The sequence below is a fragment of the Streptomyces sp. TSRI0281 genome, assembly GCF_001905125.1.
Lineage (GTDB): Bacteria > Actinomycetota > Actinomycetes > Streptomycetales > Streptomycetaceae > Streptomyces.
Window position 1 is genome coordinate 55,806 of sequence record NZ_LWLE01000034.1, and the last position, 57,671, is coordinate 113,476.

The window sequence follows — 57,671 nt, forward strand, 5'->3', positions numbered from 1 at the left end:
TCGCTCGGATCCGGCTCCGCGGAGCCGAGCGGCAGGGTCAAGGCGTTCCTGCGGCTCGTGATGATCGAGCACTCGGTCTTCGCGCTGCCCTTCGCGTACATCGCCGCGCTGACCGCGATGTTCCGGCTGGACGAGAACATCCACTGGGGCACGCTGCTGCTCGTCACCCTCGCGATGGTCGGGCTGCGCACGTTCGCGATGGCCGCCAACCGGATCATCGACCGGGAGATCGACGCCCGCAATCCGCGTACGGCGGGCCGGGAGCTGGTCACCGGAGCGGTGTCGGTGAAGTCGGCGTGGACGGGGGCGCTGGCCGCCCTGGTGGTCTTCCTCGGTGCGGCGGCTCTGCTGAACCCGCTGTGTCTGGTGCTCGCGCCGCTCGCGGTCGTGCCGATGGTGGTCTACCCGTACGGCAAGCGGTTCACGAACTACCCGCACGCGATCCTGGGCGTCGCGCAGGCCATCGGACCGGTCGGCGCCTGGCTCGCGGTGACCGGCAACTGGTCGTGGGACGCGGTGATCCTGGGGCTCGCCGTCGGTATCTGGATCGGCGGGTTCGACCTGATCTTCGCCTGCCAGGACGTGCGGGCGGACCGGGCCCACGGGGTGCTGTCGGTGCCCGCCCGCTTCGGGATTCCGGCCGCGCTGTGGGGCGCGCGGGTCTGCCATGTGATCACGACCGGGATGCTGGTCTGGTTCGGGCTGGCCACGGGCGCGGAGCACTTCTACTGGATCGGGATGGCGGTCGTCGCCGTGGCGTTCGTGTACGAGCACCGGGTGGTGCGACCGCACGATCTGTCCCGGCTCAACCGTGCCTTCTTCTCCGTCAACGGCTTCATCGGGATCGCCCTCTTCGCGTGCGCGCTGCTCGACCTGCTGATGCGCGGCCTCACGCCGTGACGGCGGCGGGTCTCGTCCATGCGCGGCCTCACGCCGAGACGGCGGCGGGTCTTGTCCATGCGCGGCCTCACGCCGTGACGGCGGCGGGCGCGTGGCCGGGCGTGCGGTGGGGCGAGTGCGGGGGTCGCCTCACGCCGTGACGGCGTGGGGGGTGCGGCGGGAGCGGCGGAAGGCGAAGGCCGCGCCGACACCGCCGATCAGACCGAAGAGGTGGCCCTGCCAGCTGATGCCGGAGTCGGTGGGCAGTACGCCCCAGAGCAGGGAGCCGTAGACCGCGGCGATGACGACGCCGACCACGATGTCGAGCGGTCTGCGGTCCACGAAACCGCGGACCAGCAGATAGCCGAAGAGGCCGAAGACCACCCCGGACGCGCCGAGGGTCACGGTGTCCGGGGGCGCGGTCAGCCAGACGCCGAGTCCGCTGACCAGAATGACCGTGAGGACCACGGCGGCGAATCTCCGGATGCCCGCCAGCGCCGCGATGAAGCCGAGGACCAGCAGCGGGACGCTGTTGGAGGCGACATGGTCCCAGCCGCCGTGCAGGAACGCGGACGGCACGATGTCCCGCAGTTCGGCCGGTTCGCGCGGTGTGACGCCGTAGGTGTCGAGGGCGTGTCCGGTCGCCGTGTCGATGCCTTCGAGGATCCACAGCAGGGCGACCCAGCCCACCATGACCGCACCGGCCGTCCTGGCCCGTGCGCCGGTGCTCGTCGTGGTGGTCGTGGTGGTGGCGGTCGTACGGAATTCGTTCATGGCTGGCCCCTGCCCCCGGCGTGCCCGTCACCCTGAGGAACGTCCGTCACCTCCGCCCGGTTCCGCCCGGTTCCGGGCGGTGTACACGGACGTGTTCCGGGTGCGGTGTACGCAGACGTGGCGGATAGGCTCGCGGGTGTGGAATCCGGGACTTCAGTGACTCATCGGCAGCGGCGGCCTTGGATTGTCGGGGTGTCCGGGGCCTCAGGGACTCCGTTCGCGGCCGCCGTCCTGCGCGGGCTGCTGGCGGCGGGCGAGAGCGTGGATCTGGTGGTGAGCCGTGCCTCGCGGCTGACACTGCTGGACGAGACCGGGATCGCCTTCCGTGACGCGCACTGGCGACAGGATCTGCGGACGTGGCTGGCGCGGGGGGCGGACGGGAAGCCGGACACCTTCGAGGTGGGCGGGGCCGAGCTGGACCGGGTGCGGCACTGGGCCGCCGGTGATCTGGCGGCCGGGCCGTCCTCGGGGTCGTACCCGGCGCGGGGGATGCTGATCGTTCCGGCCTCGACCGCCTGTGTGGCCGGGGTGGCGCTCGGCCTGTCGAAGGACCTGTTGCAGCGGGCCGCGAGCGTGACGCTCAAGGAGCGGCGCCCGCTGGTCGTCGCGGTGCGCGAGACGCCGCTGAGCGGTCAAACGCTGAAACAGATGGTGGCTCTGGACGAGGCGGGCGCCGTGGTGCTGCCCGCCTCTCCGGCGTTCTACGCGGGGGCGACGCACATCCAGGATCTGGTGGACTTCGTCGCCGGGCGGGTGCTGGACGCGGCAGGAGTGCCGCATCGGCTGTACCGCCGCTGGGAGGGAGAGCTCGGTGGTGGCTCTCGCGGCTCGGAGGGCTGAGCGCGGGGCCGGCCCGGTGGGGTCAGCGCTTCTTCGGGCCACGCGGGTTGCGCGTCTTGTCGACGCGGTGCGCGGCGGCGGGCTGGTGGGCACGCGAGCGGTTGGCCAGGTCCTGCAGCTCGCGCATCCGGGCGTAGGCCATCTCGATCGTGTACACGGTGTCACTCCTGAAGATTCGAAAGCATTTCTTGGATGTTCTGAAAGATTTGCAGGGTTCGGACCCTGCATGCCTTAGATTCTACACGTAAACTCGCGGTACTGCTGAACAATGGAAGGTTCCAGTCATATGGACGCGGTGGACAGGCAGCTCATCCAGGCCCTCAGGGAGAACGGCAGGGCCTCGTACGCCGAGCTGGGACGGCTCGTCGGGCTCTCCGGGCCCAGCGTCACCGACCGCATCAACCGGCTGGAAACCGCCGGGGTCATCACCGGGTACCGCGCCACCGTCGACTCCGCCTCGCTGGGCCTCGGCGTCACCGCGCTGATCGGCATCTCGCTCTCGGACGCGGCCGACCACGAGGACGTCGCGCGCCGGCTGAAGGACCTCGCGGAGATCGAGGACTGCTGGTTCATCGCGGGCGACGACTCGTACATGCTCAAGGTGCGGGTCGGCGACGTGGACGGCCTGGAGAAGACGATCCGCAGGCTGAGCGGTACGAAGGGCGTCTCCCGGACCCGTACCACGATCGTGCTCTCCACCAAGTGGGAGAACCGGGTCGGGGAACTCCCGGAGGAGTCGTAGGCGTACGGTGGACGAAGTCTGTTACGGAGAGATATGGGAGGCGCCCTAGTGGACGCGGGACTCAAGCGCGAGCTGGAGGAGAAGGTCCGGGCCGACGAGCGGCTGACCCGCGAGGACGGGATCGCCCTCTACGAGTCCGACGACCTGGCGTGGCTCGGCGGGCTGGCTCATGAGGTGCGCACGCGCAAGAACGGCGACGTCGTGCACTTCAACGTCAACCGTCACCTCAACATGACGAACGTGTGCACCGCGTCGTGCGCGTACTGCTCGTTCCAGCGCAAGCCGGGCGAGAAGGACGCGTACACGATGCGCATCGAGGAGGCCGTCCGCCTCGCCAAGGCGATGGAGAACGAGAACCTCACCGAGCTGCACATCGTCAACGGGCTGCACCCCACCCTCCCGTGGCGCTACTACCCGCGCTCGCTCAGCGCGCTGAAGGAAGCCCTGCCGAACGTGGGGCTCAAGGCGTTCACGGCGACGGAGATCCACCACTTCGAGACGATCTCCGGCCTCACCGCCTCCGAGATCCTCGACGAGCTGATCGAGGCCGGTCTGGAATCGCTGACCGGCGGCGGCGCGGAGATCTTCGACTGGGAGATCCGCCAGCACATCGTCGACCACGACACCCACTGGGAGGACTGGTCGCGCATCCACCGTCTCGCGCACGAGAAGGGGCTCAAGACCCCGGCGACGATGCTGTACGGGCACATCGAGGAGCCCCGTCACCGCGTCGATCACGTGCTGCGGCTGCGGGAGATGCAGGACGAGACCGGCGGTTTCCAGGTCTTCATCCCGCTGCGCTACCAGCACGACTTCGTGGACATGAAGGACGGCAAGGTCCGCAACAAGCTCCAGGCGCGTACGACGATGGCGACCGGTGCCGAGGCGCTGAAGACCTTCGCGGTCTCCCGGCTGCTGTTCGACAACGTCCCGCACGTCAAGGTGTTCTGGGTGATGCACGGCGTGCAGACCGCCCAGCTCGCGCTCCAGCACGGCGCGGACGACATGGACGGGTCGGTCGTCGAGTACAAGATCACGCACGACGCGGACAACTACGGCACACCGAACAAGCTCGGCCGCGAGGACCTGCTGGACCTGATCCGCGACGCGGGCTTCCGGCCCGTCGAGCGGAACACCTGGTACGAGATCCTCCGCGAGTACCCGGGCCCGGACGCCGGACGGCGCGAGGAGCCGCAGCCGATGCGCGTCTGACGTCGCGTCCGCGTTGTGCGTCGGCGTCGCGTCGTGCGTCTGGTCGTACATAGGCGTCCGGTCGTACGCAGGCGTCCCGTAGCGCGTCGGCGTCTGGTCGTACGTAGCGTCGCGTCTCGTTGTACGAAAGCCCTGGCCGCCGTCCCGGCCGGGGCTTTCTCGCGTTTCGGACGGGGGTTGAGGGCGGCGAGACGTAATGGTTACTCTCGCCCTATGGCGCTTACATTCACGCTGGACCCCGCGTTCGACCGGGCCCTCCACGACGGCATCATCGAGCTGTGGGCCGATGTCACCGACGCGGGCGGCGCCGTCGGCTTCGTACCGCCCGCCGACGCCGAGGAGATCCGGCCGGAGCTGCTCAAGCACCTGGTCTCGATCGTCGAGGGCCGCACCCGGCTGCTCGTCGGCTTCGACGAGGACGGCGGTGTCGCCGCCACCGCCTTCCTCGCCCTCAACTCCCACCGGCTGATGACCCACTGGATCTGGCTCTACACGGTCATGGTCCACCCTCGTCACCAGGGCCGGGGTCATGGTCGCGAGCTGATGGCCGCGGCGGCCGACGCGGCCCGCGGGCTCGCCGGGGTCGAGGCCATCCGCCTCACCTGCCGGGGCGGCACCGGGGCCGACCGCTTCTACGCCTCCTGCGGCTACAAGGAAGTGGGCCGGGTGCCGGGCGCGATCCGGGTGACCGACGGGGACGACCGCGACGACGTCATCATGCTTCTCCCGCTCCACGGACAGGCTGCCGCGCCGATCCCGCTGCCCGGACAGGCTGCCGCGCCGATCCCGCTCCACGGACAGGCTGCCGCGCCGATCCCGCTGCCCGGCTGACTCCCGCCCCGCCGCCCTGCGTGCCCCGCCCGCCCCGCTGCCCTTGCGCCCTGCCGCCCGGCAACCCTGTGAACCACGAGAATTCGGGGCATGCTTCACTGGTCGGGCAGGAAATGCATCGTGAGATACGTCGAGCGTACGTAGAGAGAGGGTCAGCCGTGTCCGCTGCCAAGCCGAGCGCAACGATCCGGTACACGGCGTTGCGCGTGTTGATCTTCGTCGGCTGTTTCTTCGTCGCCGGCGTGGCCGTCCACTTCGGCCTGCTGCCCTCCGGGCTCGCGGGGTCCAACTTCGTGTGGGTCATCCTGCTCGGCCTGCTTCTCTCCGCGCCGCTCAGCTATGTGCTGCTGCGCAAGCAGCGTGACGAGATGTCCGCGCAGCTCATCACCACGGTCGACCGGACCAAGGCCCGCCTCGAAGCGAACCGGACCCGCGAGGACGCTGTCCAGTAGTCGCCGCCGGGCCGAAGGCCCCGCGCCGACGAGCTGTTCGGCCGTCGACCGGCCGCGAGGCGGCGGCGCCCATGTAAGCGCTGCGTAAGCTTCCTCACACGTGCGCCCCGCGCACACCGAACCCCAGACCGGAGCAGGCCGCTCCAGTACTGGGGTTTTTCGGCTCCCGGGGCGCTCCGGGCCGGGCCGTGCCGCATTCTCTGACCAAAGAAGGGCTTTGAGGATCTCAAAGTTCAAGTGTTAACGTACTCGACATGAAGACAGCAGTGCGCCCCCACCATGCCGCGAGCATCCCGCTCGTGGCGCGCCTGCATGTCGACCTCTGCCGCTGTATGTCCGCGGTCTGTTGCCGCAACGTCTGAAACCGGCATCATGCAGCGGCGCCGCCCCCGACGCGGGCGCCGCACCCCGTCCCCGCTCGACCGCACGACCGTACGTCTGTCCTCGTACGTCCCCGCTGCGTCCATCAGGAGTGTGTCCGTGTCCGCGAATCCCGCGTCCGCCACCCCCGAGACCGGTAAGCCCTCCGGTTCCGGTTTCCGCATACCGAAGGTCCCGTTCTGGGCCCAGATCGTCGCCGGTCTGGTGCTGGGTGTCCTGCTCGGCTGGCTCGCCCGCAGCCAGGACATCAGCTGGCTCTACACCACGCTCGACAAGATCGGCCACATCTTCGTCCAGCTGCTGAAGCTGGCCGTCGCGCCCCTCGTCTTCTTCGCGATCCTGGTGTCGATCACCAACCTGCGCAAGGTCAACAACGCTGCCAGGCTGGCCACCCGCACCCTGCTCTGGTTCATGATCACCTCGCTGATCGCGGTCGCCATCGGCCTCGCGATCGGCCTGATCACCAACCCGGGCTCCGGCACCGGACTCACCCCGAAGGACGGCAAGCTCCCCGAGGGCAAGGGCTCCTGGCTCGACTTCCTGACCGGCATCATCCCGGACAACGTGATCACGCCGTTCACCGAGCTGAACGTCCTGCAGATCGTCTTCATGGCCGCCGTCGCCGGTATCGCCGCGCTCCAGCTCGGTGACAAGGCCAAGCCGATCCTCACCCTCAGCGAGTCGATCCTGGAGCTGCTCCAGAAGGCCCTGTGGTGGGTCATCCGCCTCGCCCCGATCGGCACCATCGGCCTCATCGGCTACGCGATCGCCGACTACGGCTGGGACCTGATCGGCAAGTACGCGACCTTCACCGCCGACGTCTACATCGGCTGCGCCCTGGTGATGTTCGGCGTCTACCCGCTGCTGCTCGCCACCGTCGCCAAGGTCAGCCCGCTCCAGTTCTTCAAGGGTGCCTGGCCCGCGATCCAGCTCGCCTTCGTCTCCCGCTCCTCGGTCGGCACGATGCCGGTCACCCAGAAGGTCACCGAGCGCCTCGGTGTGCCGAAGGAGTACGCGTCGTTCGCCGTCCCGTTCGGCGCGACCACGAAGATGGACGGCTGCGCCGCGATCTACCCGGCACTGGCGGCGATCTTCATCGCGCAGATCTTCGACGTGCAGCTGGGCATCGGTGACTACCTGCTGATCGCCTTCGTCTCGGTGATCGGCTCGGCGGCCACCGCCGGTCTCACCGGTGCGACGGTCATGCTGACCCTCACCCTGTCGACGCTCGGCCTCCCGCTGGAGGGTGTCGGCCTGCTGATGGCCATCGACCCGATCCTGGACATGATGCGCACCGCCACGAACGTGGCCGGCCAGGCGCTGGTCCCGGTGATCGTGTCGGCCCGCGAGAAGATCCTCGACCACGACGCGTACAACTCGGCCTCCTCGTCCCCGGTCGACGAGATCGACACGCTCGACGTCCAGGACGCGGAGCCGAAGGCGAAGATCCCGGTCACCGCGTAACGCCTTCGCAGCGCAGCGCCTGCACCACGTAACACCTGCACCGCGCAGCGCCTTGAGCGCGCGGTGACGACGCCCGTACGACGGAGCGCCCCCGGTCCTCAACGGTCCCGGGGGCGCTCCGCTGTCGTCAGGGGCTGTGGAAGACGACCTCGGGGTTGGCCGGGGTCGGGCCGTTCAGCAGGGGCCGGTTCCGGTCGCGCAGGTGGCGGTCGAAGAAGGCGGTCACATAGCCCCGGGTGATCTGTGTCGAACGGGTCGCGGAGATCGTCACCGTCGGGTCCTCCAGGCCGAGCTGTTCGGAGAGCTCAGGGGTGTCGGTGAACGTGAAGTGCCCGGAGCCCGCGACGGTCAGCCAGCGCTTCCAGCCGTCCAGCCGGGCCCAGTCCTCCTTCCAGCTCGTGTCGGCGCTGTCCGGGGAATGACCGTCGGCGGTGCCGAGCATCATGAAGGGCCGGCCACCGAGACCCGCGTCGGGAACGCGTCCGTAGAACGTTCCGTCCATGTTGATCCCGGCGTCCACCCGGCGGTCACCGGCCATCGTGGAGACCGCCGCGCTGCCCCCGATGGAGTGTCCCGTCGTGCCGACCCGGTGCGGGTCGATCATGTCCGCGTACCGCCAGGCCCGCGTGTGCGAACCGTCGCGCCGCTCTCCGGTCAGCCGGTCCAGTACGAAGGAGAGGTCGGTGCCCCGTCCGGCCGAGACGGCGGCCAGGATCTTCTTCTTGGCCTCCAGGTCCGGAGTCTCCTCCAGCCGTTCGCACGCGGCGCAGGTGAGGGTCCGTCCGTCGGGGAGGGAGATGCCGGTCGACTCGTAGGCGTGGTCGACGGTGGCCACGACATAGCCTCGGCTCGCCAGTTCCTCGGCCAGGCCGGTCAGCGTCGCGCGGGGCGTGCCGAAGCCGGGGGAGAGCAGCACCAGCGGGAACCTGCCGCGGGCCGGGCGGGCGTTGTCCCGGGCGTGGGTGCGGGTGGCGCCGAGCACGGCGGGCGGGATGACCTTGTCCAGGTCCCGCTGGGCCAGGAAGAGCCTGGCCTCCTCCGTCGTCATGTACGGGGCCGGGGTGCCGCCGCCGTGCCGCCGGGCCGGGTAGTTCACCGACACCATCAGCTCGCGGGAGTCCGCTTCGGGTACCCAGGGGTCCCGGCGGGAGTGGTCGGTCAGGAGGAACGTGTCGCGGCCGGTCGCGTACGAGCCGGTCGGGCGGGGAAGCGTCGGTGGCGTGACTTCGGTGCTCTGTGTGCCGCCGGTGCCGCTCGTGTCGGGGTTGCCGGGGGAGGCCGCGGTGGCGGTCGCCGTTGCCGGCCTCGCTGTTGCCGCGGTGGCGGGAGCGGCGAGGGTCGCGGCGGTCGCTAAGGCCACGACCAGGATTGCGGTACGGCTGCGAAGGCTGGTCTTCATGCCGGGAACGCTAGGCCGAAGGGCGGCTGTCCACATCATGCGTCGGTGGGACCCGGTGTCAGACCTCGGGTGTACGGGTTCCCCGGAATGTCCCCGGCCGCTGCTGCGGAGGGACTAGGGCCGGTCGGACCCCGTCGAACCCCGCCGGCCCGCCGGACATGGTGGATGCCGTTCCGTACGACGGGGCCGGGCGGGGCCGCGCCGTACTCTTACGGAGGACCAGGGGTAGCGGGGGCGGGAGGATGTCGGACGTGGGTGCTGTGAAGAGCAAACGGATGCCACGCGCCGTGCGTGAGCAGCAGATGATGGACGCCGCGGTGCAGACCTTCGGGCAGCGCGGGTACCGGGCCGCCTCGATGGACGAGATCGCGGAGCTGGCCGGGGTGTCCAAGCCGTTGGTCTACCTGTATCTGAACTCCAAGGAGGAGCTCTTCACCGCCTGCATCAGACGTGAGGCGAACGCGCTGGTGGACGCGGTACGGGCCGGGGCGGAGCCGGGACTTCCGGCCGATCGGCAACTGTGGGCCGGGCTGCGGGCGTTCTTCACCCACACCGCGGAGAATTCGGACGGCTGGGCGGTGCTGAACCGCCAGGCGCGGACGCACGGGGAGCCGTTCGCCACGGAGGTCGCCGTGATGCGGGACGAGATCGTTGCGTTCGTGACGGGTCTGATCGGGGCGGCGGCCCGCGAGGCGCACCACGATCCGGCGCTCCCCGACCGGGATGTGGGGGGGCTCGCGCAGGCCCTGGTGGGCGCCGCGGAGGCGCTCGCCGGATGGGCGAACGACACCCCGGGCGTCTCGGCGAAGGAGGCCGCGGCCACCCTGATGAACTTCTCCTGGGCGGGCCTGGAGAACCTGATGAACGGCAGCACCTGGCAGCCCCCGACGTAGTCGGAGCCATGGCCTCGGGGTGCGGGTGGCGGGGTGTGCGGGTGGCCGTCGCGCTCGGGTGCGGGTGGCCGGGCTGGGAGGCCGCAGTCTCCGGCCCCCGCCGTCCCCTCCGCCTCCGCCGTCCCCTCCGCCCCCTCCGCCCCCGCCGTGCCGCTATGTGTCCCGGGTGACCGTCCCCGTCAGATGGATGCGGTCGCCGCCGCTGCCGCCCCGCAGTTCGAACGTGGAGCCCGCGTCGTCGGCCGCGTATGTCACGGTGGAGGGCAGCAGGACGGGTGCCTTGAAGTCGGCCCGTACGGACCGGATCCGGCCGGGTTCGCCGGCCTCGGCAAGAGCGCGGGCCACCGTCCACATGCCGTGCGCGATGGCCCGGGGGAAGCCGAACAGCCGGGCCGTGAGCGGGTACAGGTGGATGGGGTTGCGGTCGCCGGAGGCGGCGCCGTACCGCCGCCCCAGATCCCCCGGCAGCCGCCACTCGGCCACGGTGCGAAGACCGGCCGGAGGCGCGTGGTCCGAGCCGGCGCCGTTCCCTGATCCGCCGCCGCTTCCGGCCCCCGTACGACGGCCGCCGCCGCTTCCGGCCCCTGTACGACTGCCGCCGTCGCTTCCCGCGCCACCGCGGTTCCTCGGTGCCGAGTGCCGTGAGAGATAGCCGCTCCGCGACTCCCAGACCAGCTCACCGGCGACCCGCGCCTCCGTCACCATCGTGACTTCCGTGCCCCTGCGGTGGGGCGCCAACCCGGCCGCGTACACCGAGAGTTCGAGGGAGTCGGTGGAGTGCGCCGGCCGGTGGCGGGTGATCTCGATCCAGGTGTGGACGAGTCCGACGACGGGCAGCGGGAACGCCCGGCCGGTCATCAGCCGCATGGCGAGCGGAAAGGCCAGGACATGCGGGTACGTGAGCGGCAGCGGCCCCGGCTCCGGCCCGTCGAAGCCGCAGATCCTGCGGTACGTGGCGAGGGGGCCGGGTGCGGCGGGGGCGGCGGGGAGGGTGAGGCGGCCGGGGGGCAGCGTGGCGCCGTCCCGGCCGGCCCGCTTGAACGGGGAGGTGACGGCTCCGCGTACCAGGGAGGCGCTCAGGCTCGGCATCGCGGTCACGCTCCCAACAGGCTCTGGCCGCAGACCCGCAGGACCTGGCCGTTGACGGCGCTGGAGGCGGGCTGGGCGAACCAGGCGGTCGTCTCGGCGACGTCGACCGGGAGGCCGCCCTGTGAGAGGGAGTTCATCCGGCGCCCCGCCTCGCGGATGAGGAGCGGTACGGCGGCGGTCATCTTCGTCTCGATGAAACCGGGGGCGACCGCGTTGACCGTGACGCCGTGGTCGGCGGCGGCGCGCGGGGCCAGCGTGCGGACCAGGCCGATGATGCCGGCCTTGGCGGCCGCGTAGTTGGTCTGGCCGTTGTTGCCCGCGATGCCCGCGATGGAGGCGGTGGCGACGATCCGGCCGCCGCGGTTGACCGTGCCCGCCCTCAGGAGCGCGTCCGTGGTGCGCAGCACGCTATCGAGGTTGACCTCGATGACGGAGGCCCAGCGGTCGGCGGGCATGTTGGCGAGCCGGCGGTCGCGGGTGATGCCCGCGTTGTGGACGAGGACGTCGAGCCCGCCGGGGGCCGCGGCGGCGATGCGTTCGGCGGCGTCGGGCGCGGTGATGTCCAGCGGCAGGGCGGTGGCGCCGAGCCGGTCGGCGGTGCGGATCAGGTCGTCCTCGGCCTGCGGGACGTCCAGGCAGATGACCTGGGCACCGTCGCGGGCCAGGACGGAGGCGACCGAGGCGCCGATGCCCCGGGCGGCGCCGGTGACCAGGGCGGTGCGGCCGTACAGCGGCGCCGCCCAGTCGGCGACCGGGTCGGGGGCGGCGGCGGTCAGCTCGATGACCTGGCCGCTGATGTAGGCGGACTTGGGGGAGAACAGGAAGCGGAACGTGGACTCGGCGGAGGCCACCGCCCCCGGAGCGATGCGCAGGAGCTGCGCGGTGGAGCCCTTGCCGATCTCCTTGCCCAGGGAACGCATGAACCCTTCGAGGGCCTGCTGAGCCGCCGCCTGGTGGTGGTCGTCGGGGGACGGCGGCGTACCGAGCACGACGATGCGGCCGCCGGGGGCGAGGGAGCGTACGACGGGGTGCAGGGCGGCGTGCACGTCGGCGAGCCCGGCGGTGGACGTGACGTCCGTCGCGTCCAGGAGGATGCCGGCGGGCCGTTCGGCACGGTCGGCGACCTTCAGCCCGGTCGTGCCGAGCAGCGCCCGGAGCTCGTCCCCGATCGCCGGCTTCCCCGCCGTGAGGTGCAGCAACGGGCCGTCGAGGCTCGGCGTCCCCAGCGACCAGCGGCGCAGGGCGGCGGGCTGCGGCAGGCCGAGGCCGCGGGTGAGGAATCGGCCGGGTGCGGTGCCGGTGAAGTGCAGATAGCGGTCGGCCATTGTCCAGACTCCCTGCTCGGTCGTAGATTTACTCCAGAGTAAGGTTACTCAAGAGTCAGGAGTAGGTCGAGATGAACGCGATCGAGATGACCCGTCCCGGACCGACCGGGGCGAGATCGACCAGTCCGGGACCGACCGGGGCGCGATCGGCCCGTCCGGGATCGACCCGGGCGAGGTGGTCACGTTGACCGCACGGATTCCCCTCGCACTCCCGCAGCCGCGCCGGGTCGCGGTCATCGGGGGCAGCCGCATTCCGTTCGCGCGCTCCGACGGCCCGTACGCAGAGGCGTCCAACCAGGACATGCTCACCGCCGCGCTCGACGGGCTGATCGAGCGGTACGGCCTGGCGGGACGGCAGGTCGGTGAGTTCGTCGCGGGGGCCGTCCTCAAGCACAGCCGGGACTTCAATCTCGCCCGCGAGACGGTCCTCGGCTCGGCCCTGGACCCGCGCACGCCCGCGTACGACCTCCAACAGGCATGCGGCACCGGCCTCCAGGCGGTGATCGCCGCCGCCAACAAGATCGCGCTCGGCGCCGTCGACTCCGCCATCGCGGGCGGTGCGGACACCACGAGCGACGCGCCCCTCGGCGTCAACGACCAACTGCGCCGGCTCCTGCTGGCGGCCCGCCGCGCGAAGTCGACGGGCGGCCGGATCACGGCGCTCGCGGGCGTACGCCCCCGGCACCTCGTCCCGGACATCCCGCGCAACGCCGAACCCCGCACCGGTCTGTCCATGGGCGAACACGCGGCGGTCACCGCCCGCCGGTGGGGTGTCTCCCGTGAGGCCCAGGACCTGCTGGCGGCCACGAGTCACCAGCGGCTGGCGGCGGCGTACGAACGCGGCTTCCTGCACGACCTCGTCGTCCCGTACCGGGGCCTGGCCCGCGACCAGAACCTGCGCCCCGGCTCCACGGTGGAGAAACTCGCCACGCTGAAACCGGTGTTCGGCGCGGGTCACCCCGACGCGACGATGACCGCGGGCAACTCCACCCCGCTCACCGACGGCGCCGCGACCGTCCTGCTGGCGAGCGAGGAGTGGGCCGAGCGGCAGGGCCTGGAACCGCTCGCGTACCTCTCGCTGTACGAGACGGCGGCCGTGGACTACGTGAACGGCGAGGACGGGCTGCTGATGGCGCCCGCGTACGCCGTGCCACGGTTGCTGGAGCGGGCCGGACTGACCATCGAGGACTTCGACCTGTTCGAGATCCACGAGGCGTTCGCGTCCCAGGTACTCGCCACGCTCGCCGCCTGGGAGAAGCAGGGGCTCGCCCCCGTCGACCGGGACAAGCTCAATGTGGTGGGGTCCTCCCTCGCCACCGGGCACCCGTTCGCCGCGACGGGGGTCAGGATCGTCGCCACGCTGGCCAAGCTCCTGGCGGAGCGCGACGCGCCGGGGCGGGGACTGATCTCGATCTGCGCGGCGGGCGGACAGGGAGTCACGGCGATCCTCGAACGCGCCTGAGGGTTCGGCGAGATCCTCGGAGTACGAGCCCTTTCTCCTCCAACGTTTTCCCCCTCCTTCCCCTCTCCTTCCCCTCTCCCTTCCGCACCGACGCAACGACGCACCGACGCACCGACCATGCCGGACGGACGACCCGGCGACCGACCCGCCCGACCCCCAGTTGAGGAGCCGCACGTGTCCATGCCACCCGCCACACCCACCGCCCCGGTCCTGGTCGAGCCCACGAAGACCAGGGCGGCCGACGGAACGGTACGGGAGGTCTCCGTACCCGCCTTCGCGCCGCGCGTCCTGCGCGGTTCGCTCGCCGAGATCCCGTTCGACAACGCCCGCGAGGCCCCGTCCGAGGCGGTACTCAGCCGCAAGCAGCAGGACGGCAGCTGGCGGGACGTGTCGGCCGCCGAGTTCGCCGCAGAGGTGCTGGCGGTCGCCAAGGGCCTGATGGCGGAGGGGCTCCGGGCCGGGGACCGGATCGCGATCATGTCCCGTACGACCTACGAGTGGACGCTGCTCGACTTCGCGTCGTGGGCCGCCGGGCTGGTCACCGTACCCATCTACCCGACCTCGTCGGCGTTCCAGGCCCGCTGGATCCTTCAGGACTCCGGCGCGGTCGCGTGTGCCGTGGAGACGAAGGAGCAGGGCCGGCTGATCAGCCAGGAGCGCAAGCAGCTCGGTGACCTGGCCCATCTGTGGCAGCTCGACACCGGGGCGGTCGGCCGGCTCAGGACGCTCGGCAAGGACATCCCCGACGAGGCCGTCGCCGCCCGCCGCGCCACCCTGGAACCGCACACCCCCGCCACCCTCATCTACACCTCCGGCACCACGGGCCGGCCCAAGGGCTGTGTCCTGACCCACGGCAACTTCTTCGCCGAGGTCGACAACGCCATCGAACTGCTCCACCCGGTCTTCACGTCCGTGTCGGCGTACCCGGCGTCGACGCTCCTGTTCCTTCCGCTCTCCCATGTCTTCGGACGGATGGTCGCGATCGGCTGCATGCGGGCGCGGGTCCGCCTGGGCCACGCCCCGTCCATCCGGACCGAGGATCTGCTGGCCGACCTCGCGGGCTTCAAGCCGTCGTTCCTGCTGGCCATCCCGTACGTCCTGGAGAAGGTCTACAACACGGGCCGGGCGACCGCCGAGAAGATGGGCCGCGCCTCGTCCTTCGACCGGGCCGCCCGGATCGCCCAGCGCTACGGGGAGGCGGTCGAGGCGGCCGAACACGGCAGGGGCCCCGGACCGGGCCTCGGCCTGCGGGCGGCCCGCGCCCTCTACGACCCGCTGGTCTACCGACGTATCCGCGCGGCGCTCGGCGGCCATGTCCGGTATGCGATCTGCGGCGGCTCCCCGCTGGGGCACCGGCTCGCCGCGTTCTACGCGGGCGCGGGCATCGAGATCTTCGAGGGCTACGGCCTCACCGAGACCACCGCCGCCCACACGGTGACCCCACCCCTCAAACCCCGCCTCGGCACCGTCGGCTGGCCGCTGCCCGGCGCCTCCGTACGGATCGCGGACGACGGCGAGGTCCTGCTGCGCGGGGGCCAGGTGTTCCAGGGCTACTGGGACGCCGAGCGCGGCGAGCCGGTCCCCGTGCTCGACGACGGCTGGTTCGCGACGGGCGACCTGGGGGAGCTGGACGAGGAGGGCTACCTCACGATCACCGGCCGCAAGAAGGACATCATCATCACGTCCGGCGGCAAGAACGTCGCCCCGGCCCCACTGGAGGACTGGCTGCGCGCCCACCCGCTGGTCAGCCAGTGCATGGTGGTCGGCGACAACCGCTCCTTCATCACCGCCCTGATCACCCTGGAGCCGGACGGCCTCCAGCACTGGCGCCGGATGCGCAAGAAGCAGGACGTCCCGATGAGGGACCTGGTGAACGACGAGGAGCTGCGGGCAGCCCTGCAACGCGCGGTCGACGAGGCCAACCGCCTGGTCTCGCGAGCGGAGTCGATCCGCAAGTTCACGGTCCTGCCGGGCGACTTCACCGAGGCGAGCGGCCACCTGACCCCGTCCCTGAAACTGAAGCGGGACGCGATCGCACAAGACTTCTCGGCCCAGATCGAGGAGCTGTACCGGAAGTGAGGGTGGGTGCGGGGTGGTCCACCTGGGACCAGGAAGCTATTCCCCGGCCGTTTCGATGACCCGGCCCGGGGCCTGTAGCCAGACTTGTTGACCTTGATCCGTCACGGTCAGTCCGAACTGGTCCGGTTCGGGGTGGCCGAGGGCGGCGTATTCCAGGTGTGCCTGTTCGATCTCCTCCCAGAGGTTCCGGGGCCCGTACTGCCAGACGTCGTCGCCCGTGGCCGCGGTGGCCGCCGCTCCGTCGGCACAACTGGTCCACACCTGAACGCCGTTGGGAGTGGTCAGGTGCGTCACTGCGACGCCGGGCAGCCGCGCTCCCGCGTAGAGGGCGAAGCCCAGGGTGAGGATCTGTGCGGGTTCCAGGCCGGGGCGCCGTGGGCGGCCTGTCGTCGCGTCGACGGGATGGGCGTGGGCGGTGCGGTGCGCGCGCATCGGCATGTACGAGGCGCCGCCACGGAACGTCCCTGTGGCGGTGCCGTCGTTCCGGACGTGCAGTTGTACCAGGGCGCCGCTCCACCAGTCCCGGGCCATCGGGGCGACGACGATCCCTCCCGGCCGGACGTGTCCCAGCAGGCCGCGCGGGATGTACCGGAGGGCACAGGTGGAGATCAGCCGGTCCACGGGAGCCAGGCCCGGCCATGGTTCCGCGCCGTCCCCGCATCGCAGGTGCGGCCGGTACCCGGACTCCGCGAGGGCGGCGGCTGCCCGACCGCTGGGCGCCGCTGACGCGCACCCCGTACGCGGCCCGTGCCACGGCCGCAATCGCACCGGTCGGGGAGGGAGTCCATGCCCACTGACCAGCACACTCCGCGCAGGATCCTGGTGACGGGTGTCGGCGCCCACCCCGGCTTCGGGTTGACCCGCAGACTCATCCGTTTGGGCCACACGGTCATCGCGGCCGACGCGAACCGACTCGCCCCCGGGTTCCTGCTGCCCTCCGTAGTACCCCAGGTCATCCCCCTCGCCAGCGATCCCGACTACCCCAGCACCGTTTCCCGCCTGTGCCGGGATCTGGCCGTGGAGGCTGTGGTGGTCGGCATCGAGCCCGACCTGGAGCCCTTGACGCAGATGGTGCCCCAACTGGAAGCCGACGGCGTGCGGCTGTGGCTTCCGGAGGCATGGTCGGTGCGCGCCTGCACCGACAAGGCCCTCTTCCACGAGGTGCTGACCGAGCACGGCATCGCGACCCCGCGCACCTGGCAGCCGCAGGAGATCGACCAAGTCCCCGACGGTACCGAGCTGGTCATCAAGCCCCGGCGCGGCCACGGCGCGCAGAACGTCCACTTTGTCCGCCGCCGGGAGCACGCGCGCCTGCTGTGCGAGCTCGTTCCGGAGCCCATCGTGCAGGAGCGGATCCACGGCTCCGAATTTACGGCGGACTGCCTGGTGGACCGCACCGGACACGCCTCCGTCATCCTGCGCCGCCGGGATCTGGTCAAGGCGGGCCTTGCCACGGTGTCCACGACGTTCGACGACCCGAATGTGCGCGACCTCGTGGTGCAGACGCTGGGCACTGTCGGAGCCCGCGGGCTCTGCTGCGTGCAGGGATTCATCCCGGGCGACGGCACGATCACGATCACCGAGCTGAACCTGCGGATCGCCGGCGGCTTCCCCCTGGCCGAGGCGGCTGGAGCGGACCTCGTCGGCCAGATGATCAACGGTCTGTTCGGTCTGCCGGTCGACCACCACCGCCTCACCTGCCGGACCGGCGTGTTCCTGACCAACTACATCGAGACCCTGGCCGTCGGCGACGTCGCCGAGCTTGAACACGCGGCAGCAGCGGAGGGAGAAGCAGCATGACCGCATCAGTGAGGCCCGATGCCCGGCGCAACGCCCGCCCGTACCTGTACGGGCGGGAGACCGCAGCGATCGCCCGGGTCCTGGAGGGCGGGCAGTACGGACACACCGAGGTCACCGAGGAGTTCGAGCGGCGGATCGCGGACTCCCTCGGCGTCCCCGACGCCGTGGCCGTCGCCTCCGGCACCGCAGCCCTCCACACCGCGCTGCTTGCCGCCGGGATCGGCCCCGGCCGCGAGGTGATCGTCCCGTCCATGACGTTCTGCGCGACTGTGCAGGCCATCCTGGCCGTCGGTGCCACCCCGCACTTCGTTGACATCGACCCCGCCACGCTGTGCGTCAGCGACCAGCTCGTCACGGCGGCCGTCACGGACAGGACGGCCGCCGTCATGCCGGTCCTGTTCGGCGGCCGGCCCGTCGACCTCTCCGCCATCCAGGAGGAGCTCGACGAACGAGGAGTCGTCGTCATCGAGGATGCGGCGCACGCGTTCGGCTCCCGCCACGGCACACGCCGCGTCGGGGCGCACGGGGCACTGACCTGCTTCTCGTTCGGGCCGATCAAGAACCTCACCTGCGGCCAAGGGGGCATGGTCATCCCCCGCACCCCCGCGGAGGCCGACACGATCCGCCGGATCCGGCTCCTGGGCGTGGCCAAGTCCCAGGGCGAGCGCGCGAACACCGCCGGCTACCGCGTGGAGGGCTTCGGCCTGCGCTACCAGCTCTCAGGCCTCAACGCCGCCATCGGCCTGGTCCAGCTCGACGGCTTCCAGGCCGCCGAGGACACTCGCCGCCACCTGTGGCGCACCTACCGCGAGGCCCTCGCCGCACTGGACGGCATCACGCTGGTCGACGTCGACGTGGAGCACGCTGTACCGCACTTGTGCCAGGTCCGCGTCCCCCACCGCGACGAGGTGTTCGCCAACCTTCGGGGCCGGGACATCGGGGTGGGTGTCCACTACCCGCCCAACCACCTCCAGCCCGCCTTCGCCGCCTGGCACCGCCGCCTGTCGGCCACCGAGCAGGTCGGTGAGGAGATCCTCAGTCTGCCGTTCCACCAGCACCTCACCGAGGCGGACATCGGCCTCGTGGTGACCTCGCTCGAACAGGCCCTCAAGTCCGTCGGAGGATCGTGATGCGCAAGCTCCTGACCGTATGCCTGGGGAACTACTGTCGCAGCCCGTTCGCGCAGGTCGCGCTCACCCGCCGAGGTGGGGTGGCGGTGACGGTCCGCTCCGCCGGGCTGATCGGAAAATGGCAGGACCAGCCCGCCAACCCGTCCATGATCAACGCAGCCCGGCGGCTCGGGCTCGACCTCACCCACCACCGCGGACAGCAGATCACCCTGGCGGACCTGGACTGGGCGGATGACGTCCTGGCGATGGACGCCGCAGTCCTCGACACGCTCCGCGCGATCGACGGCGGCCACAACGCCCACAAGCTCCGCCTCTACCTCCCCGGCCGCGACGTTCCCGACCCGATGGGCCAGGACGAGAACACGTTCAACGACTGCGCCGTGCTGATCGAGGCGGGCACAGCCCCGCACATCGGACGACGCCGCCCGCAGCCCGGCTGATCAGCCGGATGCGGCGGACAGCACCACGTCCACGAGCCTGTCCGCAGCATCCGGTCGCCCATGCGAACGTGCCCGCTCCGCCATCCCCGCCCGCAGGGCGCGATCGGTCAGGAGCGGGCCCACCGCGCTCTGCAGAGCCTGGCCGGTGACCTCGCCGAGCAGAGCCAGAGCGGCCCCGGCGTCGGCCAGGTGCCGGGCGTTGTGGGCCTGCTCGTTCCCGGCCGACGTGGCGAGCGGGATGAACACCGCGGGCTTGCCGAGCGCGGTCAGCTCCGCAAGCGTCCCGGCACCGCTCCTGGACACCACGACGTCGGCCAGCGCCAGTACGTCCGGCAGCTCCGGACCGAGGAACCCGGTCAGGTGGTAGCGGCCGGCGAGGACCGGGTCCAGCCGGGTGGCGGCCGACCGGAGTTCGTCCACGTTCGCCGGACCGCACTGATGGATCACGTTCGCGTGCGCCAGGAGCCAGGGCAGCACTTCACGAACAACACCGTTGATCTGCTGGGCGCCCTGGGCGCCGCCGGTGACGTAGACCGTCGGCAGACGCCGGTCGAACCCGTACAGGCTCAGCACCTCGACTGCCTTGTCCGCGTGGCCGCCCAGTACTTCCGGCCGCACCGGGTTCCCGGTGACGACCGCACGCTTACGCACCTCGGCCGGCAACAGCGGCAGCGAGGACTCCGAGGACACCGCGATCCGCGTCGCCGAGCTCGCGAGCTTCCGGTTGGCCAGCCCGAGCCGGACCGTCTGCTCGTGCAGGACCAGCGGAACGCGGCACAGCCGCGCGGCCAGCCCGGCCGGAACCGCGACGTAGCCTCCCGTCGCCAGGACGACGTCCGGCTGGAACTCGGAGACGATCGACCGGGCCTGGGCCACGCCGAGCGGCACCCGCGCCATGTCCTTCACGTTCGCGGCGGACAGCATCTTGAGCGGATTCGACGAGCGACGGACCTTCCCCGTGGCCACCGTCTTGAACGCGATCCCTTCCGCCGGGGCGACACGTGCTTCGAGACCGTCCGCCGTTCCGATCCACAGGACATCCAACGTGCCGCCCACATCGGCGAGGCGGCCCTGCAGGGTACGGATCGCCGTTAGAGCCGGGTAGGTGTGACCGCCGGTGCCTCCGCCCGTCACGAGCAGCCGGAACGAACGCGGGAGCACGGAAGAGGTATTCACCCCCCGCACCCTACTGGCTGCCCAGCCACTCACTCTGAAGTACGCCGGACGGCAGGCCGCGCGCCTGACCTCGCCGATGGCGCCGTCGGCAGCCTTCCGTATCGCGGCCAGTGGCGCCGGAGCGCGGCCGGTTCGGAGGTCGGCCTGCCGGGTGGCTTGGTGCACGAGCATCGGCAGGCCCGCCGATGACGGTGATGCCGGAGCGGCGGGCGGCCTTGGCGAGGAGCGGGGCCAGGGCGTTGTAAGCGCTCACGGCGAGGGGCGAGTGGTGATGGAGCGACGATTGGCCGTTTTGTCGGTGTCGGCGAAAGCTGCCAGAAACCTCGCCCGCTCGCGATAACGTCGCAGGTCACGAACTCTGCTCCCCGCGCGTGCGGGGTTGACCCCTTCCCGGTCTTCACCGACGGGCGCTTCAACCCCTGCTCCCGTCGCGTGCGGGGTTGACCCCCCGTCCGGGACGATCAGACGTGCGCGGGCCAGTTGCTCCCCGCCCGGCGCGGGGATGGTTCAGCGAAGATCATCTCTCGTTGCAGTTCGCCGACCTGTTCCCCGCTCAGCGGGGCTCACCCCCCGGGGCTGTCGGCGGCGCCGGAGTTGCGGCACTCTGGTGTCCGATCAACTCGCGTAGATTCCACGGCACTTCGTACCACGCACCCCACTGCTCGGTTGTCGACCGGAGGATTCCTCACCCATGCGCTCGATCCGCATCAGCCTGCTCGGTCTGCTGTCGCTCCTCGCGGGCCTGCTCACCGTCACGGCCGCCGCGACCCCCGCAGCCGCCGCACCCAACTTCAAGGCGCCGTATCCCTGTGGTCAGCAATGGACCTACAGTCACCATTCGGCCGAGGTCAGACAGGCTCTCGACTTCGTCCGCACGGACGGCGGCTCGACTGCCGGGTCTCCTGTCCTGGCCTCCTCGGGCGGTACCGCGTATCGCTACTCCCAGCCGAGCGGTGCGGGCAACTACATCGCCATCGATCACGGGGGCGGCTGGCAGACGTACTACTTCCACCTGGCCTCGTACTCCGTCGCCAACGGTGCCCAGGTCGCCCAGGGCCAGCAGATCGGTGTGACCGGCTCCACCGGCAACAGCTCGGGCGCCCACATCCACTACGAGCAGCTCTACAACGGAGTCGGCCAGAACATCTCGATCAACGGCCAGTCGCTGGCTCCGTACCCCGGTTCGTACTACAGCAAGTACCTGACCAGCGACAACGGTTGTGGCGGCAACGGTGGCGGCACGTACTGGGTCGATACCTTCGCCAACGCCACCGGCTACGCGGCAGCCAACACCGGTGACGCGCAGGGCGTGCTGAACGCGGGGACGAACTACGTCTACTGCAAGGTCTGGGGTGCCCAGGTCGGTTCCGGCGGCAGCTACAACCACTGGTGGCTGCGGACGGACCTGGACACCGTGTACGCGGGCAAGAACGGCCGCAACGCCTATGTGTCCGCGTACTACCTCTCCCGCTGGGGCAACGACGAGGCCCGTGACAACAACGGTGCGGTGATCCCCGACTGCTGATGCGCCACCCCGGCGCCAGGCCAGGTCCCGTCCGAGGGAGCGGGCCGGCCGGGTGGAGGCGCATACGGGCCCGGTGCGGCCTCCCGCGCCCCCCCGGCCGCCATCCGGCGGAAACCCGATGGACGCAGCGCCAGACGCGATGCGATAGTCCGGACCGTGACCGTTACCGCAGCCTCCACCGCGCCCGTGCCCCTGGCAGACGGCCTCGTCCTGCGCCAGGCGCGGCCCGCCGATCTCGACCGGATCGGTACCCTCCTCGCCGAGCGCGGGGAGCCGGAGGACGCCCTCGACCACCGGCTCGTCGTCACGGACCCCGACGTGGGCTGGCCCGCCTGCGCCGTGGTCGTCGACGGCGACCGGGTCGTCTCCACCGCGACGCTCCTCGACGAGGAAGTGCGCATCGGCGGCGTCCGACTGCCGGCCGGCCAGGTCGAGTTGGTCGCCACCGACCCCGCCTACGAAGGGCGCGGGCTCGTCAGGGCGCTCATGCGGTGGGCCCACGACCGCTCCGCCGCCCGCGGCCACGTCATCCAGGTGATGATCGGCATCCCGTACTTCTACCGGCTGTTCGGCTACGAGTACGCCATCGACATCCCGCCCGCACCGGCCGTCCGCACCCCACCGCCCGGCGAGGGAACACCGGTCCTCCGGGCCGCCCGGCCCTCGGACATCCCCGCCATGGCGGCGCTCCAGGAGGCGGCTCAGCGCGGGTTCGACGTCGCCGTTCCGCACCCGGCGGCACGCCGGCGATGGCTGCTGGACCATGAGGCGAGCACTCTCCGGGTCCTTGAGCGCGCCGGTACGGTCGTCGCCACCGGGCGCATGACGCCCCCCGGCGACCAGGTGCTCCTGGCCGAGGCCGCCGCACTCGACGAGGCGGCGGCACGGGACCTGCTCCGCGGTGCCGCCGCCCTCGTACCCGACAGCCGGTTGCGTGTCGTCCACCGGAGCGGCACCGTGACCGCCGCCGCCTGGCAGGAGTTCCTGGACCACGAACCGCGCAAACAGGCCGGGCAGTACTACGTCCGCATCCCGGACGTCGCTGTCCTGCTCGACCGGCTGCGGCCGCTGCTGTGGCAGCGACTCACCGCGGCGGGCACGGACCGCACCGGCCGCGACATCGTCCTCTCCACCTTCGGCGCCCACTACCGCATCCCGGTCCTCGCCGACGGCCTCGGCGCGGTCGTCACCGGCGGTGCGATGCAGGCGGCCGGAGCCGTGGGAGGCGCCGCGGCGGCCCCCGACCACCTGCCCGCGCTGCTGTTCGGCCCGCACGGAATGGAGGGGCTGACCCGGATCCGGCCCGACGTCTACGCGGGGGACGAGGAGCTGTTCCACGCGCTCTTCCCGCCGCTCACCGGCGATGTGCTCAGCTACTACCTGCCGTACTAGACACGTCCAACTGGGTCTGGAACATGCGTTTAGGTCCTGCGCGGCGGACGATGTGCGCGTCGGGTCTTCGGCGTGTGGCTTGCCGGCTTACGACCTGCGCTTACGACCTGCGCGTACGACCTGTGCGTACGACTTGTGCGTACGACTTGTGCGTACGGCTCGCCGGCTCGGGGCTGACCGCGGTCGAACCGGCTGCGGGGCGAACCGACGTGTGCGGGCGGCAACAAGGGACCGTAACGACTGCCGGAATCAGGCAGTGATCTTCGACGGGGGCAGGCACGATGATGTCCGCACCGGTAGTAGATGCGCGATGACCGGATTCCCTGAAGATCGCTACCTCCTCAAGGCAGGTTCACCCATGAGACTGACCCGTGCTGCCCTGACCGTCGCGGCCACCGCCCTGGCACCGGCCCTCCTGTTGACGGCCCCGGCCTTCGCCGCGGGATCGGCCCCCTCGTCCGCCACCGTGACGGCGACCCCGCACCCGGACGGCACCACCACACCGGTGGGTGACATGGACGAGGACGACCTCCGTATCGCGATCCTGCGCATCCTCGCCGACCCGGCCTCCGGCAGGGGGGTTATCCGGGAGGCGAACGCCGCCCTGGATGCCGGTACCCCGGAGGCCATGCGGCACTTCCTGGAGGTCGGATACCGTCTGGCCCGGGCGGAGGACGACCGCGTTGCGATCGTCCGTATCCTCGCTGACCCGGCTTCCGGCAGGGGGGTCGTCCGGGAGGCCAACGAAGCCCTGGATATCGACACTCCTGAGGCGCTGCGCGAGTTCCTGGAGACCGGGCTGCGCCTGGCCCGGGCGGAGGACGACCGTGTCGCCGTCGCTCGCATCCTCGCCAACCCGAACATCAGCCCGGCCCTCCGCGCGGCAGCCGAAGCGGCGATCGACGGTACGCCGGAGGAGCTGCGGTACTTCCTGGAGCACGGGCAGTACGAGACGGCCGCATAGCCTGCCCCTCGGATCACCGGCTGAGCGAGCACCCGCGGAGCCCTCGCCCGCCCCTCCAGCAGCGGATTGCCACTGATGGAGGGGCAACCAGGAGCCCGCGCCGTACGCGGAGGTGGGCGCCGAACTGTCGGCGGTGGACGGCGGTCCGCGGGGAGTCAGCTCGGTTTTCTCCACCTCGCCCGGTCCACCGGGTCCGAGCAGCGCGAGCACCAGTGGCCGATCCCCTCGTGGTACGTCCAGCCCAGCTCCCGCACGCGTTCCACGGACGCCTCGGCGGTGTGCATGATGTGGCCCCAGAAGTCCTCTTCTATGGGAGGGGCGGGCTCAGCCACCACCAGGTCGAACATGGTGTGGGTGTCGCAGTGCGGCCAGTCGCAGGCCAGATAGAAGCGGACCGGGCCCGGCGCCTCGCCCTCGCTCGCCAACGTCATGGCTGAACCCCTCCCCTCGCGAGCGCGTCGTACCTCGCTGTGTCGGCAACCCTTCGGACAGTAATCGAAGGGCGCGTCGTCGGGAGGGCGCTTGCCGAGGCGTTCGGGCGTGCGGAATCAGAACCGGAGCGCGCCGATCAGCCGATGCGCCGTCCGGGCGTCGTTCGCACCCAACTCCACTGTGGCGGGGAGCTTTCCCGTACGGAGATGTCGAGTGCGCCGCCGCCCGTGGAACCGAACCCGGCGGCCGTGGTGCGAATGGCATCCGAGGCATTCCTGAGGGGCTCCGTGGCCCGGCGCCGGTTTCGTTGACCCTCTGGTCGTGCACACCTACGGTGGCGGCCATGCGCCATGACATCGCACGTCTGCATCACGTCGGGCACGTCGTCGGCAACATGGAAGACGCGCTCACGCTGTACCGGCGCCTGGGGTTCGTCGTGCCGCCGCCGAGCTACCCCACGATGACACCGGCCGAAGGGGCCGAACCCGAGCCGTTCGGCGCGGCCAACACGCACGCCGACTTCCGGCGCAGTTTCATCGAACTCGCGACCTGTGTGCGGGAGGGCGACGCCACAGGCATCCCGGAGAACGCACACCTGGTACCGCTCCAGGCGCCGGCGGCTCAGCTGCCCCTCCTCTTGAAGCGGATCGGTGAAACCAGCGCCAAACTGGCCGTGTGGCTCCGCCGTTTCGAGGGGTTGCACATCCTGATGTTCTCGTCGCCGGACATCGACGCCACGGCGAAGCGGCTCGGCTCCTCCGGTGTGGGTCACGGCGGGGTGAACGCCGTGCGCCGCCGGGTGGAGACGAGCAGCGGAACCCACACGGAGCTCGTCCGCTATCTGGAGATCGACGGTGACGAACCCGGGGCCGAGAGCGGCTCCACCGCCGAAGGCCGCGTGGGTGCTGTGGCGGACCTGGACCCGGATATTCAGGGCGGCCGGCTCCTGGACCACCCCAACGGAGCCATCGATCTGGTCGAGGTGATGCTCTGCGTCGCCGCATCCCAACTCCCCCTCGTTCAGGCCCGCTACGAGAGGTACCTCGGCCGTCCGGCGCGGGTGGACGGCCCGGCACGGGTCTTCGACCTCGATGGCGCCGCACTGACCCTCGTACCGGACACACACCTCGCCGCGCTCCTCCCTGACGAGCGTCCCGCCGCGCTGCCCGCGTTCGTCGCCTACACCGTCGCCGTGCGCGATCTCGCCGTGGTCCGCGACCTTCTCGAAGGAGAAGGTATTCCGCTGCGGCAGACGCCCTCCGGTGATCTCTTCGTCCCGGCGGCGGCGGCCCTTGGGGCCGCGGTCGTCTTCCGCAGGGCCCCGGTGCCGGCCGCCCACTCGACGGGACCGGGGGCGGACTCGTAGCCGGGAAAGTGCCGAACGGGTCGATGAGCCCGCAGATGGGCACAACCGGGCCCGCCCCGACTTCAGTTGACGTATCACGAATCGAGCACAGGCCCGCTCCGGGGAACGGCGCTCTGGGAGCATCGGGCTTCACCTATCCGGGGAGTTCCCATGCGTGCCGCTGCTCTCGCGCTCACCGCCGTTGCCACCGCTGTGCTTGTCACGGGCTGTAGTTCCAGTCCCGGCGAGGACCTGGAGGACTGGTACACCTCGGGCGGTGAGAAGCAGCTTGAGCAGATGCGGGAGGACGCCGCACGGGTCAACGAGGTGAGCATGGGGACCTTCGACCAGATGGGGCCCGCCTGTGGGGATCTCCTGAAGCACCTGCCTGCCGCCGAGGATCTGGACGCGATACCGGACAAGCCCGCGCAGATCACCTGGAAGGCTGCGCTGAAGGGGCTTCGTGAGGGCGCCACCGAGTGCGGAGCCGGAGTCGATGCGAAGGACGGTGCGAAGACGTCGCGCGGCATCAGGACCGTCCAGCTCGACGGGCTTCCCAACCTGCGCGACACGGTATCGAGGATCAAGGGCGAGCTGGCCCCGGAGTAGGCCGGACCGTAACGCGCGGCCCCTGCCCGCGGTCGCGCGTCCGGACGGGTCACGCGGCCGGTGCCGGCTTCGCCGCAGGGAGCAGCCGCTCGCTGAGCAGTACCGCGCACGCCCCGACGGACAGCAGCCCGCCCGCCAGGAACGCGCCGCGTACGTCGGTGAGCGGCAGGAGCAGGCCCCCGAGGGCGGCGCCTGCCGCGATACCGGCGTTGTACGAACCGGAGTTGGCCGCGAGCGCCATGTCCGTGCGGCCCGGTGCGCAGTGCAGCATCTCGTTCTGGGCGGCCATGAACACCGGCCCGAGCGCACCGCCCATCAGCACCAGGAACACCACCGTCGCCACCTGATCGTTGCCGGTCGCGTACAGGCCGAGCATCCCCACCGCCTGCGTGGCCACGGCCGTGGTCAGGGCGGCGTGCGGGAAACGGTCCAGCAGAGCCCCGGTGATGGTCACTCCGGCCAGACACGCGAGACCGAAGGCCATCAACAGCGCGCCGACCGTGCTCGGGGAGAACCCGCTCACATCGCCCAGGAACTTCACGATGTAGGTGTATCCGGCGAACGCCCCGGTCGCGGACAGCGTCGTGGCCGCGAGCACGGTCCGGAACCGGCGGGCGTCGGGATCCGTCCCGTACGCGGCGTGGCCCTCCTCCGGACGTGAGGTCGGCAGCAGGGCGGCGATCGTCACCAGGGATACGAGCCCCAGCCCCGCCAGCACCGCGAGCGGCACCGGCCAGGCGCTCTGCCGGCCCAGCCAGGTCCCGGCGGGAACACCGAGTACGAGGGCGAGTGAACCGGCGACGGACAGCGCGGCGACCACCCGCCCGCGGATCCCGGGCGCGAACAGGCCCACCGCGACCGGCCCCATCACGGCCCAGAACAGTGCCTGGGCGAGCGCGGTCAGCAGCCGCGCCGCGAACAGCAGCCAGTAGGAGGTCGCCAGCGCCGCGATCAGGCTGGACACGACGAGCGCGGCCAGCAGCGCCGTGAGCACATGGCGCCGGGGCACGGTCCGCGCGGCGTGGGCCAGCGGAAGGGATGCGACGGCGACCGTGACGCCGTATCCGGTGATCAGGTAGCCGACCGCCGACAGGGACACCCGTAGGTCGTCGGAGATGAGTTCCAGGAGGCCGATCGGCAGGTTCTCCGCCGTGTTGAACGTGAACGCGGCCAGCATCAGGGCCACGAGCACCGCGAACCTGTGCCACGGAGCCGGTTGTGTCGTGACCATACGGCCGCCTCTTCCCTGCCCTCGCCCGTCAGGGCTGCTCGTCCTCGGCCACCGTGCCCGTGTCGCCCGCTCCGCGCCTGTCGTGTCTGTGCGTTCGGTGTCGCGCTGGTGCCGCCTACGCTTCCGCGGCCCAACCGCGTTCAACGTACCGATGATCGTGCCGGTGCGGGGCCGCCGCCGTGTGACCGACCGAAAGCACGCGTGATCTCGTATCCGCACCGGTCGGCACACTCCAGCAGGTGCTGACGGGCGACCGGGCCCTTCTCCGCGAAAGGAGATCGTCGTCGCATGGCGGACCTGGGCCTCATCCCCCGTACGTGTCGCGGGAGTTATGGGAAGCCGGGCCCACTCATGGTGCTCGCCGACGGCTCATACCGAAGGGATGTTCGCGTGGAATGGGAGGAAAATCATGCGGTACGGTAACGGTGTCATCACCCTCCGTGCGCACTCAGGTGCATGGAGCGGCCCCCGACGGTGCGACAACACCGACCGAGGGCCTACACCGACCAGTGGAAGAGGACCCACCGGAAAATGCTGTGTCATGTTATCGCGCCCTCTTCGGGCTATACGAAGGCATCGAACAACGTCGTGCGTGAGCGGCGGTTGAACAGTGATGCGAAGATTCTTCTGCTCTATGTCCAGGGTCTGCCGGAGTCGGCCACGGGCTGCCCGTTGGGCGAGTTGGCCCACGAGCTGGGGATGAAGGGCCATGCGTACCAGAAGGCGAAGAAGCAGCTGGTCGCTCAGGGCTTCGTGCATGAGTGGAGCGGCCAGCGTGCCGGTGGCCGCTGGTACACGGAACAGCTGTTCACGAACACCCCGCTGACGGAGGCCGAGGCCAGGGCCGTACGCGCGAGGCTGACCACCGCTCCCGCTGGGCCCGCTGCTTCTCCTGCTCCTGCTCCGCCGACTGTGCCGATTCCGATCGTCGGTGAGCCGACTCCCCGGACGGCCGGTCGCTATCAACCGGTAGAAGACAACAGAGAGAAGACCACTACCCACCCACCCTCCGAAGCGGAAGCGGCGCAAACGGCGCAAGCGGCAGTGGAGGTGGAGGTGGCGGTGAAGGTGGCGGCACCGCAGCCCGCCGCACCCGCACCGTCCTCTGCGTCGCCGTCCTCCAGCCCGGCTCAACTGGCCCGCGCGGAGCAGATCCTGCTCTCACTGCGCCATACGCGCCGGGAGCTGCACCTGGGGGTGCGTGAGGCCCGTGCGCTGGCGGTGGAGGCGGTGAAGTGGCTGGAACGGGGCCTGGGCGAGGCGGACCTGCGCCAGGCGTTACTGGCCGAGCGCCCGGAGGGCGGCGTACGTTCCGCGGTCGGCTTCCTCCGCTACCGCCTGGCCCAGAAGTGCCCGGAACCCCCACAGGCACAGTCCACACAGCCGACGCCGCCCATCACGGCGCCCCCGCCGGTCCGCGAGCTGATCGCGTGCGAGGGGCCGGGGGAGGAGCACGTCTTCCGGCCGATGGGTGACGAGACCGCATGTGCCGAGTGCCGTCAGGTCGCTGCCTGGGAGATGTGGCAGGCCGGTACACACACGTTCCCCGAGGACGCCACCTGGCGGGAGCGCTTCGCCATCGTCCGTGGACAGAACGGCTGAGGCGGGTCCGTCTCAGGCCGTGGCGGGTGCCGAAGCGGGAGCCGGATCAGAGGCGGGGGCGGCGGGGGCGGCGGCCACGCAGAATGGACGAGGCGACCAGCCCGGCCGCAGAGCGCGTTGCCGAGCTCCAGGCTCAGGCGCAAGAGCTCTCCTCTCCGCTCGCTGACGCTCAGGCTCAGTTGGAAGCGGCGCAGGAAGCAGAAGCGTCCCGCAGGGGGGAGCGCGGGGTGGTCTATGACCGCGATTTCGCCGACACCTGGCATTCCCGAGCCGAGGAAGCAGCGCATTCCGGTGATGACGCTCAAAAGCGTGTCATAAAGGCTCTGTCGGCCGAGCCGTGGTTTGCCGCGTACGTAGAGTTCCGCGCGGCTCGTTACCGGCGTGGACACGTGCTCACCGAAGTACAGCGGGCACAGCGGGCACAGCGGTCTATCGGTGAGCCGAACACGGTTCCCGAACAGCGCTGGTACGACGCAGAGATCCTTGACGGGATTCAGCGGGCGGTCGAGAAGCAGGCAGCCGAACTCGGGGGCCCAGTTCGCCGAGGAACTGACCCAGGCACGCGAGGACCACGTTTCCTGGGGAAGGACTAAAAATGGCTACAGACGCACTCGACCCCGGACGGAACGAGGATTACCCCTACTTTCCGCGTGATGCCGAGGGGTATCCCGTGTGGTCCGATTCGCCGAACGGGAATCCGGAAGGTGGGACCATGATGCCGCGAGGACTTCAGCAGGTGCGAAATCCTACCGACCCTCGCCGGCTCACGCTGGTGGACCTCACGCCCTGCCATCCGGATGGAAGTCCGCTTGATCCCCCGGTCATCCCACCGAATGGCCCCGAGGCCGCATAGGCATCTGCGTCCCCGCCTTTCCCGCCTGGACAGGGAAGGGCGGGGCACGAGCCCCAGTTCATACTTGCTTCCTGCGGAGTACTTCTGACCACTGATAGGCGAGCGGGCACCGGTGACGTTTTGTGGGTTAGTCGGCCCGCTCTTGTCGAAGTCAATCGTTGACGATCAGGAAATCGACAGCGGCGGTCAGGTAATCTGGCCAGTCTACGAAGACGCGCGTGAGCACGCCGCCGTTATATGGTACGAGGTTCAAGACGCTCATACTCGCGCTGCCCATAAATTTTGGTCCACCCGCATTGTTTGTCGGGTATTCTCCGATTGAAGCGAACACCAGTGACGTTGTGCGGATGCTCTGGCCGGCACCTGTGAAAAGATCGAGATCGATAACGCCTTTTACGCCGCCCAGGTAGATCCGCCCGCCGAAGGAGTTCGGGCCGATCGTGAACGTCTTGACCTCGTCCATTGAGATTCTGGTGACCGGAACTTCTTCCGTGTTCTCTTGCATGCCGCCCCCAGTTGTCAGGGATGAATGAGGCGCGGTGTGCTTCTCGCCTCTCACCCTCCAGCGTGTTTCCCTGCGTGGGTGATCGCAACTGGCGAGAATGGCTCCGGGTGTGCTTCCCCATTGGCCGGTCCCCGACTGCGGGGCTCTGCCTGGCGTGGCCGGTGTTTGGGTGACTTCCCTGCGGACGGGGTGGACGTGGACCACGTACGCCCGCTGTCCCGGGGTGGTGAGGACGTGGACAGCAATGTTCAGGTGCTGTGCCACTCGTGCCACCAGCTCAAGACCGCCACCGAGTTCGGCGGTGCCCGTGTGGTGGCTTAGCGAGGCGTACGACCACGGCCCCGAGGACATGGAACGGCTCGCCGCTGTAGCTGCTGCTCTCTCTGCTGCACCGCTCGGCAACATGCTGGTCATGAGTACGGCCGAGGGCGCGTCGACATTCCCTCGGGGAAGGACGACACGTCGTAATTCGTCCCATGCAGCCGCTGTCGCCGGGACGTGAGCCACGCGGCGAGGCCGCTTCCTGTCGGCCGTGGCGAGGGCTGCCACCAGCCATCCGAGGACGCGCTGGATCGTCAAGTGCTCCCCCTGCCCCCCCCCGCAGACCCCGCCCCCCTTGCTCTATCCCCGGGTGCCCCGAGCTGACAGCAGCCGGCGGACGCTGCCCGAAGCACACCAGGGAAGCGAACGCGGATCGTGCCTCACGCGGCGGTGCGGTCTGCGCAACGTGTTGGCAGCGCATTCGTAAGGCGTACCTGTACGCGGACCCGTGGTGTGTGCTCTGCGGTCGCTCGGCGAACATTGCCGACCATTCCCCTTTGAGTCGACGCACGTTGATCGCACGGGACGACCCGAGACCTGATACTGCGAAGTATCTGCGTCCATTGTGCCTCGCATGCCACAACGGTGAGACAGCACGCAACCAGCCGGGCGGATCCGCCGCAGAGGCACGGTCACGGCGTGAGGCGAACGAACGCCCGCCGTTCTGACCAGGGGGGTGCCCCCTTCCCTCAGAACGGCGCTACCACCATCGCGGGCCAACAACGCTCGCAACTAGCCCGTTATATAAGAGAGTTGAGTCTCTCGCCGAGCGCTCGCACGGCCATCGTGGCACCCGAGCTTGACCATGGCGACTCGGACGTGTGGGACTGACCCGCAGTGAGACAGGGCCCCGTGCTCGTCACCCACAACAGGGCGACGGGTGCGGGGGTTCTTTGCGTTTCGATCCCGATAGCTAATCCAAGGTGACGGTGGGAAACCCGGCTAGTAGTGGGTGCTCGTGGATTCTACGAGCGTCGCGGCGTTCCGCTGCTCCAAAGTTCTTCGCCATGCTCGCTGAATCTGTCGAACATGCCGCCGTCGCCACGCTTGTGCAGATGGAGGAGAGGTGAGTCATGCCCAACCAGCCGAGCAAGATGAGGGGTTACGAGAGCGTCAACATCGAAGCGGAATACAGACAGGCTCACGTGATTGATGGCGTCTTCGGAGGCGCTGAAGCGAGTCTCCAGACCCTCCACTGGTCTCATGCGATCGAGGTGCTCCAGCGTGATCCGAATGCGCGTGGAGACTGTCAGGGCCACGTCTTCGATGCTCTCCCGCTGATGAGTCACTTCACCGTTGGGGTCACCCAAGAGAAAGCGGATGCGGCAACCGGAGGCAGCTTTGCGGCGTAGCGTGTCAGGGAACGCGGGAACTTGAGTCCAAAGGAAGTAGTTCGTGTATCCGGCGAAGAACAGGTCCGTGGTGGCGTCGTTGATCAACTCGCTCCACACCGTTGACGGGCACGCAGACCTGTACGGGTAGCTATGGACTAGCTCGCGGTCGTGCCCGCTTTTGACGCGGTCCTTAACTGCCTGTGGCCAGATCATTTCCTCGTCCACTCCCAATGCCCGGCAGGCGTCATCGCGGTTCCGTGCGTGGGGCGTCAGCTCGGCATCGGTCTCCCGTGGACATTTGGGCCTTCTGTGACCGTAGCGGGGGAACGGCCCAACTGTGCGCCGTTCGGGCTGGATACATCTCTGACGGCGAGTCACGCTCACGGAGTGACTGAACCGACGCGTTATCAGACCAGCCCGGTGGAACTTCCACTGTCTCTGGGGCTGGAGCCGACCCCGGTTGAAGGGTGTCCCGGATGTGCCGAACTGGCCAACGTGCGGGATCGTGCACGTGCCGGGGGGACGGGACCACCGTGTCCGACTGCAACGTCTACATAAGGCGGCATCCGGTTGGTCACCAGTGATCACGCGTGCGGACATAGGCAGGCGCGTGGAGGACGGGTCAGGGCGGGTTGGCATCCTGCGCGACGTACTACCGGACTATGAGGACCCAGCAGAGCCACCCGGAAGACGCCGCAAGCGCCCCACGGCTTTCCTGGGGCCGGAGGGCGGCGGTAAAGAGTGGCTGGCCCCGCCCTGCGCAGTCAGGAAGGCGTAAGAGACACCGTCCGTGCGGCCGGTCCCTGAATCCGGATGCGCGGACGGCTCCCGTGAACGGAGGGGGCGGCGGCTCGTCGATGTAGTCCAGTGCCGTCCTCCAGAAGTCACCGAGGAGACGCGCGTTCGTACAGTCGAGGGTCAGAACGCTTCCGGTTGCCATGACAGGTCCGTACAAGACGGCGTTCTCCGTGGTGAGTTGCGCGTTCACCACCGCACCCCTCGCCCCGGTCTTCTGCATTCGAACTGGGAATGGATTTCGGGTCGTTCAGGGACTGCCGTTCGCCTTTCCCTTTCGGCGTGGCTGTGGCGGTGGCGTGCGGAGGTGTGCGTAACTCTGAGTCGTGGATCGCGAGGAGCGCGGGTCACGGGGCCTGTGGGCCTTTCCTGTTGGAGGTAGTGAGTGTCACGTCATCGTCAAAGGCTGGGAGTTCTCGCCGTCGCGGCTCTGGCTCTATTGGGTCCTTCGGTCGCTCCGGCTGCTTCCGTATCGGCCTGGTCGGTCGGTGAGAGCGTCCATGGGCAGACCGTCCGGGCTGTCTCGTCGGTCAGCGAGGATCCCGGCTTCGCCAAGAGGCGCCAGGAATCCCAGGCGATGGGGCTCATCGACGCCGACGGCAGGGTCCCGGGAACTCAGCGCGAAGGAATCCGGGCGTGGCCGCGCGATGACACCGGATACCTCGTCCAGCCTCGCGACCTGGAATTCCTCGGGCTGACGTGGCAGCAGGTCGACTGGTGGCGTCGCTTCGAGGCGCCGCTGGGTACGACTCCCCGGCAGTTCAAGGACATGTCGTCGTCACTGTTCAGGGCCCTGTGCGCCGGTTGCGAGCGCCCCCGGGACTACGACGTACGAGTCCATGGTTCATGGGCGTTCTTCTTCTCGGGCCGCCACAAGGACTTCCCCACCGAACAGGGGCTGGCAGGACAGCCTTTGGCGCTGGAAAGGCTCCGGCAGTGGATGGGCGACACGCCTCCCGGTGAGCGCCCGGCACGACGTCCGTTCGAAACGCTGTTCAAGCTGGGAGCGCTCGACGAGAAGGGGAAGCCGGTCGGACCCAGCGACGGCGACTTCCACATCTCATCCGATGTCATGGTGGCTGCCGCCCGCCAGAAATGGGATGAGCTGAAGGACGCGGGAAAGCTCTCCGACGAAGATCTCCGCAAGGGGTTCATTCACCATAAATACAGTTTCGTCAATCGGACCGCTGTTCGGGAGGCATTCCCGGATCTCGTGAAGTGGGCGGCCGTGTGGGAGGAGCGATTGGGGCGTGGTGTCGTGCCTTCGCTGTTCCCCAGCTCCGGACCTCCCGACAAGTCTCAGGAGGGGAATGGGATTTCCACTCACTTCCGGGACACCGACTGGGTGGTAACGCCTCCGCCGATGCGCTGAGTGGGTTCAGGACCCGGCGAACGTCCGGCAGTTGGACGCTCTCGTGGGCGTCCAACTGCCGGGCGGTGTCAACTGCCGTACGGCGGACGGGGGTCGACTGCCTTATCGGCGGAGGAGGTCAGACGCCGGACGGGGGGCGGGCATCGCGTCGCATGGCCCAGATCTCCGGGCCGCCGCCCGGCAGCCGCGCCTCTCCGAGCACCGTGAAGCCGAAGTGCTCGTAGACGGGGAGGTTGGACGCCTTGGACGACTCCAGATAGACGGGCAGGCCGGCCGCGTCGGCCTTGGCCAGCCCCGAGCGGAGCAGGGCGGAACCGTGGCCCTGGCCCTGGGTGGCCGGGTCGGCGCCGATCACCGCCAGGTACCAGTGGGGTTCCGTCGGGGAGTGCCCGGCCGCCGCCTCGACGGCATCGCGGAACAGTGCCGCCCGGTCACCGAGGATGTCCTGAAGCTCCTGGACCGTCTCCGCGTCGGGAACGGCCTTGTCCTTCCCCTCCGGCGACACCCAGAAGGCAGCTGCCGCGTCGGTGCGCTCGCACACACCGTGCTGGGCGTACTGCCGGGTGAAGAGGGTGGTGAAGTACCGGGCCAGCCCCGACTCGCGAGAGGCGTCGTCGGGGAAGAACCAACGCATCATCGGGTCGTCGTCGAACGCGAGGGCCAGGGTCCGGCCGACCAGCTGGGCGTCCTCGATCGATGCCGTCTTGGGAGTGTTCGTTATAGGCATACGGGTCATTCTGCACGCCTGATGATCTTCGGCGGTCGGCGGGCCTCCGCTCGCGCGGGGATCACGCGGGGAGCAAAGGAGCGGCCCGGCACGGGAGTCACCTGACGTGTGGCCCGGAGCTCGGCTTCCCGAGCCCCGGCTCTCGCGTGAGCCGGGCGAGGTACGTGTCCAGGGGCTGAACGCGCCCGGGAAGGGTTTCGCGGAGGTCCCGCCAGCGGATCGCCGCGATCTCCTCGAAAGCCGAGGAGGCGTAGGAGACGTAGGAGGCCGAGGAGGCGGAGGGACCCGGGGAGCGACCACCCCGTCATCATTCCCGGTTCGGCGCCCGGAGAAGCCGACCGGCCCATGAGTACGCGTACTCATGTGCACGGACCTCCCTCCGCCCGAGACTGACGGCTCCATGACAGGTCGGCGAGGAGCAGACGTGATACGTGCGAGGAAGACCGTGACCGTGGCGATTCTGGCGGCCTTCGGGGCGGTGGGCCTGGGGGTCGTGCCCGCTGCCGCCGCGACGACCGGATCGCTTCTTCCGCACCCCGGGCCGGACGGCCTGGTGTGGGTGCCGGAGAACACAGGAGACGGGGGAGTCGTGTCGGCGGGTGCCTCGGACCGCCTTGCGACCGTGATCACGGTGGCCTGCGAAGGGGGTGGCAGCGTGTCGGTGACGATGGCGTCGCAGGCCACCCAGGTAGCCGCGTTCGAGGTGGACTGTCCCGAGGGCAGCACGGGCGTGGGCTCGGTGGCCATGGACCCGGGCGTCGTTCAGTGGGGGTCCTTCTCGGTGGGAATCGACGCCTCCGACGAGAGCATCCGCTGGGGGCTGACGGTGACGCAGCCGGAGTAGAGCCCCGCTGCCGCAGACCGCGGACGGGCCGTCGCGTCTCCCTGTGTGCGGGGGACGGGGCGGCCTGTCCGCGTATATGTGGGGGCGGTACTGCCCGTCCCCCGCACATACGCGGCCCGCGCACACCCCCGTACCTCGGTCCTCAGTCCTTGCGGCCCGTCGCGGCGACCGTGATGCCGAGGCCGATCATCGCGAACCCGCCGGCCCCGCCGACCAGCGAGAGCCGGCGCGGCGATCGGGCGAACCAGTCCCGCGCGGTGGCCGCGGCCAGCCCCCACACGCTGTCGGAGGCAACGGCGATGAGGTTGAAGACCAGGCCGAGCAGCAGCATCTGAGCGGTGACGTGCCCCTGGGCGGGGTCGACGAACTGGGGCAGCACGGCGGCGAAGAAGACGATGGTCTTGGGGTTGGCCACACCGACCGCGAACCCCTCCCCGAGAGTGCGCAGACCGCCGTGCGCGGGGCTGTCCCCGCCGGTGAACGAGGCGTGCAGGGAGCCGCGTCGGCGCACTGCCTTGATCCCCAGGTAGACCAGATACGCGGCGCCCACCAGCTTCAGTGTCGTGAAGACGACGACGGAGCGTTCCACGACGGCCCCGACTCCGAGGGCCACGGCCACGACGAGTACGTAGGACCCGAGGGTGTTTCCCAGGACCGTGGTCAGTGCGGCGCGGCGCCCCTGCGCGAGGGCCCGCCCCACCACGAACAGCACGCTGGGGCCCGGTATCAGTATCAGGAGGAACGACGTGGCCGCGAAGGCGAGAAGTCGGTCGGTGGTCGGCATGGACGGATGCTAGGTACGGGGCCCCTCGCGGCTCCACCTCTTTTCGTTTGCCTATAAGCTTTAGGTGAATGCATAGTAGGTTCAGGTTGATGGAAGGAGGGCCGCCGGTATGGCACCACGTGCGGGACTGACCACGGAACGCCTCGTCCGGGCGGGCGCGGAAATGGCCGACGAGGCCGGGTTCGAGCAAGTGACCCTCTCGGCGCTGGCCAGGCAGTTCGATGTCAAGGTCGCGAGTCTGTACTCGCACTTGAAGAGCTCCCAGGACCTCAAGACCAGGATCGCGCTGCTCTCGCTGGAGGAGCTGGCGGACCGGGGCGCCACCGCTCTGGCCGGGCGGGCGGGCAAGGACGCCCTGGCCGCCTTCGCGAACGTCTACCGCGACTACGCCCGCGAGCACCCCGGCCGCTACGCCGCGGCACAGTTCCGGCTCGACCCGGAAGCCGCGGCGGCCAGTGCCGGGGGTCGGCACGCGCAGATGACGCGGGCGATCCTGCGCGGGTACGACCTGACGGAGCCGGACCAGACGCACGCCGTCCGGCTGCTGGGCAGCGTCTTCCACGGCTACACCAGCCTGGAGCTGGCCGGAGGCTTCAGTCACAGCGCTCCCGACTCGCAGGAATCCTGGGCATGGGTCCTGGACCGTCTCGACGCTCTGCTGCGGACCTGGCCCGCGCCCTGACCCGCGCCGCCGCGGTATCGCCGGGCCCTCGGCGTACGGCCATGGCGCCATGACGGGTGCGCGTATCCGCGTAGCCGCGCGTGCGCGTGACCGTGCCTTGTGCATCCGCACATCCGCACATCCGCGCACCTGAACGACTTCGAACACCCCTGATCAAGGCTGAGACCATGCATACCGAACACCGCTGGATCACCACGCCCATCACCGCCGACCTCCTGCGCGGCGCCCTCGACCTGGAACGCACCGCACACGGCGTCCTGCCGCACCGGTTGCCCGGCTGGGCCCGCGCCCAGTACACCGACGGTCAGCTCGCCATGGCCGAGGCGCAGCCCTCCGGCGTCCGGCTGGTCTTCCGTACCCGCGCCACCGCGATCGAGCTGGACGCGCTCCCCACCAAGCGGGTCTACGTGGGGGCCCCGCCCCGTCCGGACGGCGTGTACGACCTGGTCGTCGACGGACGCGCGGCCGGCCGGGGCAGTATCACCGGCGGCAACACCCTGACCATCGACATGGCCACCGGTACCGCCGAGCAGCGGCCCGGACCGGTCGGCACCGTTCGCTTCGCCGGGCTGGCCGACGGCGACAAGGACGTCGAGATATGGCTGCCGCACAACGAGGCCACCGAACTCGTCGCCCTGCGCACGGATGCCGCCGTCGAGCCCGCACCGGACCGGGGGCGCAAGGTCTGGCTGCACCACGGCAGTTCGATCAGCCACGGTTCCGACGCGGCGAGCCCCACCACCACCTGGCCCGCCCTGGCCGCCTCGCTCGGCGGTGTGGAGCTGATCAACCTGGGGCTGGGCGGCAGCGCCCTGCTCGACCCGTTCACCGCGCGCACCATGCGCGACACCCCCGCCGACCTGATCAGCGTCAAGATCGGCATCAACCTGGTCAACGCCGACCTGATGCGCCTGCGTGCCTTCACCCCGGCCGTCCACGGCTTCCTCGACACCATCCGCGAGGGCCACCCCACCGCCCCGCTGCTGGTGGTCTCGCCCATCCTGTGCCCGATCCACGAGGACACCCCCGGCCCCAGCGCCCCGGACCTCACCACGCTGAGCGCCGGAAAGCTGAGCTTCCGCGCGGCGGGCGATCCCGCGGAGACCGCCGCCGGGAAGCTCACCCTGAACGTCATCAGGGGCGAACTCGCCCGGATCGTGAAGCAGCGGGCGGCCGAGGACCCGAACCTGTACCACCTCGACGGCCGCGACCTCTACGGCGAGGCCGACTCCGTCGAACTGCCCCTGCCCGACCAGCTCCACCCGGACGCCGCCACGCACCGCCGTATCGGTGAGCGCTTCGCCGAACGCGCCTTCGCGGCCGACGGCCCCTTCGCCGCTGACGGCCCCTTCGCGGCAAGTGGCCCCCTCGCGGACCGCACCGCCTGACCTTGCGCGGGCGGTGCGACGCCCGCCCGCCCCGCCCGCCCACTCCTCCACAGCAGCCCCGGAACCGTCCAGGCCCCTCTCGGGCCCGGTGGTTCCGGGGCTGCTGTCGTCCCTCTTCCCCCCCGGCCGCGTCGGGCCACCGGCATCCGTCCCTCGGCAGCTCTGTCGGCGCACACCCTTGTCTGATGGAGCGTCAGGTATGACTATGACCCCGCCTGCAAGGTGACTGTCCATCAGATCAGTTTCAGGGGAAGGAGGCCGTTCGGTGCCGATACTGCCCACCGGGCCGCTGTCGTACGGGATGCAGCTCCCGATCCAGTCGCAGAGCACCCTCTACGCGGAGCCGTGGGAGGCCGGGGCGACCCCCGCCGACCTCGCCCGGATCGCCCACGCCGCCGACCGCAGTGGTTTCGCCTACCTCGCGAGCTGCGAACACGTCGGCATTCCCCGGCGGCTCGCCGGGGCCATGAGCACCATCTGGTACGACCCCGTCGCCACCCTCGCCTTTCTCGCCGGGGTCACCGATCGCGTCCTGCTGATGAGCCATGTGGCCGTCGTCGGGCTGCGGCATCCGCTCCTCACCGCCAAGCAGTACGCCACCCTCGACCACCTCAGCGGCGGCCGGCTGATCCTCGGGGTCGGTGCCGGGCACGTACAGGAGGAGTTCGAGGCGCTCGGTGCGGACTTCGCCGGGCGCGGCGGTGTGCTCGACGAGACCATCGACGCGCTGCGGGCGGCGCTCGGGCCGGCGGAGTTCCCGGAGTTCGCGGGGGAGCGGTTCTCCTTCGGCGGGCTGGGGCAGCTGCCGCGTCCGGCCCAGGAGCGGGTGCCGATCTGGGTGGGGGGCTCCTCGCCCGCCGCCGTGCGCCGGGCCGCCGTGCGGGGGGACGGGTGGCTGCCGCAGGGCGGTTCGCGTGACGAACTGCCCGTTCACATTGCCCGGTTGCGTGAACTCCGGGCGGAGGCCGGGGTCGAGGAGCCGCTCGTCATCGGGGCGATCACCGAACCGCTCTACGTCGGTGAGCCCGGGTGGCGGGTGGGGCGGCGGACCCTGAGCGGGAAGCCGGAGGTCCTCGCCGAGTCGCTGCGGGCCTACGCGGACATGGGGGTGCACCAGATCCAGGTGCGGTTCCGGAGCCGGGGACCACAGGAACTCATCGACCAGATGGCGGCGTTCGGCGCCGACGTCGCACCGCTACTCGACACCTAGGGAGACCGGGCATGGGCAAGCTGGACGGGCGCGTCGTCATCATCAGTGGTGCGGCGCGCGGACAGGGTGAGCAGGAGGCGCGGCTCTTCGTGGCCGAGGGCGCGCGGGTGGTCATCGCCGATGTGCTGGACGAGCAGGGGGAGGCCCTGGCGAAGGAGCTGGGCGCGGAGGCCGCCCGGTTCGTTCATCTGGACGTGAGCCGCGAGGAGGAGTGGCAGTCCGCCGTCGCCGTGGCGAAGGAAGCGTTCGGGAAGATCGACGGGCTGGTCAACAACGCCGGAATCCTGCGCTTCAACGAGCTGGTGTCCACGCCGCTGGAGGAGTTCCAGCAGGTCGTCCAGGTCAATCAGGTCGGCGCGTTCCTGGGGATCAAGACCGTCGCGCCCGAGATCGGTGCGGCGGGCGGCGGGACCATCGTCAACACGGCCTCGTACACCGGGCTCACCGGTATGGCGTTCGTGGGCGCGTACGCGGCGACCAAGCACGCGGTCCTCGGGCTGACCAAGGTGGCGGCGGTGGAGCTGGCGGCGCGGGGGATACGGGTCAACGCGGTCTGTCCGGGGGCCGTGGACACCGCGATGACCAATCCGGCGGCGCTGGACCCGTCCGCCGACCCGGAGGAGTCGAAGGCGGCCGTGGCCGAGCTGTACAAGAAGCTCGTGCCGCTGGGACGGATCGGGCGGCCGGAGGAGGTGGCGGCGCTCGCCCTGTTCCTGACCTCGGAGGACTCCTCGTACATCACCGGGCAGCCGTTCGTCATCGACGGGGGATGGCTGGCCGGTGTCAGCCTTTTCTGACGGAGCGTCAGGTATTGACGGGCCGGAACGTCGGTGGAACAGTCGGTCGCATCACAATCTGACGAGGCGTCAGAAATACTTGAGGACGGTGAACCTCCGTGGAATTCGGGCTCTTCGTGCAGGGGTACGTGCCCGCAGCGCGCGCCAAGGCGGACCCCCAGGCAGAGCACAAGGCACTGATCGAGGAGACCGAGTACGTCATCCAGGCGGACAAGTCCGGCTTCAAGTACGCCTGGGCCTCCGAGCACCACTTCCTGGAGGAGTACTCGCACCTCTCCGCCAACGACGTCTACCTCGGCTACCTCGCGCACGCCACCGACCGGATCCACCTGGGGTCCGGCATCTTCAACCCGCTCGCTCCGGTCAACCACCCGGTGAAGGTGGCCGAGAAGGTCGCCATGCTCGACCACCTCTCGGAGGGGCGCTTCGAGTTCGGCACCGGACGCGGGGCCGGGAGCCACGAGATCCTCGGGTTCATGCCGGGCATCACCGACATGAACCACACCAAGGAACTCTGGGAAGAGACCATCGCCGAGTTCCCCAAGATGTGGCTCCAGGACGAGTACGTCGGCTTCCAGGGCAAGCACTGGTCGCTGCCGCCCCGCAAGATCCTGCCCAAGCCGTACGGGAAGTCGCACCCGGCCATGTGGTACGCCGCCGGGTCGCCGTCCTCGTACGCGATGGCGGGCAAGAAGGGGCTCGGGGTGCTGGGCTTCAGCGTGCAGAAGGTCTCCGACATGGAGTGGGTCGTCGAGTCCTACAAGAACGCGGTCAAGGAGGCGGAGCCGATCGGCGACTTCGTCAACGACAACGTGATGGTCACCTCGACCGCGATCTGCGCCGAGACGCACGCCAAGGCGGTCGAGATCGCGGTGGGCGGCGGGCTGAACTACCTTCAGTCGCTGCTGTTCCGCTACCACGACACGTTCCCGCGGCCCGAGGGGATTCCCGAGTGGCCCGAGCTGCTGCCCGAGTACAGCGAGGAGATCATCGAACTGCTCATCGCGGAGGAGCTGATGATCTGCGGCGACCCGGACGAGGTGCTGGCCCAGTGCCGGCGGTGGGAGCGGGCGGGGGCGGATCAGCTGAGCTTCGGGCTGCCGATCGGGATCAGTCCGGAGGACACGGTGAACTCGATCAAGCTGATCGGTGAGCATGTGATTCCGAAGATCGATACGGATCCGGTGCATCGGACCTCGCGGTTCCGGAGCGCCTCGAACTGACCCCGGGGGCCTGGGGCTCCGCCCCTGAACCCCGCGCCTCAATCGCCGGCGGGGCTGGGTGTGGGGCTGGGTGGTCCTCCCGAACCCGGGGCTCCGCCCCGGACCCCGCGCCTCAATCGCCGGCGAGGCTGAGTGCGGGGCTCGGCGGGGCTGAGTGTGGCGCTGGGTGTGGCGCCCGGCCGAACCGGGTGGGCGCCCGGCCGGGCTTGAGAGGGCGTCGGTTCGGCCGGGTGGGGGCTGAGGGGGCGCTCGGCGGGCTCGGGAGCGGGGTCGGCCGGGGAAATCAAGCCCCTCCGGCGATTGAGGAGCGGGGGTAGGGGGCAGCGCCCCCGGAACCCGGGCCGGGCGGCGTCTTCCCGGACCGTCGCCCGTGCGCCGGGGTGCGTACCGCGGCCGAAAGCGTACGCACCCCGGCCACACCCCCGCCCACGGCACGGCACCCCACCCCACCGCATCGCACCGCCCACCGCTCCCCACCGCACCACCACCACCGCACCACCACTGCGAGAAGGGACCCCGTCATGCTCGACCACCTCATCCGCGGAGCGACCGTCGTGGACGGCGGCGGCGGACCCGCGTACCGGGCCGACCTCGGCATCCGCGACGGCCGCATCGCCGTCATCGCCGAGCCCGGCACCCTCACCGAAGAGGCCGTCACCAGCGAGGACGCCACCGGACTGGTCCTCGCGCCCGGCTTCGTCGACCCGCACACCCACTACGACGCGCAGCTCTTCTGGGACCCCTACGCCACCCCCTCCATGAACCACGGTGTCACCACCGTCGCCGGAGGCAACTGCGGGTTCACGCTCGCCCCGCTGCACCCCGACCGGCCCGAGGACGCCGACTACACCCGCCGGATGATGTCCCGGGTGGAGGGCATGGCCCTCAAGGCGCTGGAGGAAGGCGTCGACTGGAGCTGGTCCACCTTCCGCGATTACCTGGACGCGCTCGAAGGGCGCATAGCCGTCAACGCCGGGTTCATGGTCGGGCACTGCGCGCTGCGCCGCCACGTCATGGGCCCCGACGCCGTCGGCGGACAGCCCACCGGCGAGCAGATGGCCGCCATGCTCGCCCTCTTCCACGACGCCATGGACGCCGGAGCCTGGGGGCTGTCCACCACCCAGTCCTCGACCCACTCCGACGGCGACGGGCAGCCGGTCGCCTCGCGGCACGCGCTGCCCGAGGAACTGCTGGCGCTCTCCCGCGCCGTCGGTGAACACGAGGGCACCCAGATCGAGGCGATCGTCGCGGGCTGCCTCGACCAGTTCTCCGACGAGGAGATCGACCTGTTCGTGGACATGAGCGCCGCCGCCGGACGGCCGCTCAACTGGAACGTCCTCACCATCGACGCCGCCGTCCCCGAACGCGTACCGCGCCAGCTGATCCCCAGCGAGCGGGCCCGCCGCGCGGGCGGCCGGATCGTCGCCCTCACCATGCCGATCCTCACCCCCATGAACATGTCGCTCGGCACCTTCTGCGCCCTCAACCTCATCCCCGGCTGGGGCGACATCCTCGCCCTCCCCGTGCCCGAGCGCATCGAACGGCTCCGCGACGCCGACACCCGGACCGAGATGCTGCGCCGCGCCGACAGCAAGGAGGCCGGGGTCTTCCGCCGGCTCGCGAACTTCGGCCGGTACGTCATCGGGGACACCTACAGCGCCGCCAACGAGGGTCTGAGCGGGCGGGTCGTGAACGACATCGCCGCCGAACGCGGCCAGGACGCCTTCCACTGCCTGGTCGAGATCTGCGCCGACGACGACCTGCGTACGGTGCTGTGGCCCATGCCCACCGACAACGACCCGGACTCCTGGGCACTGCGGCAGCGGACCTGGGAGCACGAGGACGTGCTGCTCGGCGGGTCCGACGCGGGCGCCCACCTGGACCGGATGTGCGGGGCCCCGTACACCACCCGGTTCCTCGGCGACTGTCTGCGCGGACGCAAGCTCGTGCCGCTCACCACCGCGGTCAAGATGCTCACCGACGACCCCGCCCGGCTCTTCGGGCTGCGCGACCGGGGCCGCATCGAGGAGGGCTTCCACGCCGACCTCGTCCTCTTCGACCCCGAGCGCATCGACGCCGGACCCGCCACCCTCGTACACGATCTGCCCGGCGACAGCCCCCGCCTGGACTCCAAGGCCCTCGGCATCGTGTCCGTCCGCGTCAACGGCGTGGAGACCCTGCGCGAGGACAAGGTGACGGGCGCGGTGCCCGGTACGGTGCTCCGCTCCGGCCGCGACACCCGGACGGTGAGCACCGCATGAGCGGCACGCAGAAGCGTACGAACGGCACGGAGAAGCGTACGAACGGTACCGAGAAGTCCCTGCGCGACACCGAGCAGCGGCTGTTCATCGGCGGTGAGTGGACCGAGCCCGCGGACGGGCACTACGAGGTGATCAACCCCGCCACCGAGGAGGTCGTCGGCCTCGCCCCCGAGGCGAGCGCCGCGCAGGTGTACGAGGCTGCCGCGGCGGCCCGCGAGGCGTTCGCGGGCTGGTCCCGGACCCGGCCCGAGGAGCGCGCGGCGATCCTCGACCGCGCCGCCGACCTCGTCCAGCGCGACTTCGCCGCCCACGCCGCGCTCGCCCAGGCGGAGAGCGGCGCCACCACGGGGACGGCGCGGGGGATGCAGGTCGCCGTCGGGGCCGCACGGTTCCGGCGGTACTCCAGGGGAGCCCTGGAGCCGGTGGAGGAGGGCCTCGCCCCGCAGATCAACGAGGCCGGGCCGATGGGGCGGGCCGGTGTCTTCGGCGCGCTCGCCGTGCGCCAGCCGGTCGGCGTCGTCACCTGCATCACCTCGTACAACAATCCCTGGGCCAACCCGGCGGGCAAGATCGCTCCCGCGCTCGCCATGGGCAACACGGTCGTCGTGAAGCCCGCCCCGCAGGACCCGCTCTCCGTCTTCCGGATGGCCGAGGCCCTCGCGGAGGCCGGGGTTCCGCCGGGCGTCGTGAATGTCGTGACCGGTTCCGGCGCCGGGGCGGGCGAGGCGGCCGTGGACTCGCCGGACGTGGACATGGTCAGCTTCACCGGCTCCACGGCCGTCGGGCAGCGGATCGCCGAGGTGTGCGGACGCGGCATGAAGCGGCAGCTGATGGAGCTGGGCGGCAAGGGCGCCGCGCTCGTCCTGGACGACGCCGACCTGGACGCGGCGGTGGCGGGCATCGGCACGACGTTCTCCTTCTACAGCGGACAGATCTGTACGGCTCCGACCCGCGTCCTGGTCCAGCGGGGCGTCCATGACCGGCTGATCGAGAAACTCACGGCGTACGCGGCCCGGCTGCCGGTCGGTGATCCGACGGACCGGGGCACGGTCGTCGGCCCGGTCATCTCCGCCGCCCACCGCGACCGCGTCGAGGCGTACGTGGAGCTGGGACGCAAGGAAGGGGCGCGGGTGGTCACGGGCGGCGAACGGCCCGAGCGCGCCGGGCGGGGCTTCTACGTCGCCCCCACCCTCCTCGCCGACTGCACCAACGGCATGCGGGTCGTCCGCGAGGAGATCTTCGGCCCGGTCGTCGTGGTCGTCCCCTTCGACGACGAGGAGGAGGGCATCGCGCTGGCCAACGACAGCGACTACGGCCTCCTCGACTACGTGTGGTCGGGGGACGTGGCGCGGGCCTTCCGGGTGGCCCGCCGGCTGCGCGCGGGCGGCGTGGGCGTGAACACGATCGGCCGGAACATGGAGGCACCGTTCGGCGGGTTCAAGAAGAGCGGTGTGGGGCGCGATGTCGGCTCGTACGCCCTGCACGCGTACAGCGAGACGCAGGCGATCGTCTGGCCGGGATGAGGTACCCGACGGGTCATCGGCGCGTCGCCCGACGGATCATCGGCGGGTCGCCGACGAGGCGCCGATGATCCGCACGGGAAAATTTTGAACCAGCCCAAAACGGACAGCGCTGCGATTACCGTACGTCGTCGCTCCCGCCCGCATGACATTCATTGCAAGGTCCAGTGATGATTTAACGCATTGTTAGCGCGCCATTCATCGCTCAATTGCCTTGTTTTGAAAGGGTGAGACGCTGGAGTCTCACGCTCCGGATGTGGATATCGCAGCGCATAGCGTCCTCTCCATGACTCAGCTGGACGCGCGGCCACAGGCCGGAGACACGGTACGGGGAAGTGCCCCGGCCGGCGGTGGAGTGCGGGACAAGGGCCTCGGCGGGAACTCCGTCGGGCTGATGGGGAGCGCCGTCATCGGCATCTCCACCGTCGCCCCCGTGTACTGCCTGACCTCCACCCTCGGCTCCACCGCCGGAGAGGTCGGCGTGCAGATGCCCGCCGTCTTCCTGGCCGGCTTCCTGCCGATGCTGCTCGTCGCCTTCGCGTACCGCGAACTCAACAAGGTCATGCCGGACTGCGGCACCTCCTTCACCTGGACGGTGAAGGCGTTCGGCCCGCGCGTCGGCTGGATGTGCGGCTGGGGTCTGGTGATCGCGACGATCATCGTCCTGTCGAACCTGGCGGGTGTGGCCACCTCGTACTTCTGGCTCCTCGCGGGCGAGATCACCGGCAGCGACGGGGTCGCGGCCCTGGACGACAACAAGGTCGTCCACATCGCCACGTGTCTGGCCCTCATCGCGGCCGCCACCGCCATCAGCTACCGCGGCATGACCGCCACCAAGGGTGTGCAGTACGCCCTGGTCGGGCTCCAACTCGTCGTCCTCGCCCTGTTCGTGGCGATGGCCCTGCAAAAGGCGGACAGCGGTGACTTCGCCTCGTCCGTGGACTTCTCGTGGTCCTGGCTGAACCCGTTCGCCGTCCAGTCCTTCGCGGCCTTCACCGCCGGGCTGTCCCTGTCCATCTTCATGTTCTGGGGCTGGGACGCGTGTCTGACCGCCAATGAGGAGACGACCGGCAGCGAGAAGACCCCGGGGCGCGCCGCGCTCATCGCGATGGTCGTCCTTGTCGGCTCCTACCTGGCCACCGGCATCGCCGCGCAGATGGCAGTCGGCTCCGGCGGCTCCGGTCTCGGCCTCGCCGACCCGGACACCTCCGACAACGTCTTCGCCGCGCTCGCCGGTCCGGTCATGGGCCCCGGCCTCGGCGTCCTGCTGTTCCTCGCGGTGCTCGCCTCGGCCGCCGCCAGCCTCCAGACCACCTTCATCCCGGTGGCCCGCACGGTGCTCGCGATGTCGTCGTACGAGGCACTGCCCTCCTCGTACGCCCGGGTCCACCCGCGCTTCAGGACCCCCGGCCGGGCCACCGTGACGGCGGGCATCGCGACCGGCGTCTTCTACACCGTGATGACCCTGGTCAGTGAGCACGTCCTGGTCGATACCATCTACGCGCTCGGCCTCATGATCTGCTTCTACTACGCGCTGACGGCCTTCGCCTGCGCCTGGTACTTCCGCGCCGAACTGACCCGCTCCGCCCGCGACCTGGTCTTCAAGGGCCTCTTCCCGCTGGTCGGCGGCGTCCTGCTCACGGCCGTCTTCGGCAAGACCCTCTACGACATGTGGGACCCGGCCTACGGCTCCGGCTCCTCGGTGTTCGGTGTCGGCTCGGTGTTCGTCATCGGGGTGGGGCTGCTGCTGCTCGGTGTGGTGCTGATGCTCGCGATGCAGCGCCGCAGCCCGGCGTTCTTCCGCGGCGAGGTGCTGACGAAGGAGACACCGGCCCTGGTCGTGGCGGACTGACCCCTTCGGCCTGACGGGCGGGACCGACCGGGCCGACCGGGCGCGGGGAGTCCTCCCCGGGGGCTCAGGGGCTCAGGGGCTGATGGGCTGAAGGGCTGAGGGGCTGAGGAGCTCAGGGGCGCCAGTACCCCAGCGCCTGCACCCGGTCCCTGGGCAGCCTCAACTCCTTACGGGCGTACGCCGCCAGGGTCCGGGTGGTCGACGTGTCGCAGGCGATCCAGACGTACGCGTCGGAGGGGTCGGCGCCCAGCAGCCCCGGCAGTGCGGCCTTCACCTCGGCCACCAGATGCGCCCCCGCGTCGCGGCGCGGGACGCGGTGCAGGGTGTGGTGGTCCGGGTCGACGCGGAACGGAAGCCGCTCGTCGGACGCGTGTGCCGTCTCGAACCAGACCGTCGCCGGGGTCTCCGGGACCGCGTCCAGCAGGGAGTTGACCGCGGGCAGCGAGGCCGCGTCGCCGATCACGAAGAGCCGGCCGGGCTTCGGTTCGGGCAGGGTGAATCCGGTGCCCTGGAGCGTCGCGTCGACCGTGTCGCCGGGCTTCGCACCGCGCGCCCAGTTGCTCGCGGGCCCGTCGTGCAGGGCGAATTCGAGGCTGAACGTCCCGGCCGCCGGGTCGGGGTCGACCAGTGTGTACCCGCGCTGATGCGGCTTGCCGCCCTGTTCGAACCACACCCTGACCCACATCGTCGGGTGCGCGCCGCCGGTCGCGGCCAGCAGCCCGCCGTCGGTGAGGTGCACACGGCGGAAGGTGTCGGTGACCTGCTCGGCCCCGGTCACGGTGAACGTGAAGTCACGCCCCCGCATCAGCTTGAGGACGACGCCCTCCCAGCCGTGACCCATCGCTTTCCCTGCCCTCTGCTGTCCACCGGTCCGCACGGTTTGCCGATCAGTGATTTAGGTTGGTTAGGCTAACCTAAATTGTGAGGGCTGGGGAGTGGCCGGAAGCACCAGGTCCGCAGCGATCCGGCCCTCGGCGAACCGGCCGCCCCCGGGCGTTCCGGACTGCCCCGACGATCCCGTACCGACGATCCTGCCCCTCAGCCCTCGTCGCCCAGGAACGCCGGGTTGGTGAGGGCGGCGAGCGGGCCGGGCAGCCCCGGCACGGAGGCCGGGTGCCGGACCTCCGCGCGGACGTACGCCGCGTACGCCGGAGTCGTACGCCACTCCACGGCGCCCGCCCCCGACGCGGGCAGCGCGGTCGTGAACAGCGTGCCCTGGTCGGTGACGAAGTGCGCCGTGCAGCCGGGTGCCCCCGTGACCTCCAGCCGCACGGTGACGGGGGTGTCCGCGTCGGCCCGCAGCCGCTCGCCGATGCCCGCGTGCTGGCCGCGCCCGCCGGAGGCGCCGAAGGAGAGGGCGACGGCGGAGGACTCGGCGACATACGAGTGCCCGGCCCGGATACCAGCGGTGATCGCCTGCCGGGACAGCTCCTCGGCCAGGACGACCGTCTGCGGCAGCCCCACCACGTCCGGCTCACGGTGGGCGTCGCTGCTGCCCATGGCCGGAACCCACGGCTTCGACGCCCGTACGGACGCGACGAGTGCGTTGTCCCACTCCGCGAGGGAGATCTCGTCCTCCGGGGTGTACGGACCGTTCCACACCTCGACCGCGTCCGCCTCGCCGAAGCCGAACTTCCAGTGGCAGCCGATGCAGGTGGCGTGCGGGTGCGCGGGCACGACCAGACCTCCGGCCCGGCGGACCGCCCTCGCGTAATGGCCGAAGCGGTTGTCGCGCGCCCGGTAGCGCCAGTCGACGAAGGTGCCCGGATCGGTGCCGAGCGCGACCACGTGCCCGTTGCGGGTGGTGATCTCCTCGCCGGTGAGGATCAGCAGGTCATCGCCCCACAGGCCGCCCCAGGCGCCGTGCGCGGAGGTGGTGTTGTGCTCGCTGCTGTTGATGAAGTCGAGCCCGGCGGCCCGCGCGGCGGCGGCGATCTCGGCCGGGGTGCGACGGCCGTCCGAGTGCACGGAGTGCAGATGGCAGTCCCCCCGGTACCAGGCCCTGCCGCGCCCCTTGGCCCGTTCGGGCGGGTACACGGGCCTCGGCGTGGTCCCGGAAGGGCCGAAGCGCAGCTTGACCGTCACCTCGTAGGGGAGCCCTTCGGCGGCGACGGTGTACGGCCCCAGCGCGATGTGCCAGGTCCCGGCCCGTACCGGACCTGCGAGATAGCCGGGGGTCGCCTCGTCGGCCCGGAGGAAGAAGGCGGTACGCGCCCCGCCGGACCAGCCGCGGAACCCGCGCCCGCCCGGCTCCGTACCGCGCTCGTCGAAGATGCCGATGTCGAGGGCGTTGCCCTGGGTACCGGCCGGAACGGGCGTCTTCGTGTACGTGTACGAGACGGCGATCTCCCGCACGCCCCGCGGGACTTCGACGGGCAGGTAGACGAAGTCGGGCGACCCGGTGGGCAGGGTCCCGCGCACGGTCCTGGTCCGTTCGCCGTCCGGGGTGTCCTCCGTGCCGCTGCCGTCGGAACTGCCGTCGGATGCCTGGGCGAAGCTCACAGGTCCCAAGGCTAGAGCGGTGACGGCCGTACCGAGCAGAAGACCGCGCCTGGCGATCGGGGGCTGCGGGTCCTGCGGGTCCTGCGGTGCCTGTGCGGCCTGTTCGGCCTGTTCGGTCTGCGGGGTGTGCGATCCGGTCATACGAGGGGCTCCCCGGGTGTGGTGAGGGACGAGGGCGACGTACTCGGACTCTGGTATTGGGCCGTGAACTCCACGGAAACGGAAGAGGAGTTGCGGCCAAGGTGTCGGGGAGGACGCGGGGCGCGACGTCCGGCGCGATGCTCGGCTTTCGGAGCCGTACCGCATACGTTGGGGCCGTCAACGGACGACGACGGAGGTGTTCTCGATGCGGATCGCCACAACGATCTTCCTCACCGATGAGACGGTCACGCCGGTCAGGCTCGCGCGCGAACTGGAGCAGCGGGGATTCGCCGGGCTGTATCTGCCCGAGCACACCCATATTCCGGTGAGCAGGGAGACCCCCTACCCGGCGGGCGGCGAGCTGCCGCCGGAGTACGGCCGCACCCTGGACCCCTTCGTCGCCCTCGGCCAGGCCGCGGCGGTGACCGAACGTCTGGCGCTCGGCACGGGCATCACCCTGGTCGCCCAGCACGACCCGATCGACCTGGCGAAGCAGATCGCCACGCTCGACCACCTCTCCGGCGGCCGGTTCACGCTCGGCGTCGGCTTCGGCTGGAACGTGGAGGAGGCCGCGGACCACGGGGTCGACTGGTCGACGCGGCGGGAGCTGGGTCGCGACCGGATGGCGCTGATGCGGGCCCTGTGGGCGGACGAGCCGACGGCGTACGAGGGCGAGTTCGGCTCGGTCCGGGCGAGCTGGGCCCACCCGAAGCCGGTCCAGCGCCCGCGCGGCCCGGTGAACGGCCCGCGCACCCTGATCGGCGGCGCGGCGGGCCCGAAACTGTTCGCGTCCATCGCGGAGTACGCGGACGGCTGGCTCCCGATCGGCGGGCGCGGCCTGACGGAGTCCGTGCCGAAGCTGCGCGAGGTCTGGGAGGCGGCGGGCCGGGACCCGAAGCATCTCCAGGTGGTCCCGTACGCGGTCCTGCCGAGCCCCGGAAAGCTGGCGCACTACGCGGACCTGGGCATCGAGGAGATCGTGCTCCAACTGCCCCCGGCGGGCGAGCCGGAGGTGCTGCGCGTACTGGACGCGTGCGCCGCGTATCTCTAGGGGAGGGCCGGTCACTGTTCCTTCGTGATTCCTCCACAGGGAAAGTTGTCATTCTCGGAGTGTGTGATCATTTCGGAGCAACTCTCCGATTGGTCGTGATCATGGAGCAACCTGCGGGTTAATGCGGGTATGCAGAGGGGGCAGCTTCCTGCATATGGAACTTCCTGTGGGTCTCCAGGGCCCCTGACGCCCGTCTTTGCCTCTACTTTGCTGTTGCGGTCTTCACGAGACCGTCATCCATGTGGAGACAGCTGGGGGCTGTTGTGTGGGTTAAGGAATTCCGGGGTGGGGAATGGATCGCCTGGCTCGCTGTAGCCGGGTTCGTAACGGTGGCGATCTACGCACTGGGCACGGGGCGGGCCTTTGCGGCAGCACCCGAAGCGGTCGTGGCGTGCACCGCCGCGGAGTCGGACTTCAACGGTGACGGACTGCGCGACACCGCGATCGCCGACCCCGACGCGACGGTGGGCGGCAAGGCGCTGGCCGGCACGGTCACGGTCGTGTACGGCGGCGACGCCGGAGTCGTTCAGCTTCATCAGGACCTGGCCGAAGTGCCTGGTGCGGCAGAGGCGGAAGCGCGGTTCGGCAAGGCGCTGGCTCACGCCGACCTGAACGGCGATGGCTGCGCCGACCTGGTGGTGGGCGCTCCGTACAAGGACGTCGGTACGGCACGGGATTCGGGCGCTGTCTATGTCGTCCACGGCGCACCGGGTGGACTGGGCACGGGCTCGGCGTCCCTCGCGTATGACCAGACAGGAGTGACAGCCTCCGAAGGGCCGGAAGCGGGTGACCTGTTCGGCTACGCGCTCACCGGCGGTACGACGTCGACGAGCCAGCCGTTCCTTGCGATCGGTGCGCCGGGCGAGGACGTCGGGAGCATCATGGATGCTGGCAGCGTCCATTATCTGAGCGGCAAATCCCTCGCCAATGTGGTCGTGACACAGGCGAGCACGGGTGTTTGGGACAACCCCGAGGCCGGAGACCGCTTCGGTGCGGCTCTGGCCTCGACGGACCGGTATTTCGCAGTAGGCGCACCGGGCGAGGCCATCGGCACGGAGGTCTTCTCCGGCGCGGTCCTGGTTTTCAGCCCTTCGCTTAATACGTCAGGTGTTCCGGATCCCGTCTTCGGATTCGCCCAGTCCGCGACCGCGGGCTCCGACACCTCGGCTGAGGCGTATGACCGCTTCGGCACTTCGCTGGCCATGGTGGCCACCCGCGCGGGTACGGAGACCACGCCACTGGGTGCCCAGCTTGCCGTCGGCATACCTGGCGAGGACATCGGCAGCATCACGGACGCGGGTGCCGTCGGCCTGTACCGGGTGAACCCGGACAAGACGCTGGTCACCGTCGAAGCCCTCGTCCACCAGGACCTGGCCGGTGTGGAGGGAGACGCGGCAGCCGGGGACTTCTTCGGGCAACAGGTCGCGCTGGTCAACACCGCGCCAACGGCTGTGGCCTCGGGCAGCACGGTCAAATTCGCCGTTGGGGTCCCCGGCAAGGAATCGGCCGCAGGGGCCGAACACCTGGACAAGGGGGGAGTCCAGATCTTCCCGGCCCAGGCCGACGTGGGCACCTCCGACGAGTGGATCGACCCCGGGTGGGGCATCCCGGGTGTTCCGGAACACCAGATGTTCGCAGGCAGCAGCCTCGCGGGCACACCGCAGGCACTGCTCGTCGGAGTGGTCAACCCGGCAGGCAGCACACCGGGGGCCGTGTACGCCTTCGACTGGTCGGTGGCGGGCGGCGGCGCCCCGGCCCGCACTTTCGTTCCGGGCGAGGGCGGTATCCCCGCGGGCGGAACGGCGTTCGGGTCGGTGATCCGGTGACTGGCAAGGGCAGAGAAGGCAGGCTCCGAGGTGGGGACGTGACGGTGAAGACGCGTAGTGCGGGCAGCCGGGCATGGCGGCGGGGGACGCTGATCGGCGTCATGACCGCAGTGCTCGCGACGGGAACGGCTGCGGTGCCCGGCGGCCGGGAAGAGGCAGTTGCCGCAGCCCGGGACGGGCTGGTCGAACGAGCGACCGCGTCAGGTGAGGCGGAGACGGAGCAGGTCGCCCAGGCAGCGGCCGGGGCGAGCGGCGAACCCGTCGAGGTGACCGGGCTCCGTCAAGAGCGACGTGACGTGTTCGCCAACCCGGGCGGGACGTTCACCGCGCATGAGTACACCCAGCCGGTGCGCACCCGGCGCAGCGGCACCTGGGCCGATGTGGACGACACCCTGGAACAACGGGCGGACGGTTCCTGGGCGCCCAAGGCGGCCACGGTCGACGTGCGGTTCTCGGGCGGGGGTGACGGGCCGTTCGCCCGCATGGGGCGGGCCGGACGTGAGTACGCGCTGACCTGGCCGGGCGGAAAGCTGCCCGCACCGAAGGTCAGCGGCAACGCCGCACGGTACGAAGAGGTGCTTCCCGGCGTCGACCTCGCCGTGCGCGCGGAGACCGAAGGCTTCGCCCACTATTTCGTCGTCAAGAGTGCGGCGGCAGCCGCCAACCCGGAACTCGACAGCATCGACCTCGGACTCTCCAGCAAGGGGCTGAAGATCGAGGAGACCACCGGCGGCGGCATGCGGGCGGTCGACGCAGCCGTCGGCGGCACGGTCTTCGAGGCGGCGAAAGCGGTGATGTGGGACTCGGCGCCCGCCGCCACGCAGTCATCCGAACCGACCGGTCGTACAACGCGCCCCGCAACCCCACGGGCGAGGCTGGATGTGTCCGAAGCGGGCCGGAAGGCGCCTGTCGGCACCACCGTCGGCAAGGACCGGATCACGCTCACCCCCGACCTCGGCCTGCTGCGAGGCAGAGACACGGTGTATCCCGTGGTGGTCGACCCGATCCCGAAGACCACGAACCGTACGGCCTGGTCCGGTGTGATGTCCGGGATGCCGTCCGAGCAGGACTGGTCGTACTCGGGCAGCTCGGGCATGGGCAAGTGCCCCATGGACTACAGTCCCGCGAGCTGTGCGGGCATCGGCGTGCGACGACTGCTGTTCACGTTCCCCATGACCGCGTACAAGGGCAAGCAGATCCTCAACGCCCAACTTTCGGCCAGGGTGGAGCACGTGTACTGGGCGGATGCCCGTGCGGAACCGGTCGACCTCTACCGCATCGGTGGCAAGAACCGCACCATTACATCAGGAAGCAACTGGTCCAACACCAAGGACGAGTGGAGCGACTACCTCCTCACCCTGGACAAGAAGATCTCCCCGACCGGCTGTTCCAGCGGTGCCAACCTGAACTTCAGCGGCGGCGAGCTGGTCACCGAGGTCCAGACCGCGGCGACAGATGCCTGGACGAGTATGTCCCTCGGGCTGCGGGCCAAGGACGAGTCGGGCTACGGCGGCTGGAAGAGGATCTGCGGCAACAGCTTCCTGAAGATCGAGTACAACACGCCGCCCAAACAGGTCGACTACAAGCTCATGTCGTCGAACCCGGGCGGGAAGTGCGTCTGGGGCGCCGCACGCCGCTACACCAACGTACTGCCGCTACTGCGGGCGGAAGCGCGGGACCCCGACCACACATCGACGCAGACCGACCAGGTGAAGATGCAGTTCGAGCTGCGCTGGAAGGACTCCGCCGGGGTGGAGCGTATCCACACGGGCGAGACTTCATACAAGTCGCCGAACGCGGGGACGTACTTCAGCTATCAGGTGACTCAGCAACCGGCCGGACAGCCGCAGATCCCGCAGGGTTCGGTCATCTACTGGTCGGCCAGAGCCTCGGACGGCGATGCCTGGGGCCCCTGGAGCGCGAGCGGCGATCCGGCCCAGAGGTGCGAGTTCATCTGGGACAGCACCGTGCCGAAGCCCCCGGTCATCTCCTCCGTGGCGTATCCGGAGGACGAGCAGTGGCACCACGGGGTGGAGACACCGGGGAAGTTCACTTTCAAAGCCGCGGACAAGGACGTGAAGGAGTACCGGTACGCCTTCGACGACGACCCGGTCAAGACTGTCACCACGACGGCCGGCGCGGCGGTCACGCTCGAATGGACGCCCACCCGGGCGGGCCGGCACTCGGTGACGGTCGAGGCGTTCGACGGGGCCAACAACTCCAACCTGGTACCGGCCATGCATGAATTCCTGGTCACGGACGGCAGGCAGGCGACCGGACAGTGGAATCTGGCCGATGAGGCGGGCAGTACGCAGGCGCACGACGAGACCGGCCGTCATCCGGCGGTCGCGGGAACCGGTGTGACGTTCGAGAAGTCCGGACCGGGCGGAACGGCCGACAGCGCGGCCGCCTTCGACGGCACCACGAACGCGTACCTGGACTCCTGGGGCACCATCACGGACACCGGGCAGAGTTTCACCGTCAGCGCCTGGGTGAAGCCTGCGGCCCTGGACCGTGACATGGCCGTCGTCAGTCAGGACAGCACCGGTGAGCCGGGCTTCGTCCTCGGCTACGACGCGGTCGAGAGAGCGTGGGAGTTCTCCACGCCGGACATGGATGTCGAAGCCATGAGCCAGTGGCGAGCCGTCGCCTCGGGCATCGAAGTCAAGCAGGACGAGTGGGTACTGCTCACCGGGGTCTTCGATGCCAAAGCTGCCTCCGGCCCCGAGCTTCGTATCTATGTCAACCATCAGAAGGCGGGGGTGGCCCGCCGCTACACCACCTGGTCGTCCGTGCGCAGTCTCCAGATCGGGCGGGTGCTCGCCAAGAGCGGGTATCGCGACCACTTCCAGGGTGACCTGGCGGAGGTCAGGGTCTTCGACCGGGTCCTGCCCGACTCCCAGATCGGGCAACTGCTGACGGTAAGGACGCAGCGGAGGGCGTACTGGCCGCTGGAAGGCGCAACGGACGGCAGCGCGGTCAACGTCCAGGCGGGCGGTCAGCCGCTCACCCTGAACGGTGACGCGGCCATCTACACCCCGGCCACCGTCGAGGACGATGCCGCCCTGGCTGACCACGGCAACCTGACACTCGACGGTACGGGCGACTGGGCCGCGACCGCGGCACCCGTCGTCACGGCGGCCGACAGCTACACGGTCGCCGTACGTGCCAAACTCACCACGTTCGACGCGGAGAAGACCCAGACCGTGCTGTCCCTGCCGGGACAAAACGCCGACCGGGTGGCCGTGCGCTATCAGCCCGCCACCGGGCTCTGGGAGCTCGTCGTCACTGACGCGGATACGGCGGCGGCGAAGGTCACCACGGTTACCGACGAAGAGGTCCTCCCCAGTACGGATTCCGGTGGGCAGCATCTGGCCGTGGCATTTGACGCCTTCACCCACGAGGTACGTCTCTTCGTGGACGGGCGAATGACCGCGACCGCAACGGGCTTCGACCACACCACCTGGCCCTCCAGCGCCGGCTTCCAGGTGGGGCGCTCGGCACAGGCCGGCGGCAGTGACTACTTCGCGGGCGCCATCGACGAGGTGCGCGTCTACGGCGGAGCGGCGGACCCGATCTCGATCATCCGGATGAACGTGCCGACCGGCGATCCGGACCTCTAGGACCCGTGGGGCGGCGGGATCCGGAAAGCGGATCCGGCCGCCCCACCGCCACAACGCTTCTCAACCGACCCCGGACCGACCGAATGCTGCCCTGCGGAGTTGCCTGATGTCTATGCGTGGCCGTCTCCTCACCCCCCGTATGCCCAGGCGTACGGGCGGCGCCATTGTGCTGGGCCTGGCCCTCGCCCTCACGGCGAGCGCCGCCCAGGCTCTGCCCGCACTGCCGGAGGAGGCCCGGCTCCCGGGCCTCACCGCCGACGAGTCCGATCCGGTCCGGGGCAAGGATGCCAAGGCGGCGTCGCGTCCCGCCGACCCTGCGAGGAAGGCGGCCACCAAGCGGCTCAGCCCCGTTGCCTGGCCTAAGCAGGGCAGCACGGAGATCGCCGTCTCCACGACACCACTCCTCCTCTCCGGCCGTGCGGCAGGAGCCTCACCCTCCGCAGGCACTCTGCCCGGAGGCATACCGATCTCCGTCGCTCCGGCCGGGGCGAGGCCGAAGCCCGCTTCCGGGCCGGCGCCGACCAAGGTGAAGGTCTCCTCCCTCGGCCACCGGGCCGCCCAGAAATGGGGAAGCGCGGCCCTCCTCACGGTG

The 57,671-nt window shown here is 70.1% G+C and carries 48 protein-coding genes and 3 pseudogenes (2 of these 51 cut by a window edge); 36 read left to right on the top strand and 15 right to left on the bottom strand.

Annotation, left to right across the window (positions count from 1 at the left end; translation table 11 throughout):
* On the top strand, positions 1-900 hold the 3' portion of the coding sequence (mqnP, locus tag A6A29_RS32145; protein WP_073725609.1) for a menaquinone biosynthesis prenyltransferase MqnP. It extends 18 nt beyond the left edge of the window; 900 of the gene's 918 nt are visible here — the last part of the coding sequence; its start codon lies off the left edge, out of view; the stop codon is at positions 898-900.
* Positions 901-1,029: 129 nt separating this feature from the next.
* On the opposite strand, the gene A6A29_RS32150 is transcribed toward mqnP, so the two are convergent.
* Positions 1,030-1,653, bottom strand: coding sequence for a rhomboid family intramembrane serine protease (locus tag A6A29_RS32150; protein ID WP_073725611.1), 624 nt, complete (start codon positions 1,651-1,653; stop codon positions 1,030-1,032).
* Between the two features lie 156 nt (positions 1,654-1,809).
* Here A6A29_RS32150 and A6A29_RS32155 point away from each other — a divergent pair, with 156 nt between their 5' ends.
* The gene (locus A6A29_RS32155) at positions 1,810-2,493 is read left to right on the top strand and encodes a UbiX family flavin prenyltransferase (RefSeq protein ID WP_073725613.1); all 684 of its coding nucleotides are present in this window, start codon (positions 1,810-1,812) and stop codon (positions 2,491-2,493) included.
* A 22-nt stretch (positions 2,494-2,515) separates the two neighbouring features.
* Here the strand turns inward: A6A29_RS32155 and A6A29_RS47675 are convergent, their stop codons facing one another.
* Positions 2,516-2,650 (bottom strand): hypothetical protein, encoded by a 135-nt coding sequence (locus A6A29_RS47675; RefSeq protein WP_266805591.1) that lies wholly within the window; start codon positions 2,648-2,650, stop codon positions 2,516-2,518.
* A gap of 129 nt (positions 2,651-2,779) precedes the next feature.
* Here A6A29_RS47675 and A6A29_RS32160 point away from each other — a divergent pair, with 129 nt between their 5' ends.
* From A6A29_RS32160 to A6A29_RS32185, 5 genes and pseudogenes are all read left to right on the top strand, one after another.
* Positions 2,780-3,235, top strand: coding sequence for an Lrp/AsnC family transcriptional regulator (locus A6A29_RS32160; protein WP_010063935.1), 456 nt, complete (start codon positions 2,780-2,782; stop codon positions 3,233-3,235).
* Between the two features lie 48 nt (positions 3,236-3,283).
* Positions 3,284-4,447, top strand: coding sequence for an aminofutalosine synthase MqnE (gene mqnE, locus A6A29_RS32165; RefSeq protein ID WP_073725615.1), 1,164 nt, complete (start codon positions 3,284-3,286; stop codon positions 4,445-4,447).
* 213 nt (positions 4,448-4,660) lie between these two features.
* Positions 4,661-5,179: pseudogene (locus A6A29_RS32170) on the top strand (GNAT family N-acetyltransferase); the annotation flags it as partial.
* 257 nt (positions 5,180-5,436) lie between these two features.
* Complete coding sequence (locus A6A29_RS32175) at positions 5,437-5,730, top strand: DUF4229 domain-containing protein (protein WP_073725617.1); 294 nt, start codon at positions 5,437-5,439, stop codon at positions 5,728-5,730.
* A gap of 480 nt (positions 5,731-6,210) precedes the next feature.
* Entirely contained in the window at positions 6,211-7,575 is a 1,365-nt protein-coding gene (locus A6A29_RS32185; RefSeq protein ID WP_073725621.1) for a dicarboxylate/amino acid:cation symporter, read from the top strand.
* A gap of 127 nt (positions 7,576-7,702) precedes the next feature.
* Here the strand turns inward: A6A29_RS32185 and A6A29_RS32190 are convergent, their stop codons facing one another.
* Positions 7,703-8,974, bottom strand: a complete 1,272-nt coding sequence (locus A6A29_RS32190; RefSeq protein ID WP_073725623.1) for an alpha/beta hydrolase family protein — start codon at positions 8,972-8,974, stop codon at positions 7,703-7,705.
* Positions 8,975-9,249: 275 nt separating this feature from the next.
* On the opposite strand from A6A29_RS32190, the gene A6A29_RS32195 reads away from it, so the two are divergent.
* Positions 9,250-9,867, top strand: coding sequence for a TetR/AcrR family transcriptional regulator (locus A6A29_RS32195; protein ID WP_073726476.1), 618 nt, complete (start codon positions 9,250-9,252; stop codon positions 9,865-9,867).
* 153 nt (positions 9,868-10,020) lie between these two features.
* Here A6A29_RS32195 and A6A29_RS32200 read toward each other — a convergent pair whose 3' ends face one another.
* The gene (locus A6A29_RS32200) at positions 10,021-10,956 is read right to left on the bottom strand and encodes a MaoC/PaaZ C-terminal domain-containing protein (RefSeq protein WP_073726478.1); all 936 of its coding nucleotides are present in this window, start codon (positions 10,954-10,956) and stop codon (positions 10,021-10,023) included.
* Positions 10,957-10,961: 5 nt separating this feature from the next.
* Positions 10,962-12,281: a 3-oxoacyl-ACP reductase gene (locus tag A6A29_RS32205; protein WP_073725625.1), complete on the bottom strand. Its 1,320-nt coding sequence runs from the start codon at positions 12,279-12,281 to the stop codon at positions 10,962-10,964.
* Positions 12,282-12,465: 184 nt separating this feature from the next.
* On the opposite strand from A6A29_RS32205, the gene A6A29_RS32210 reads away from it, so the two are divergent.
* Together A6A29_RS32210 and A6A29_RS32215 are read left to right on the top strand one after the other, a co-directional pair.
* Positions 12,466-13,743 (top strand): acetyl-CoA C-acetyltransferase, encoded by a 1,278-nt coding sequence (locus tag A6A29_RS32210; RefSeq protein ID WP_073726480.1) that lies wholly within the window; start codon positions 12,466-12,468, stop codon positions 13,741-13,743.
* Positions 13,744-13,917: 174 nt separating this feature from the next.
* Positions 13,918-15,822, top strand: a complete 1,905-nt coding sequence (locus A6A29_RS32215; RefSeq protein ID WP_073725627.1) for an AMP-dependent synthetase/ligase — start codon at positions 13,918-13,920, stop codon at positions 15,820-15,822.
* 36 nt (positions 15,823-15,858) lie between these two features.
* Here A6A29_RS32215 and A6A29_RS32220 read toward each other — a convergent pair.
* Positions 15,859-16,530: pseudogene (locus tag A6A29_RS32220) on the bottom strand (methyltransferase domain-containing protein); the annotation flags it as partial.
* Between the two features lie 78 nt (positions 16,531-16,608).
* Between A6A29_RS32220 and A6A29_RS32225 the strand changes: the two are divergent.
* From A6A29_RS32225 to A6A29_RS32235, 3 genes are read left to right on the top strand one after another with little or no spacing between them, the layout of a single operon-like run.
* Positions 16,609-17,622: an ATP-grasp domain-containing protein gene (locus tag A6A29_RS32225; protein WP_073725631.1), complete on the top strand. Its 1,014-nt coding sequence runs from the start codon at positions 16,609-16,611 to the stop codon at positions 17,620-17,622.
* Positions 17,619-18,752: a DegT/DnrJ/EryC1/StrS family aminotransferase gene (locus A6A29_RS32230; protein WP_073725633.1), complete on the top strand. Its 1,134-nt coding sequence runs from the start codon at positions 17,619-17,621 to the stop codon at positions 18,750-18,752. The genes A6A29_RS32225 and A6A29_RS32230 overlap by 4 nt, the downstream gene beginning before the upstream one ends.
* On the top strand, positions 18,752-19,192 hold the full coding sequence (locus A6A29_RS32235) for an arsenate reductase/protein-tyrosine-phosphatase family protein (RefSeq protein WP_073725635.1): 441 nt from the start codon (positions 18,752-18,754) through the stop codon (positions 19,190-19,192). The genes A6A29_RS32230 and A6A29_RS32235 overlap by 1 nt, the downstream gene beginning before the upstream one ends.
* Here the strand turns inward: A6A29_RS32235 and A6A29_RS32240 are convergent, their stop codons facing one another.
* On the bottom strand, positions 19,193-20,368 hold the full coding sequence (locus A6A29_RS32240) for a UDP-N-acetylglucosamine--N-acetylmuramyl-(pentapeptide) pyrophosphoryl-undecaprenol N-acetylglucosamine transferase (RefSeq protein WP_073725637.1): 1,176 nt from the start codon (positions 20,366-20,368) through the stop codon (positions 19,193-19,195).
* 691 nt (positions 20,369-21,059) lie between these two features.
* On the opposite strand from A6A29_RS32240, the gene A6A29_RS32245 reads away from it, so the two are divergent.
* From A6A29_RS32245 to A6A29_RS32255, 3 genes are all read left to right on the top strand, one after another.
* Positions 21,060-21,893, top strand: coding sequence for a M23 family metallopeptidase (locus A6A29_RS32245; protein WP_073725638.1), 834 nt, complete (start codon positions 21,060-21,062; stop codon positions 21,891-21,893).
* A gap of 156 nt (positions 21,894-22,049) precedes the next feature.
* The gene (locus A6A29_RS32250; RefSeq protein ID WP_198953433.1) at positions 22,050-23,285 is read left to right on the top strand and encodes a GNAT family N-acetyltransferase; all 1,236 of its coding nucleotides are present in this window, start codon (positions 22,050-22,052) and stop codon (positions 23,283-23,285) included.
* A gap of 358 nt (positions 23,286-23,643) precedes the next feature.
* Entirely contained in the window at positions 23,644-24,249 is a 606-nt protein-coding gene (locus tag A6A29_RS32255) for an ALF repeat-containing protein (protein WP_073725642.1), read from the top strand.
* A 155-nt stretch (positions 24,250-24,404) separates the two neighbouring features.
* Here the strand turns inward: A6A29_RS32255 and A6A29_RS32260 are convergent, their stop codons facing one another.
* Positions 24,405-24,680 (bottom strand): hypothetical protein, encoded by a 276-nt coding sequence (locus A6A29_RS32260; RefSeq protein WP_073725644.1) that lies wholly within the window; start codon positions 24,678-24,680, stop codon positions 24,405-24,407.
* A gap of 344 nt (positions 24,681-25,024) precedes the next feature.
* Between A6A29_RS32260 and A6A29_RS32265 the strand changes: the two genes are divergently transcribed.
* Both A6A29_RS32265 and A6A29_RS44470 read left to right on the top strand, forming a co-directional pair.
* A complete protein-coding gene (locus tag A6A29_RS32265; protein WP_073725646.1) occupies positions 25,025-26,047 on the top strand; it encodes a VOC family protein in 1,023 nt (340 codons plus the stop codon).
* Between the two features lie 150 nt (positions 26,048-26,197).
* Entirely contained in the window at positions 26,198-26,635 is a 438-nt protein-coding gene (locus A6A29_RS44470) for a hypothetical protein (protein WP_073725649.1), read from the top strand.
* A gap of 49 nt (positions 26,636-26,684) precedes the next feature.
* Here the strand turns inward: A6A29_RS44470 and A6A29_RS32275 are convergent, their stop codons facing one another.
* Complete coding sequence (locus A6A29_RS32275) at positions 26,685-27,866, bottom strand: MFS transporter (protein WP_198953435.1); 1,182 nt, start codon at positions 27,864-27,866, stop codon at positions 26,685-26,687.
* A gap of 531 nt (positions 27,867-28,397) precedes the next feature.
* Between A6A29_RS32275 and A6A29_RS32280 the strand changes: the two genes are divergently transcribed.
* Both A6A29_RS32280 and A6A29_RS44475 read left to right on the top strand, forming a co-directional pair.
* Positions 28,398-29,468 (top strand): hypothetical protein, encoded by a 1,071-nt coding sequence (locus A6A29_RS32280; RefSeq protein ID WP_073725651.1) that lies wholly within the window; start codon positions 28,398-28,400, stop codon positions 29,466-29,468.
* A gap of 83 nt (positions 29,469-29,551) precedes the next feature.
* Positions 29,552-30,061, top strand: coding sequence for a hypothetical protein (locus A6A29_RS44475; protein WP_198953437.1), 510 nt, complete (start codon positions 29,552-29,554; stop codon positions 30,059-30,061).
* A 411-nt stretch (positions 30,062-30,472) separates the two neighbouring features.
* Here the strand turns inward: A6A29_RS44475 and A6A29_RS32285 are convergent, their stop codons facing one another.
* Complete coding sequence (locus tag A6A29_RS32285) at positions 30,473-30,826, bottom strand: hypothetical protein (RefSeq protein ID WP_143197120.1); 354 nt, start codon at positions 30,824-30,826, stop codon at positions 30,473-30,475.
* A gap of 24 nt (positions 30,827-30,850) precedes the next feature.
* Here A6A29_RS32285 and A6A29_RS47680 point away from each other — a divergent pair, with 24 nt between their 5' ends.
* Complete coding sequence (locus A6A29_RS47680) at positions 30,851-31,147, top strand: HNH endonuclease (protein ID WP_079183113.1); 297 nt, start codon at positions 30,851-30,853, stop codon at positions 31,145-31,147.
* Between the two features lie 965 nt (positions 31,148-32,112).
* On the opposite strand, the gene A6A29_RS32300 is transcribed toward A6A29_RS47680, so the two are convergent.
* Positions 32,113-32,694: a DNA-binding protein gene (locus A6A29_RS32300; RefSeq protein WP_073726486.1), complete on the bottom strand. Its 582-nt coding sequence runs from the start codon at positions 32,692-32,694 to the stop codon at positions 32,113-32,115.
* A 174-nt stretch (positions 32,695-32,868) separates the two neighbouring features.
* Between A6A29_RS32300 and A6A29_RS47165 the strand changes: the two are divergent.
* Positions 32,869-33,065, top strand: a pseudogene (locus A6A29_RS47165) (hypothetical protein).
* A gap of 788 nt (positions 33,066-33,853) precedes the next feature.
* Positions 33,854-34,648 carry a hypothetical protein gene (locus A6A29_RS32320; RefSeq protein ID WP_241838742.1) on the top strand — a complete coding sequence of 265 codons (795 nt, stop codon included), beginning with the start codon at positions 33,854-33,856 and terminating at the stop codon, positions 34,646-34,648.
* 118 nt (positions 34,649-34,766) lie between these two features.
* Here the strand turns inward: A6A29_RS32320 and A6A29_RS32325 are convergent, their stop codons facing one another.
* The gene (locus A6A29_RS32325; RefSeq protein ID WP_073725659.1) at positions 34,767-35,384 is read right to left on the bottom strand and encodes a GNAT family N-acetyltransferase; all 618 of its coding nucleotides are present in this window, start codon (positions 35,382-35,384) and stop codon (positions 34,767-34,769) included.
* A 415-nt stretch (positions 35,385-35,799) separates the two neighbouring features.
* Here A6A29_RS32325 and A6A29_RS32330 point away from each other — a divergent pair, with 415 nt between their 5' ends.
* Positions 35,800-36,219: a hypothetical protein gene (locus A6A29_RS32330; protein ID WP_241838743.1), complete on the top strand. Its 420-nt coding sequence runs from the start codon at positions 35,800-35,802 to the stop codon at positions 36,217-36,219.
* Between the two features lie 142 nt (positions 36,220-36,361).
* Here the strand turns inward: A6A29_RS32330 and A6A29_RS32335 are convergent, their stop codons facing one another.
* Complete coding sequence (locus A6A29_RS32335) at positions 36,362-37,003, bottom strand: LysE family translocator (protein ID WP_073725661.1); 642 nt, start codon at positions 37,001-37,003, stop codon at positions 36,362-36,364.
* A 109-nt stretch (positions 37,004-37,112) separates the two neighbouring features.
* On the opposite strand from A6A29_RS32335, the gene A6A29_RS32340 reads away from it, so the two are divergent.
* The 8 genes from A6A29_RS32340 to A6A29_RS32375 all read left to right on the top strand — a co-directional run bounded on the left by A6A29_RS32340 (position 37,113) and on the right by A6A29_RS32375 (position 47,936).
* Positions 37,113-37,685, top strand: a complete 573-nt coding sequence (locus A6A29_RS32340; RefSeq protein ID WP_073725663.1) for a TetR/AcrR family transcriptional regulator — start codon at positions 37,113-37,115, stop codon at positions 37,683-37,685.
* Between the two features lie 167 nt (positions 37,686-37,852).
* On the top strand, positions 37,853-39,073 hold the full coding sequence (locus A6A29_RS32345) for a GDSL-type esterase/lipase family protein (protein ID WP_073725665.1): 1,221 nt from the start codon (positions 37,853-37,855) through the stop codon (positions 39,071-39,073).
* Between the two features lie 265 nt (positions 39,074-39,338).
* Positions 39,339-40,283, top strand: a complete 945-nt coding sequence (locus tag A6A29_RS32350) for a TIGR03619 family F420-dependent LLM class oxidoreductase (protein ID WP_073725667.1) — start codon at positions 39,339-39,341, stop codon at positions 40,281-40,283.
* An 11-nt stretch (positions 40,284-40,294) separates the two neighbouring features.
* A complete protein-coding gene (locus A6A29_RS32355; RefSeq protein WP_073725669.1) occupies positions 40,295-41,080 on the top strand; it encodes an SDR family NAD(P)-dependent oxidoreductase in 786 nt (261 codons plus the stop codon).
* Between the two features lie 98 nt (positions 41,081-41,178).
* The gene (locus A6A29_RS32360) at positions 41,179-42,303 is read left to right on the top strand and encodes an LLM class flavin-dependent oxidoreductase (protein ID WP_073725671.1); all 1,125 of its coding nucleotides are present in this window, start codon (positions 41,179-41,181) and stop codon (positions 42,301-42,303) included.
* Between the two features lie 521 nt (positions 42,304-42,824).
* Positions 42,825-44,564 carry an N-acyl-D-amino-acid deacylase family protein gene (locus tag A6A29_RS32365; RefSeq protein ID WP_073725673.1) on the top strand — a complete coding sequence of 580 codons (1,740 nt, stop codon included), beginning with the start codon at positions 42,825-42,827 and terminating at the stop codon, positions 44,562-44,564.
* On the top strand, positions 44,561-46,087 hold the full coding sequence (locus tag A6A29_RS32370) for an aldehyde dehydrogenase family protein (protein WP_385729218.1): 1,527 nt from the start codon (positions 44,561-44,563) through the stop codon (positions 46,085-46,087). The genes A6A29_RS32365 and A6A29_RS32370 overlap by 4 nt, the downstream gene beginning before the upstream one ends.
* A gap of 283 nt (positions 46,088-46,370) precedes the next feature.
* Positions 46,371-47,936, top strand: coding sequence for an APC family permease (locus A6A29_RS32375; protein ID WP_073725675.1), 1,566 nt, complete (start codon positions 46,371-46,373; stop codon positions 47,934-47,936).
* 112 nt (positions 47,937-48,048) lie between these two features.
* Here the strand turns inward: A6A29_RS32375 and A6A29_RS32380 are convergent, their stop codons facing one another.
* Positions 48,049-48,777: a siderophore-interacting protein gene (locus tag A6A29_RS32380; RefSeq protein ID WP_073725677.1), complete on the bottom strand. Its 729-nt coding sequence runs from the start codon at positions 48,775-48,777 to the stop codon at positions 48,049-48,051.
* A 197-nt stretch (positions 48,778-48,974) separates the two neighbouring features.
* The gene (locus tag A6A29_RS32385) at positions 48,975-50,579 is read right to left on the bottom strand and encodes a CehA/McbA family metallohydrolase (protein ID WP_198953439.1); all 1,605 of its coding nucleotides are present in this window, start codon (positions 50,577-50,579) and stop codon (positions 48,975-48,977) included.
* Between the two features lie 205 nt (positions 50,580-50,784).
* On the opposite strand from A6A29_RS32385, the gene A6A29_RS32390 reads away from it, so the two are divergent.
* The 4 genes from A6A29_RS32390 to A6A29_RS32405 form a co-directional block, all read left to right on the top strand.
* Positions 50,785-51,630 carry an LLM class F420-dependent oxidoreductase gene (locus A6A29_RS32390; RefSeq protein WP_073726494.1) on the top strand — a complete coding sequence of 282 codons (846 nt, stop codon included), beginning with the start codon at positions 50,785-50,787 and terminating at the stop codon, positions 51,628-51,630.
* A 329-nt stretch (positions 51,631-51,959) separates the two neighbouring features.
* Positions 51,960-53,456, top strand: a complete 1,497-nt coding sequence (locus A6A29_RS32395) for an integrin alpha (RefSeq protein WP_241838744.1) — start codon at positions 51,960-51,962, stop codon at positions 53,454-53,456.
* A 44-nt stretch (positions 53,457-53,500) separates the two neighbouring features.
* Positions 53,501-57,079, top strand: a complete 3,579-nt coding sequence (locus tag A6A29_RS32400) for a LamG-like jellyroll fold domain-containing protein (RefSeq protein WP_143197121.1) — start codon at positions 53,501-53,503, stop codon at positions 57,077-57,079.
* 106 nt (positions 57,080-57,185) lie between these two features.
* Positions 57,186-57,671: the beginning of a polymorphic toxin-type HINT domain-containing protein gene (locus tag A6A29_RS32405; RefSeq protein ID WP_143197122.1), read on the top strand. 6,498 nt of this gene lie beyond the right edge of the window; only the first 486 of its 6,984 coding nucleotides appear in the window; it begins with the start codon at positions 57,186-57,188; the stop codon falls past the right edge of the window.

Bases quoted from the DNA above. Each gene is read 5' to 3' on its own strand.
- A6A29_RS32150 (WP_073725611.1), bottom strand. From the start codon at position 1,653: ATGAACGAATTCCGTACGACCGCCACCACCACGACCACCACGACGAGC.
- A6A29_RS32160 (WP_010063935.1), top strand. From the start codon at position 2,780: ATGGACGCGGTGGACAGGCAGCTCATCCAGGCCCTCAGGGAGAACGGC.
- A6A29_RS32190 (WP_073725623.1), bottom strand. From the start codon at position 8,974: ATGAAGACCAGCCTTCGCAGCCGTACCGCAATCCTGGTCGTGGCCTTA.
- A6A29_RS32195 (WP_073726476.1), top strand. From the start codon at position 9,250: ATGCCACGCGCCGTGCGTGAGCAGCAGATGATGGACGCCGCGGTGCAG.
- A6A29_RS32200 (WP_073726478.1), bottom strand. From the start codon at position 10,956: ATGCCGAGCCTGAGCGCCTCCCTGGTACGCGGAGCCGTCACCTCCCCG.
- A6A29_RS32205 (WP_073725625.1), bottom strand. From the start codon at position 12,281: ATGGCCGACCGCTATCTGCACTTCACCGGCACCGCACCCGGCCGATTC.
- A6A29_RS32225 (WP_073725631.1), top strand. From the start codon at position 16,609: ATGCCCACTGACCAGCACACTCCGCGCAGGATCCTGGTGACGGGTGTC.
- A6A29_RS32230 (WP_073725633.1), top strand. From the start codon at position 17,619: ATGACCGCATCAGTGAGGCCCGATGCCCGGCGCAACGCCCGCCCGTAC.
- A6A29_RS32235 (WP_073725635.1), top strand. From the start codon at position 18,752: ATGCGCAAGCTCCTGACCGTATGCCTGGGGAACTACTGTCGCAGCCCG.
- A6A29_RS32245 (WP_073725638.1), top strand. From the start codon at position 21,060: ATGCGCTCGATCCGCATCAGCCTGCTCGGTCTGCTGTCGCTCCTCGCG.
- A6A29_RS32255 (WP_073725642.1), top strand. From the start codon at position 23,644: ATGAGACTGACCCGTGCTGCCCTGACCGTCGCGGCCACCGCCCTGGCA.
- A6A29_RS32260 (WP_073725644.1), bottom strand. From the start codon at position 24,680: ATGACGTTGGCGAGCGAGGGCGAGGCGCCGGGCCCGGTCCGCTTCTAT.
- A6A29_RS32265 (WP_073725646.1), top strand. From the start codon at position 25,025: ATGCGCCATGACATCGCACGTCTGCATCACGTCGGGCACGTCGTCGGC.
- A6A29_RS44470 (WP_073725649.1), top strand. From the start codon at position 26,198: ATGCGTGCCGCTGCTCTCGCGCTCACCGCCGTTGCCACCGCTGTGCTT.
- A6A29_RS32275 (WP_198953435.1), bottom strand. From the start codon at position 27,866: ATGGTCACGACACAACCGGCTCCGTGGCACAGGTTCGCGGTGCTCGTG.
- A6A29_RS32280 (WP_073725651.1), top strand. From the start codon at position 28,398: ATGCTGTGTCATGTTATCGCGCCCTCTTCGGGCTATACGAAGGCATCG.
- A6A29_RS44475 (WP_198953437.1), top strand. From the start codon at position 29,552: ATGGACGAGGCGACCAGCCCGGCCGCAGAGCGCGTTGCCGAGCTCCAG.
- A6A29_RS32285 (WP_143197120.1), bottom strand. From the start codon at position 30,826: ATGCAAGAGAACACGGAAGAAGTTCCGGTCACCAGAATCTCAATGGAC.
- A6A29_RS47680 (WP_079183113.1), top strand. From the start codon at position 30,851: ATGAGGCGCGGTGTGCTTCTCGCCTCTCACCCTCCAGCGTGTTTCCCT.
- A6A29_RS32300 (WP_073726486.1), bottom strand. From the start codon at position 32,694: ATGATCTGGCCACAGGCAGTTAAGGACCGCGTCAAAAGCGGGCACGAC.
- A6A29_RS32320 (WP_241838742.1), top strand. From the start codon at position 33,854: ATGGGGCTCATCGACGCCGACGGCAGGGTCCCGGGAACTCAGCGCGAA.
- A6A29_RS32325 (WP_073725659.1), bottom strand. From the start codon at position 35,384: ATGACCCGTATGCCTATAACGAACACTCCCAAGACGGCATCGATCGAG.
- A6A29_RS32335 (WP_073725661.1), bottom strand. From the start codon at position 37,003: ATGCCGACCACCGACCGACTTCTCGCCTTCGCGGCCACGTCGTTCCTC.
- A6A29_RS32340 (WP_073725663.1), top strand. From the start codon at position 37,113: ATGGCACCACGTGCGGGACTGACCACGGAACGCCTCGTCCGGGCGGGC.
- A6A29_RS32345 (WP_073725665.1), top strand. From the start codon at position 37,853: ATGCATACCGAACACCGCTGGATCACCACGCCCATCACCGCCGACCTC.
- A6A29_RS32355 (WP_073725669.1), top strand. From the start codon at position 40,295: ATGGGCAAGCTGGACGGGCGCGTCGTCATCATCAGTGGTGCGGCGCGC.
- A6A29_RS32365 (WP_073725673.1), top strand. From the start codon at position 42,825: ATGCTCGACCACCTCATCCGCGGAGCGACCGTCGTGGACGGCGGCGGC.
- A6A29_RS32370 (WP_385729218.1), top strand. From the start codon at position 44,561: ATGAGCGGCACGCAGAAGCGTACGAACGGCACGGAGAAGCGTACGAAC.
- A6A29_RS32375 (WP_073725675.1), top strand. From the start codon at position 46,371: ATGACTCAGCTGGACGCGCGGCCACAGGCCGGAGACACGGTACGGGGA.
- A6A29_RS32380 (WP_073725677.1), bottom strand. From the start codon at position 48,777: ATGGGTCACGGCTGGGAGGGCGTCGTCCTCAAGCTGATGCGGGGGCGT.
- A6A29_RS32385 (WP_198953439.1), bottom strand. From the start codon at position 50,579: ATGACCGGATCGCACACCCCGCAGACCGAACAGGCCGAACAGGCCGCA.
- A6A29_RS32390 (WP_073726494.1), top strand. From the start codon at position 50,785: ATGCGGATCGCCACAACGATCTTCCTCACCGATGAGACGGTCACGCCG.